Below are 56,266 nucleotides of genomic sequence, written 5' to 3' on the forward strand. Positions count from 1 at the left end.
CGAGGATCGCCGACGGCGGGCTGTCCACATCGCCCTCGACGACGGTGCACGCGCACGACCCGCACTCGCCCTCACGGCACGAGTACGGCACGTCCAGGCCCTTCGACAGCATGACGTCCACGAGGGTCGCGCTGCGGGGCCACACGAGGTCGTGCTCCTCGCCGTCGAGTTGCACTGTTGCAGAGGTCGCGTCGGCATCCGACTCGTCGATCTCGACGAGGGGGACGTCGGCGAACGGATCGCCGGACAGCGACGTGAAGACCTCGGCGTGGATCCGGTCCTTCGGCACGCCCGCCAGGAGCAGCCCTTCGCGGACGGTGTCCATGAACGGGCCGGGCCCGCACATGTATGCACGGTGATCGGCGAAGGGCGAGATCAGGGTCGCGAGTTGCTGCGGCGACGGCAGGCCCTGGACGCTCTCGAGCCAGTGCACGACGGTGAGAGCGCCGGCGTGACGAGCGGCGAGTTCGCGCAGCTTCTCGGCGAAGATGACGGACTTCTCGTCGCGGTTGCCGTAGATCAGCACCACATCGCGGTTTCCGCTGTGCAGTGCCGACTCGAGTATCGACATCACGGGGGTGATCCCGCTTCCGCCGGCGAACAACACGAGCTTCTCCGTCAGGTCGGCCGGGGTGAAGACTCCAGCGGGAGGCAACACCTCGATGCTCCGGCCCGCGACGATGTTGTCGCACAGCCAGTTCGAACCGTAGCCACCGGCGGTGCGCTTGACGGTGACCTTCGCCGGTTCACCCGTGAACGGGGAACTGGCGAGGGAGTAGCACCGGGCGACGGAACCGGTCCGGTCGCTCGGGATACGCAGGGTGAGGAACTGCCCGGGCCTGTAGGTGAAGTCCTCGCGGCGGTCGTCGGGTACGTCGAACACCAGCGACACGGCGTCGGCGGTCTCCTGGACGACTGCGCTCACCGTCAGCACGGTGGCGCGTGAAGTGACCGGTGCCTGGACGGCTGTCATCGGCGGATTCCCTTCGGTACACGAACGTCTCGATCGGAGAACGGTAGAACGTACCCGACGGGAAAGCGCGTCTCCTCCCGGTAATCGGGACACCGGGAGGAGACGCGCTGTTCTCGGATCGAGTGGTGCCGGCGGATCAGGCGGTACGCGTGCCGCGCGGGATCATCAGGGTGAGGGCGATCGTCACCACGGACAGGACGACGAGCATGGCGCCGACCGTGTTGATTCCGGCGAGAGGCGTCGCCGCGAAGGCGAGCAGCATGGTGGCGACGGACGTACCGACACCCTGGCCCGCGGTGCGGAGCACGGCGTTCGTTCCGGCCGCCTCACTGGTATTGCGCTCGGGCACGGCCTCGACGATCAGGTTCGGAATCGCGGTGTAGGCGAAGGCGGTTGCGACCGACACCACGACCACCATCGCGGTCATGGCCACCACGGAGTGGTGCGCGGTGAGCATGACGACGATGCCGGCGAGGAAGAGTCCGGTGCCGAGCAGCATCGACGCCCGCGAGCCGACCGCGGCGGAGATCCGGCCGCTGAGCGGGGTGCAGGCGAAACCGAACAGGGACCCGATGAACGACAGCCAGCCCGCGTGCGTTGCGCTCAGGCCCAGGCCGAAGTCGCCGGTGGACGGTGTCTGCATGATGATGGGGATGATCATGGTGACCACGCCCAGCGGGCCCGCCGCGATGGCGACGGTGGCCAGCATCGTGAGCGAGAACTTGCGGTCGGCGAACAGTCGCACGTTGATGATGGGGGAGGGGATACGCAGCTCCCACTTCACGAACAGGACCAGTGCGACGGCACCGCCGAGGACGAGTCCCAGCGTCCGTGCATCCGACCAGCCCCAGGCCTGGGACCTGCTGACTCCGAGGAGGATCGCGGCGACCGCAGCCGCGAAGGCGACCGCTCCGAGATAGTCGACCTTCTCGGAGGTACCGGTGGCCCGGCGCCAGGGCAGGACGAACCACACCAGCAGCAGGGCGAAGATCGCGTACGCGGCGGCGACGACGAAGATCATGTGCCAGCTGGCGTTGTCGATCAGCAGGCCTGCGACGAGCAACGACGCGGATCCCGCTGCCACGGCCGAACCCGAGATCAGCGCAACCGCAACCGGAACACGCGCTGCAGGAAGGTGTTCGCGTGCGAGGCCGATGCACAGCGGAAGGATCGCGCCGGCCACACCCTGGATCGCACGGCCGATGATGATGCTGGTGAGGCTGTCACCGACGGCGCTGACGATCGACCCCAGCGCTGCGACGGCGAGAAGGATCACGAGGATCCGTTCGCGGCCGTACATGTCGCCGAGACGGCCGCAGACGGCGGCAGAGGCGGCTGCGACGAGCAGGAAGGACGTCACCGCCCACCCGACCGTCGAAGCGTTGCTGTCGAATTCGGTGATGAGGGTCGGGATCGCGGCGAACATCATCGATGATTCGAACGCACTGATGATCTCGACCACGATCAGGACCGATACGATCACCCACACCGGTTTCTGCCGGTCGAACCGGCCCCGCTTCCTGGCGGTCGACGATTCCGAATGGGAGAGTTCGTTGGCATAGGATGTCACAGCACATTCCAGACTCTCGGCGACCCGATCACGGGCCGCGGTTCCTGATCCACGGATGGGAGTGGCTCGGATCACTTTGTAGATCAGGTGAGATACGTCTCGTTGTGCAATCCCGGTGAGCGAGATCGGGTTTCGGACCCTCAGATCAGGGCGGCCTCGTGCACCGCACGATCGAACTCCGGAAGGTCCGCGCCGGCACGCAGAGTGCTCGCGAGCGAGGGGTCGGCCAGGTGCAACCGGCCGATGGCGATGAGGTCGAACTCGTCGGCGCCCAGTCGTCGTTCGAGTTCGGGAACGTTGTTCCGCACGGGTGCGCTGCCCAGCAACCGGCTCTCCCGCAGCGTCGTTCCGATACCCACGCTGCCCACCGCCATCGACAGTGCGCCGGTGACCTTCTTCGCCCAGCCCGCGAGAGTGAGATCGCTGCCTTCGAATGCCGGCATGTCGAAGCGGCGGATGCTCGCGTCGAACACGTCGACACCCGCTTCCGCCAGCGGCGTGAGGACGGCCTTCAGTTCGTCCGGGGTGCGGGCGATCCGCGCATCGTAGTTCTGCTGCTTGTGCTGGGAGAACCGGTAGAAGATCGGCAGGTCGTCGCCGATGCGCGCGCGGATGGCCGCGACCACCGATGCGGGGAATCGGGTGCGACGCTCGAGGTCGCCGCCCCATTCGTCGTCGCGGAGATTCGTTCCCTCCCAGAGGAACGAGTCGAGCAGGTAGCCGTGCCCGCCGTGCAGTGCGATGCCGTCGAAACCGACCCGGGCCGCGGATGCGGCCGCATCGGCGTAGGCCGCGATCACCTGTTCGATGTCCTCGGTCGTCATCGCCCGGGTGGGCTCGGACGCCCGTGCGACGTACTCCTCGCCGTAGGACGTCACGCCGGGCTCGCCCCAGACACCCGAGGGACGCATGGGCGTGAGCGACGGGTCGACGTCGGCGGTCATCGCGCCCCAGAGCGGACCGACGTGCCACAGCTGAGGAACGATGCGTCCACCCTCGGCGTGGATCGCGTCGACGACGCGGCTCCACCCTTCGAGCGCCTCCTCGCCGTACATGTGGGGCACGCGCGGGTTGTCGACCGCCGTAGGGTGGTCGATGGCGACACCCTCGGTGACGATCAGACCCGTGCCCCCCGCGGCGCGGCGCCGGTAGTACTCCACGACGTCCGGGCCGGGCACGCCGCCCGGCGAGTGCGAGCGGGTCATCGGCGACATCACGATGCGGTTGCGGAGTTCGAGGGAACGGACCGTCAGGGGGCGGAAGAGGGGGGACTCGGTATCCGGCATCGTGGTCTCGACTCTTTCGGCTCGTTCGGGTGACGGGGGCGGGCGGATTCGATCCGCATCCGATGTTGTACCCACGGCCGGACGGAGGGACCGGGCGTCTCCTGCTGAGTGAGATCTTCCGGCCGACACGGGTCCACCCGGCGGGAATTGTGCAACAGGTCACTCTCCGAGTACTCTCGCCGGTACCCACAAGAATGAATTTCAGTTTTGCCGCGGTCGTGGGTGATCGGTAATCCGGAGAAAGGGTGACGATGTCCGAGTCGCATCATGAGCAGGCGCCCCGAGCGCCGAAGCGCGAACTGCCCGCGTCGATGGTCGAGCGGATGACCCTGATCCTCGACGCCTTCGACGACCTCTCCTCGCGACTCACCCTCGAGGAGGTCGCGTGCCGGACCCAGCTCCCGCGCTCGACCGTCCACCGCATCCTCGACCAGATGGTGCGACTCGACTGGATCGACCACGCGTCCTTCGGCTACTGCCTCGGACGTCGCGCGAAGGCCATGGGGGACGGCGACAACGGGCACATCCGCATCCGTGAGGCCGCGGCGCCGCACCTCCACGAACTGCACATGACCACCGGCATGGTCGCCCACCTGTCCGTCCTCGACGGAGGCGACTGCGTCTACCTCGACAAGATCGGCGGTCAGCTCGCCGCGGCGCTGCCGTCCCGGGTCGGCGGACGCTCACCCGCCTACGCCACCGCCGGCGGCAAGGCGCTGCTCGCCGGCCTCGAACCGGAGCAGGTCGACGTCCTCTACGGCGGACCGAACCTGCCGCCCCGCACCGAGCGGACCATCACCGACCTGTCGACCCTGCACCTCGAACTCAACCGCATCCGCCGTCGACACGGACTGGCCTTCGAAACCGGCGAGGCCACCGCCGGCATGTCGTGCGTCGGCGCCGCGATCCGCAGCCCTGCATCGCCGGTCGCCGCGATCTCCCTGTGCGGTCCCACCCGCCCCGGCCACCTCGAACGCATAGCACCGCTGGTCGCCGATGCGGTCCGCACGATCTCGCGCGCGCTCTATCCCGAACTCGACACCCCCCGACGCAATCGCGCCGCACGCACGTCCGCAGCGTCGTGGTCGCCGCAGGTCATGGAGCAGATGCTCGCCACACAGTCCCACGGCTGGATCTGACGGACGGATCCGCAGGCAGGTCCGACGGCACCACGTCCGGGCCGTCGGCGGAGGAAACTTCCCGGTGATCGGGAGTGTCCGGGTCGCGTGAGGTGAATCACTGGAAACCTCGACCTCATGACGACGGAATGGACTTTCGAGAACACGGCGAGAGAACTCGCGACCGACCGCGGCACCCTCCGCTACCACGAAGCCGGTGAGGGTGAACCCCTCCTGCTGCTCCACGGCTCCGGGCCGGGCGTCACCGGCTGGCGGAACTACCGCGGTGTGCTCGCCGATCTTGCCGAGCACTACCGGTGCCTCGTCCTGGAGTTCCCCGGCTTCGGTGTGAGCGACCCGTGCGAAGGGCACCCGATGGCGATGGCATCGGTCGCGGTGACCGACTTCCTCGACGGACTCGGCCTCGACCGCGTGTCGATCATCGGGAACTCGATGGGCGGCATCGTCGGGACGCAGTTCGCGATCGCACAGCCCGACCGGGTGAAGAAGCTCGTCACCATCGGAGGCGCCGGCCGGTCGGTCTTCGCGCCGTCGCCGGGCGAGGGCATCCGGCTGCTCATGGAGTTCACGGACGATCCCACGCGCGACAAGCTCGTCCGCTGGCTGCGGTCGATGGTCTACGACCCCGCGATCGTCACCGAGGAACTCATCGAGGAGCGGTGGGCGCTGGCCACCGAACCGAAGACCCTCGAGATCGCCAGACGCATGTACAGCACCGCCGCCTTCGCCGCGGGTGCGAAGGCCGCTGCCGCCTCCGACGCCACCCCGTACTGGGCGCAGCTCCACAAGATCACCGCGCCGGTGCTGCTGACCTGGGGTCGCGACGACCGCGTCAGCCCCGTCGACATGGGGATGCTTCCCATGCGCGAACTGCGCCACGGCGAACTCCACGTGTTCCCGAACTGCGGCCACTGGGCGATGATCGAAGCACGCGAGGCGTGGCTGTCGGCGGTGCTCGCGTTCCTTCGCCGCGACGACGCGTAGCCAACCGTCCGCGCGGACTCGTAATCTGCTCCCGCTCAGCCACACCGACCGCTCCCGCTCAGCCACACCGACCGCTCCCGCTCAGTGGAAAAACGACGATGCAAGTGCGGTTCACCTGAGACCGTAGGCGTCAACGGAACCGACGCTCACCACGTCGTATCGGGGCGTCACCCTCACAGAGCTGGAGAGATCATGGGACAGGTGCTCGACTCCGTTTCGGAGTTCGCAGACGAGATCCGCGCGGACGGTGCCGAAGGCGACACCCTGATGCGGCTGACCGACCGCAGCGCGAAGAGGCTCCGCGACGCCGGCGTCATCCGCCTCCTGCAACCGAAGGAATTCGGGGGCCTCGAGGCGCACCCGCGCGAGTTCGCGGAGACCGCCATGGCCATCGGCGCCATGGACGGTGCGACCGGCTGGGTCAGCGGCATCGTCGGTGTCCACCCGTGGGAGATGGCCTTCTTCGACCCGAAGGCCCAGGAGGAGGTGTGGGGCGAGAACCCCGACACCTGGATCGCATCCCCGTACGCACCGATGGGTGTCGCGACCCCCGTCGACGGCGGATACATCCTCAACGGCCGCTGGTCGTTCTCGTCGGGCACCGACCACTGCGACTGGGTGATGATCGGCGCGGCCGTGGGCGACAAGGACGGCAACCGCCTGAGCCCGCCGCAGAGCCTGCACGTGCTGCTGCCGCGATCGGACTACCGGATCGACCACGACAGCTGGAACGTCGTCGGCCTGCGCGGCACCGGTTCGAAGGATCTCGTCGTCGAGAACGCCTTCCTCCCCGAGTACCGGACGCTGCGCGCCGAGCGCGTCATGGGCGGGGTGGCGTGGCAGGACGCCGGACGCGACGAGACGCTCTACAAGTTCCCCTTCTCGTGCATCTTCCCGCTCGGCATCACCTCGTCGCTCATCGGCATCGCCGAGGGCGCACTGAACTGCTACATCGAGACCCAGCGCGAGCGGGTCACGGTGTCGGGCACCGCGATCAAGCAGGACCCGTACGTATTGTCGAACCTCGGTGACGCCGCGGCGGAGATCGCCGCCTCGCGTGCCGCCCTGCTCGAAACCGTCGACCGATTCTGGGATCTGACCGAGCGGGGCATCGAGGTCACCTTCGAGCAGCGCGCGATCGGACGCCGGACCCAGGTCGCCGCAGCATGGCGGGCCGTGCGCGCCGTCGACGAGATCTTCTCGCGGGCCGGCGGCGGCGCGTTGCAGCTGAGCAATCCGCTGCAGCGCTTCTGGCGCGACGCGCACGCCGGTCTGAGCCACGCCATCCACGTCCCCGGTTCGATCTTCCACGCCGCGACGCTCACCCAGCTCGGCGAAGAGCCGCAGGGCATGATGCGGTCGATGATCTGACTTCACATCCATTACGGCGAAGGAACATTCGGATATGACGGACATTCGGTTATGACGGACATTCGCGGACTGGGTTATCTCAGGATCCAGACCACAGACATCGCACGGTGGCGCGAACTCGTCGTCGACGGACTCGGCATGGCGATCGGTACCGGGCCGGAACCCGACGGCCTGTACCTGCGTGTCGACGAACGGCGGGCACGCCTGATCGTGTTGCCCGGTGAGGTCGACAATGCGCTCGCCGTGGGCTGGGAGGTGCGCGACGAGTTCGCGCTGCGTCGAGTGCGCGAAGCGGTCGAGAAGGCCGGCATCGCCGTCGAGGTCCTCTCCGAGGAGGAGTCGACCTATCGCGACGCCGAGCAGGTCATCGCATTCGACGATCCGGGCGGCACCCGCACCGAGGTCTTCTTCGGTCCGGTGCTCGACCACAGCCCGGTCGTGACGCCGTTCGCCGGTGTCTTCCACACCGGTGAGGAAGGGCTCGGCCACGTCGTCCTGCCCACCGCGGCGTTCGGGGAGTCGTACGAGTTCTACACCGAGGCACTCGGTTTCCTGCCGCGCGGAGCGACGCGGCTCGGTGGCCTGTCGGCACCGCCGCCCGTGCGGCGCGTGCGCTTCCTGGGCGTCAACCGCCGCCACCACAGCCTCGCGTTGTGCCCGGCGCCGCCCACCGCCGAACCGGGTCTCGTGCACCTGATGCTCGAAGTCGAGACGCTCGACGCGGTCGGTCAGGCCCTGGACCGGGTGAACAAGCTCGGCTTCTCGATCTCGTCGACCCTGGGCCGGCACACCAACGACAAGATGGTCTCCTTCTACGTCCGTGCTCCCGGCGGATGGGACATCGAGTTCGGTACCGAGGGCATGCTCGTCGACGAGACCTTCTACACCGCGGAGGAGATCACGGCCGACAGCTACTGGGGCCACGACTGGTCGGGTTCCGAGCCCCTCGCGGCGTTCTCGCCGCCGGCAGGCTGACCCCGTCCGTCCGATGACCGCCGACGACGTCCTGGATGCGGTCCGAGACCTGATCCCCGGAATCGCCGCTCGCGCAGCGGAGACCGACAGACTCGGCCGCGTCCCCGACGGGACGGTCCGTGAACTCGTCGCCGCCGGTGTGTTCCGCATGCTGCAGCCACGCCGGTACGGCGGGTTCGAGACCGAACCTGCACGCTTCTTCGAGGTCGTGCGGACGATCTCGGCGGCCTGCGGTTCGACGGGGTGGATCGCGTCCGTCGTCGGCGTCCACCCCTGGCACCTGGCCCTGTTCCACGATCGGGCGCAGCGCGAGGTCTGGGGTGAGGACGATTCGACGCTCGTCTCGTCGGCGTACGCCCCGGTGGGCCGTCTGATCCCCGTCGACGACGGATACCGGTTGTCGGGGACGTGGATGTTCTCGTCCGGTTGCCGGTTCGCGTCCTGGGCGTTGCTCGGCGCCGTGGTGGTCGGATCGGAGGGCAGGCCGGTCGATTTCGTCACGGTGCTCGTGCCCCGCAGCGACTACACGATCCGTGACGTCTGGAACGTCGTGGGGATGCGCGGGACGAGCAGCGACGAGATCGTCGTCGACGACGTCTTCGTGCCCGACCACCGGGTGAAGAGCAACTACGAGACGTCGCAACTACGCGGACCGGGCCGGAAGGTGAACACCGGTCCGCTCTACCGCCTTCCGTTCGCCGCGTTGTTCACCACGAGCGTCCCCGTCCCCGTCGTCGGAGTCGTCGCGGGCTGTTACGACGAGTATCTGTCCTCGATGCGCGAGCGGGTGCGGCTGAGCCTCGGTGGGGGACGGTTCGTCGACGATCCCTTCGCGCAGGTCGCCGTGGGGCGCGTCGCGTCGGACATCGACGCCGCGACACTGCAACTCGACCGCAACATCCGTGAACTGTGGGAGCTGGCGAAGGCGGGCAGGCAGATCCCGATGCAGCTGCGACTGCGCACCCGGCGGGATCAGGTGCGCGCCACCGAGCGTGCGGTCGAGGCGATCGACCTGCTGTTCAGGACCGCAGGCGGGACGTCGTTGTTCCTCGGTGGTGTCGTCGAACGGGCGTGGCGCGACGCGCATGCCGGCAGCGTCCACGTCGCGAACGAACCGGAACGGGCCTATGCGCTGTACGGGCGGGACGCGTTCGGTCTCCCGGTCGAGGACAATCTGATCTGACCCCGTACCGGACTCCGGCCGTCCTTCGCACGCGCGAACCGGTGTCGGCAGGGCATGTTCCGGTCATCGGGACGAATCGTATCGCCGTGCCGCGGTGGCGCATAGCGTCCGCGGGAACGCACCGTCACCGTTCCCGTTCGGAAGGAATGCCTCCATGAGCGCCTCACCGGTCCGCCCGATCTCCGTCCACGACATCGAGACGTGGGATCTCGAATCCGACGTCGTCATAGCAGGTTTCGGCATCGCCGGTGTCTCCGCCGCCATCGGTGCCGCCGAGAGCGGCGCGGACGTGCTGGTGCTCGAACGTACCGGGGGCGGTGGGGGAGCGGCGGCGTTGTCGGGCGGCATCGTCTACCTCGGCGGTGGCACGCGACTGCAGAAGGCCTGCGGATTCGACGACACCCCCGAGAACATGAAGACCTTCCTCGCCGCGGCTCTCGGTCCGGGCGTCGACGAGGCCAAGCTCGACGTCTACTGCGAGGGCAGCGTCGACCACTTCGATTGGCTCGAATCGTGCGGGGTGCCCTACAAGGAAGGGTTCTGGTCGCAGCCCGGCTGGGAGTGCCCGGAGGACGACTCGCTGATGTACAGCGGCGGCGAGAACGCTGCCCCCTTCTCCTCGCTCGTCGACCCCGCGCCGCGCGGTCACCTCGCCCGGGTGCCGATGCCGCGCACCGGCGATCAGGGCGCCGGCCACGTGCTCATGACCACCCTCATCGCCAAGGCCGCCCACCTCGGCGTGCGCGTCGAATCCGACGTCCGCGTCCAGCGTCTCGTCGTCGACGACACCGGAAGGGTCGTCGGGATCGTCGCCCAGCGTTTCGGCGACACCCTCGCGGTGAGGGCGCGTCGCGGCGTGGTCCTGGCCACCGGATCGTTCGCCTACAACGACGAGATGATGCAGGCCTACGCGCCTCGGCTGTACCAGCGTCCCGCCGCCACGGTCGAGGAGCACGACGGTCGCGGCATCCTCATGGCACAGGCGCTGGGTGCGCGTCTGGCACACATGGACGCGTGCGAGGTCGCCTTCTTCTGCGACCCCCAGCTGATCGCACGCGGCATCCTCGTCAACGGTCGCGGTCAGCGTTACGTCGCCGAGGACACCTATCCGGGCCGCGTCGGTCAGCTCACCATGTACCAGAACGACAACCAGGCGTTCCTCGTCCTCGACGAGCAGGCCTACGAGAAGGGGATGGCGGCGCCGAGTTCGAGTCCGCAGTTGCGTCACCGGCCCACCTGGGTGTGTGAGACGGTCGCCGAACTCGAATCCGAGATGGGACTGCCCGAGGGCGCCCTGACCGCGACGGTGGAGCTGTACAACAAACATGCCGAGCAGGGGACGGATCCGGTCCTCGGGAAGAAGCCCGAGTGGGTGCGGCCGATCGGGTCCCCGATCGCGGCGATCGACCTGCGGAGCATGACCGGCGGTTTCACCCTGGGCGGACTGCAGACCTCGATCGATTCGGAGGTCCTGCATGTCGACGGGGAGCCGATCCCCGGTCTGTACGCCGCGGGTCGCTGCACGTCGGGCCTGTCGGCGTGGGGGTATTGCAGCGGCATCTCCCTCGGTGACGGGAGCTTCTTCGGGCGGCGGGCCGGCATCCGCGCCGCTGCCTCGTAGACGACGGGGTGTGCGTGCGGTGCCCGTCCACCGCACACACACCTTCCCCGTCAGCGGCCGAGATCGAACCCGCCGCGGTAGAACACCATCGGACCGTCGTCGGCGAGGCACTCGAGTTCCGCGACCCGGCCGATGACGACATCGTGATCACCCGCGACGTGCACGTCCTCCACCGAGGCGTGCACCCGCAGCAGGACATCCGGCAGCGACGGAGTGCCCCAGCGGGACAGTTCCCAGTCGAGACCGTCGAACTTCGAACCGCGGCTCGATCCGAAACGCGCGCACAGATCGCTCTGGCCGGCACCGAGCACGTTGACGGTGAACCGGCCGGCGCGGCGGATCCGCGGCCACGCGCGACCGCGGTGATCCGCGCAGAACAACACGAGGGGCGGCTCGAGCGAGACCGACGCGAACGACTGGCACGCGAAGCCTGTGGGTCCGTCCTCGTCGAGACCGGTCACGACGGTGACGCCGCTCGCGAACCGTCCCATGGCGCGTCGCATCTCGTCGGCGCCGGGCAGCTCGATGTCGTAACCGATGTCGCGGGTCGGTATCCGGGTCTGCATGTGGCTCACTCCGATTCGATCGTGGAGGTCGAGTCCGACCGTCCTTCTCCGACTCCGACGTTATGACCGGCGAAGGTCGGGACGGGCCGGCTTCTCGCTCAGTGGACGCTCGGATCCGATGCCGTCCCCGCACGACGTCCGGTGCCCGTGCTCCCACCGTTCGGGACCGTGGGTGAGCTGCGATGCGACAATCTGCCGGGCGGTTCGGTGCAGAATCGACGGGTCGTCATCGCGGAAAGGGGAACCGGTGCCCAGAATCGGTAAGGCACGGGACGGAGCCGAGCCGACCTCGGTCGAACAACGGCGACGACACGTGCGGATCCTCGAGGCCGCAGCGCAGCTGGGGTCCGAGCACGAACTGGCCCGTGTGCAGATGACCGAGGTGGCGAAGAACGCCGGGGTCGCGATCGGCACCCTGTACCGATACTTTCCGTCGAAGACGCACCTGTTCGTGGCGTTGCTGCTCCACCGGCTCGAACTCGGCGCCGACCGGCTGCCCGAGAGGAAGCCGGGAACGAGCGCGCGCGAGGCGATCACCGAGACACTCGTCGAGATGACCCGCCGGTTCGTCGACCGTCCGCGCCTGGCCTCCGCGATGTTGCTGTCCAACAGCACCGCCCCGGCATCGGTGGTGCCGGACTCCGTCGAGGTGAGGCGGACGTTCCACCGGATCCTGTTCGAGAAGGCAGGCCTCGACGAGCCGACCGAGGAGGATCGCAACGCCGTGCGGCTGTTGTCGATGTTGTGGTCCGGACTGTTGGTGACCTATCTCAACGGCGGCGCGACCCTCGAAGAGACCGAGGCCGATGTGCGGAGCAGCTGCGACCTGCTGCTCGCGCACCTGTCCGAGTAGGGACCCGAAACGACGCGAGTCCCCCTGCGCGGTCTGCGGAGAAGGACTCACGTCGTCGGTGCGAGAAGGCTATCCGGCCGCACCGATCGGGGGTGCGGTGTCCAGGACGTCCCCGAGGGCGGCCGCCGTCGCGTCGGCGCCGCCGAAGGTGAACGCCAGCTGCCGTCCCCACAGGAAGTAGCGGTGGATGGGGTAGTCGATGTCGGCGCCGATACCGCCGTGCAGGTGCTGGCCGGTCAGACCGACCCGCACACTCCCGCGCGACGCCCACCACTTCGCGACCAGCGCGGCGGACTCGGCTTCGTCCTCGCGTCCGACGTCGAGCAGCCATGCGGCCCTGCGCATCGTGAGGCGGATCGCCTCGGTGTCGAGGTAGGCGTCGGCTGCGCGCAACGCGACCGCCTGGTTGGTCGACAGCGGCCGGCCGAACTGCACGCGCTCGGAGGTGTACTTCGCCGTCGCCCGCAGCGTCTCTTCGCACACGCCGAGCGCCACGGCGGCCAGGGCGACGCGGATACGACGCCGGGTCCAGGCCGCGATCTGCTCCCCGTCGCCGGGCAGGACGTCCTCGGCTCCGATGTGCGCGTCGGTGAACCGCACGGCCGCTTCGGCGCCGCGACCGGTCACCTCCACCGGGGTGGCCTCGACGCCGGTCGCATCCACGGGGGCGATGACGACGGCGACCGAGTCGTCGTCGCACCGGACGGGGACGACCACTCCCGCGATGGCGGGCGCCCACGGCACGGACGGAATCTCCCCGCTGATGACGAGGTCGTCGCCCTTGCGGATGGCGGTGACGGTGGGGCTCGCCCCGGGGGTGTCGTCGAACGCGCCGGTCAGGACGACGGAACCGTCGAGGAGCCCCGGCAGGAACCGGGCGGTCTGGGTGCTCGAACCGAAGTGGGCGAGCGGGAGAGCGGCGCCGGCGACGGCCGACCACACGGGGACGGGGGCGACGCGACGGCCTTGCTGCTGCAGGATCGTCGTCAGCCCCAGCATCCCCATGCCGGCGCCACCGGCGGATTCGGGCAGGGCGAGTCCGAGCAGCCCGGAGTCGGCGAGGGCCTTCCACAGGGTGGCGTCGAAACCGCCCTCGGTGCGCTCCACCTCCACGACCCGTTCGACTGCGGCGAGAGAGCCGAAGACCTGCGAGGCGAGGTCTTCGACCGCGATCAGATCGTCGTCGAGTTCGAATTCCATGTCAGCTCCTCGTCTCGGCGGGTGTCTTCGTTGCGGCAGCGTCGGGGCTCGTAGGGGCGTCTGCGACACCGGGGCGCCTACGGGCGCCGAGTGTCATCCCGAGGGTCCGGGCGGCGACGATCTCGCGCATCACCTCGTTGCTGCCACCGCCGAAGGTGTTGTTCTGGGCGCGCCGGGCGAGAGCCTCGACCCGGCCCTCGATCACCGCGCCGTGGCTGCCGGGACGCAGCAGGCCGCGAGCACCGAGCACCTCCTGCAACATGCCGTAGGCCGCGACCACGCCCTCGGTGCCGAAGACCTTCGCGGCGGCCGAATCGCCGCCGTCGAGCGTGTTCGCCGCAATGTCCGACACCAGGCGCAGGTTGACGAGGTCGGTCGCCGACAGCAGCGCGTAGACCTCGGCGAGCGTCGCGCGCACCCACGGGACGTCGAACAGCACACCGGGGCCGAAGGGCTCCTGCTTCGCCCAGGCGAGGACCTCGTCGTACATCTCGTTGGCGATGCCACCGCGGGCGGCCAGCGCGACACGCTCGTGGTTGAGCTGGCTCGTGATGAGGGTCCAGCCACCGTTGAGCTCGCCGACGACGTTGCTCAGCGGAACACGAATGTTCTCGTAGTACGTGACCGCCGTGCTGATTCCACCGACGGTCCGGATCTCGGTGGCGGAGAAGCCCGGCGACGAGGTCGGCACGAGCACGACCGAGATCCCCTTGTGGCGGGACGCGTCCGGATCGGTGCGCACGGCGAGCCAGATCCAGTCGGCGAAGATGGCCGAACTCGTGAACAGCTTGTTGCCGTCGATGACCAGTTCGTCGCCCTCGACACGCGCCCTGGTCTGAAGTGCGGCGAGGTCGGTGCCGGCGCCCGGCTCGGTGTATCCGATCGCGAACTTCAGTTCACCGGTGAGGATCTTGGGCAGGAAGAAGTCCTTCTGTTCCTGCGTGCCGTACTTCATCAGTGCCGGGGCGACGGTGTTGAGTGTGACCAGCGAGACCGGCGCGCCGGCGCGGATCGTCTCGTCGTAGAAGACGTAGAGCGCCTCGGGATCCTCCCCGCGTCCGCCGTACTCCTCGGGCCACCCCAGGCCGAGCCAGCCGTCGGCGCCCATCTGCCGGTAGATCTTGTCGAAGACCGGTCCACCCTCGGTCTGATCGACCAGGGCGCGTCGATCGTCGTCGTCGATGATGCGGGCGAAGTACTCCCGCAGTTCGGTGCGCAGCCGCCGTGACGTGTCGGACAGCTCGGGATGCATGTGGTCTCCTGAGAGGTGGTCGGGGCCCGGGTTGCGGGCCTAACGGTCGGCCGAGAGGACGATCGCGCTGTGCGGCACCGGCGATCCGCCCGTGACGAGCACGTTGTCGAGTGTCTTCGCCGGCTGGTTCACGGAGGTGCCGCGGATGAGCCGGACGCCTTCGGCGATGCCGTTGACGCCGTGGATGTAGCCTTCGCCGAGCTGACCGCCGTGGGTGTTGATCGGCAGTCGCCCGTCCACCTCGAGGTTGCCGTCGGCGATGAAGTCCTTCGCCTCACCGCGACCGCAGAAGCCGTACTCCTCGAGCTGGAGCAGGACCATGGGGGTGAACGCGTCGTACAGGATCGCGGCGTCGATGCCCTCGGGGCCGAAACCGGCCTGACCCCACATCTGCCGGGCGACCAGTTCAACCTCGGGCATCACGTCGATGTCGTCGCGGTAGTAGCTGCTCATCGAGATCTGCTGCGGTCCGACGCCCTGGGCGGCGGCGGTGATGACGGCCGGGGGATGCGGAAGGTCGCGTGCCCGTTCGGTACTCACGATGACCAGTGCCTGGCCGCCGTCGCTCTCCTGGCAGCAGTCGAGCAGGCGGAGGGGGTCGGCGAGCATCCGCGAGTTCTGGTGGTCGTCGAGGGTGATGGGCCGCTCGTAGAACCAGGCCTTGGGGTTGTTCGCTGCGTGCTTGCGCGAGAGCACCGAGATCTGCCCGAAGTCCGCGCTGGTCGCCCCGTACTTGTGCATGTAGGTGCGCGCCAGGAAGGCCTCCTGCTGAGCGGGAGTGAGCAGGCCGTACGGGTTGATCCAGTTCCGGTATTCCTGGTCGGTGTTCGAGTTGTACGCGAAGGGCGGCGGCCCGGCGCCGAAACGGTGGCCCGAGCGCTCGTTGAAGGCGCGGTAGACGACCACGACGTCGGCGACACCGCTCGAGACGGCCAGTGCGGCCTGCTGCACGGGTGCGCAGGCGCCGCCACCGCCGTGCGGGATCCGGCTGAAGAACTTCAGTTCCGGGATGCCGAGCGCGCGGGCGACGGCGATCTCGGGGTTGGTCTCCATGGTGAACAGCGCGAAGCCGTCGACCTCTTCGACGCCGATCTGCGCGTCATCGAGAGCGGCGAGGACCGACTCGCACGCGAGCTGCCATTCGCTGCGGCCGGAGTTCTTGGAGAACTCGGTGGCTCCGATACCGGCGATGGCGGCGGCTCCGGAGAAGCCCTTGACGGTCATCGGCTCTTCCTCTCGTACGGCTCCACCACGACCTCCGCGGTGACGTGGACGCCTCTGCTGTTGCGGCCCTGCACCTTCAAGGTGACGGTCGCGCCGTCGACGGCGGTCACCTCACCGTTCATGTGCATGGGGTCGCCGGGGAAGCAGGGCACGCCCAGGCGCAGCGACGCGCGGCGCACCCGCGCCGACGGTCCGGTCCAGTCGGTGACGTACCGGTCGACGAAACCGTTGGTGGCGTTGATGCTCATGAAGACGTCCGGTGTGCCGCGTCCGAGTGCGGCGTCCGGGTCGTGGTGCACGTCCTCGAAATCCTGCGACGCGATCGCGGTGGCCACGATGGTCGTGCGATCGATCGGCAGGACGAGTTCGGGAAGTTCCTGTCCGACAGTGCATTCGGCGAGGTTCATGCGTCTCCTCCGGGCTTGCGCAGCTGGGGCAGGATCTCACCGTGCGCGTGCTCGGAGAATCCCACCTCGAGTTCCATGCCGATCTCGAGGGTGTCGTGGTCGACACCCGCGATGTCGGCGACGATGCGGATTCCTTCGTCGAGGTCGATCAGCCCGACGGCGAGCGGGTACTCGAAGGCGGGATCCTGCGGGTGGTGGATGATCGTCCAGCTGTGAAGCGTTCCGCGCCGCGAGGATTCGACGGTCTTCCACTCGAACGAGCGGCACGCGGGGCAGGCCGGGCCGGGAGGATGGCGCAGAGTGCCGCAGTTGCTGCACTGTTGGATCTCGAGTCGGCCCTCACGGACGGCGTCGAACCAGAACTGGTTGTCCTGGGTGATGGTGAGCCGGGGGACGGCGGTCATCGCGTCTCCTTGTCGGTGTTCGGGTTGAACCGGAGCATCCGGAAGCGTTCCTCGGCGACGACTTCGCCGTTCTGGTCCTCGTAGCGCTTGTACAGCGTGAAGAATCGGCCGTCTCCGAGACCCGTTCGCTTGATCTGAGATACGGACTCGATCGTGTAGTGGGCAGTGATGTGATCGCCCGGGACGAGTTCGCGGTGGTAGTCCTGCTCGACGTTCGTCGCGACGACGGAGGTGAAACCCTCGCGATCGAGGTCGGCGAGCATCCGGGAGTACGCGAAGTCCTCCACGACGCCCTCGGTGCGCTTGCGCTGCACCTCACGCCAGCGGCGGTAGCCGGCCATGATCCAGGTGGAGATCATGGCGGGCGGGCAGACGACGGAGTCGCGCCCGGTCTCGCGGGCGGCCTCGACGTCGACGTAGATCGGATTGAAGTCGTCGTGGGCCTCGACCCAGTTGCGGATCATGGCGTCGTTGACGGCGTACCGGGCCACGCGGGGTGGTTCGGCCACCTGCCCGACGTATTTCTCGTAATCCTGCTCGACGGTCTGCATGGCCCAGTCACTCCTCTTCGACACGCGCGTTCGTCGTCACGCTAAGTGGGGCCGAGAAGCAAGTTCCCGTGATTCCCACTGAGCAGGAGCAGCGACGGAGGACGAGGGGGAGCAGTACCGAACCAAGCGATTGCTTGGTAAGTTGTCGGCGTGAGACCCGCGCATCCCGCGGGGTGAACGACGTGGAGGCAGCGAATGGATCTGGGACTCGACGGCGCGGTCGTGCTCGTCACCGGGGGGATACGAGGAGTCGGTGCGGGCATCACCAGGGTGTTCCTGCGCGCCGGAGCGACCGTCGTGACATGCGCACGCAACGAACCCGAACAGCCTGTCGAAGCGGACGGGCGGACCGCGGAGTTCCTGACGTGCGACGTTCGCGACGCCGATCAGGTCGGCACGTTGATCGAGACCATCGTGGAGCGTCACGGTCGGCTCGACGCCGTGGTGAACAACGCCGGCGGGTCGCCGTACGCACTGGCGGCCGATGCCAGCCCGAAGTTCCACGCCAAGATCGTGGAACTGAACCTGCTGTCCCCGCTGCTGGTCGCGCAGGCTGCCAACGCGGTGATGCAGAAGCAGGACACCGGCGGCTCGATCGTCAACATCTCGAGCGTGAGCGGATCGCGCCCCTCGCCGGGAACCGCGGCCTACGGTGCGGCCAAGGCGGGCGTCGACAGTCTCGCACAGTCGCTCGCCGTCGAGTGGGCACCGAAGGTGCGGGTGAACTCGGTGGTGGTCGGCCTGGTCGAAACCGAACAGTCGCACCTGTTCTACGGCGACAAGGCAGGCGTCGCCGCAGTCGGCGAGACCGTTCCGCTGGGGCGGCTGGCCCAGCCCGAAGATATCGGTCACTGCGCCGCATTCCTGGCCTCTCCGCTGTCGGCCTACGTCAGCGGATCGACATTGACCGTCCACGGCGGCGGTGAACGCCCTGCCTACATGGCAGCGGCCGAAACGAAGGAGACGAAGTGAGTGGACTGCTGGACGGGCGCGTCGTCATCGTGACCGGCGCCGGGCGAGGACTGGGTCGCGCCCATGCCCTCGCCTTCGCCGCGGAGGGTGCGAAGGTCGTCGTCAACGACATCGGTGTCGGCAGCGACGGTTCGGCCACGGGTGAGTCGCCCGGCGAGCTGGTCGTCGAGGAGATCCGCGCGGCCGGGGGAGAAGCCGTCGTCAACGGCGACGACGTCGCCGACTGGGCCGGCGCCGAGAATCTCGTCAAGACCGCCCTCGACAACTTCGGCCGCCTCGACGTGCTCGTCAACAACGCCGGCTTCCTGCGCGACCGCATGCTCGCCAACATGAGCGAGGAGGAGTGGGACGCTGTCATCCGCGTGCACCTCAAGGGGCACTTCGCGCCGATGCGTCACGCCATGACCTACTGGCGCGCCGAGTCCAAGGCCGGCAACCCCGTCGACGCCCGCATCATCAACACCAGCTCGGGCGCCGGACTGATGGGCAGCATCGGTCAGGGCAACTACGCCGCCGCCAAGGCCGGCATCGCGACGCTCACGATCCAGGCCGCAGCCGAATTCGGCCGCTACGGGGTGACCGTCAACGCGATCGCACCCTCGGCGCGCACCCGCATGACCGTCGGTGCCGGTGGCGCGATGGCCGAGATGATGGCCGCGCCCGAAGAGGGTTTCGACGCCATGGCGCCGGAGAACGTCTCGCCGCTGGTCGTATGGCTCGGCAGTGCCGAAGCGAAGGACGTGACCGGGCGTGTGTTCGAGGCCGAAGGTGGCAAGGTGTCGCTGGCCGACGGATGGCGCCACGGTGAGACGATCGACAAGGGCGACCGCTGGGATCCGAAGGAACTCGGTCCCGTCGTCGAGAAGCTGATCGCAGCGTCGCAGCCGCCGACGCCGGTCTACGGAGCGTGATGTCCTCGTGCGCGTTTCCGGTGGTCGCCACCGGAAACGCGCACGGGCAGCCGATCTAGGCGGGCGTGCGGATGATGAGGGTGGAGCCGGGGAAGTAGGCGGCGAGTTCGGAGCGCGCCTGCTTGAGCGTGGCGGTGCCGTAACCCTGCTTGCGGAACTCGGGATGCACCCAGATCCGCACGTCGACCTCGTTGCCGGTCAGCTCACCGAACGCGAAGCCGATTGCCTTCGGCTCGTCGCCCGAAAGATCCTCGGCCACAAGCCACATCCCGGACTCGTCGTCCATCAGCTCGGCGCCGCGCTGCCGCTCGGACTCGACCAGCTCGTCGCTGTCCGCGCCCAGCTGGTCGGCGCAGCGGACCTTGAACAGCGCCGTGTCGGCCGCACTGTGCGAGATGGGCCGCAACCGGAAATGCGCGCCGGTCGCGTACGGACGCGCTGCCGTCGTCCACTGCAGCACCGCATCGAGATCGTCGAGTTCTTCACGGATCTTCTTCCGCTCCGCCTGGGTCAGGCGGCGGAAGGGAAGGTTCAGCACGGCCTCCGCGCAGAACTCGTCGGTGTCGAGCAGAGAGGCGAGCTTCGCGACCGCGTCGCCCCGATCCCTGCTCTCGACGATCACGTCGAGCACCTCGTGGCGTTGTTCGAGCGCTCGGAGCAGCGCGGCCGCGATCTCCCGCCGGTCGAGTACCTTGTCGTGATTCGTGGTTGCCATCGTGCGACATCCCTTCGTCGAGAACCTGGACGTACGAGACTCAGTATTCCCGCACGGGACCGTCCCGGCGAGCCGTGCCGACCGGGATGCTCACTCGCACACGACGACGGGAATCACACGGTCGGTCCACGACTGGTAGTTGTCGAAGTCCGGGTACATCGCCGTCAGGCGCGGCCAGTAGGCCGCTCGTTCCTCGTCGCTCGCGACCCGCGCCCGCATGGTCCGGATGCGCGACTTGATCTGCACCGTGACCTCCGGGTTCGCCTGGATGTTGCGGAACCACAAGGGGTGCTTGGGCAGTCCGCCCTGGGAGGCGACCAGGACCACCTTGTCGCCGTCCTCGAGGAACAACAGCGGGGCCGTCCGCGGCTGCCCGGTCTTCCTCCCGATCGTGGTCACCAGGCACACCGGGATGCCCCAGGGGAAGGCGCTTCCCACACGCCACTTCCCGCCGATGCGACCGCCGGTCGCCCGGTACGCCGCGACGTTGAACCGCGACATCCACTTGATGATCGAGACCGTGGCCTTCGAATCGAGGCCCTTCGGTGCCGTTTCGGTGCCCATGTCAGATGCGCTCGATGATGGTGCCCGTCGCCAGCGCGCCGCCGGCGCACATCGAGATCAGAGCGGTCGACGCGTCGCGCCGCTCGAGTTCGTGCAGCGCGGTGGTGATCAGGCGCGAGCCCGTGGAACCGACGGGATGGCCGAGCGCGATGGCACCGCCGTTGACGTTGACCTTGTCCATGTCCGGTCCGTGCACCTGGGCCCAGGACAGCAGTACCGACGCAAAGGCCTCGTTGACCTCGAACAGGTCGAGATCGCCGATGCTCATGCCGGCCTTCTCGAGAACCTTCGCGGTGGCCTGGACGGGGCCGTCGAGGTGGAACTCGGGTTCGGCGCCGACGAGTGCCTGCGCGACGATCCGCGCCCGCGGCTTCAGTCCGAGTGCCTTCGCCCGGTCGGAGTCCATGAGCAGCACGGCGGCGGCTCCGTCGGAGATCTGCGACGAGGTGCCGGCGGTGTGGATGCCGCCCTCGAGCACGGGCTTCAGCTTCGCCAGCGACTCGGCCGACGTCTCGCGCAGACCCTGGTCGCGGGTGACGGTCGCCTTCTCGCCGGTGCGGTTGCCCTCCTTGTCGACGACGGGTGCGACGACCGGCAGCACCTCGCGGTCGAACCGGCCCTCGTCCCAGGCCTGCTTCGCGAGCTGCTGCGAGCGCACGCCGAGGGCGTCGACATCCTCGCGGGTGATGCCGCGGCGCCGCGCGATGCGTTCGGCGGCCTCGAACTGATTGGGCATGTCGATGTTCCAGGACTCCGGCCGGCGCGGGCCCGCCTGGTCGCCGACGTTGGCGCCGAGGGGCACCTGGGTCATCGCCTCGATACCGCACGCGATGCCCACGTCGATGGCGCCGGTGGCGATGAGGCCTGCGATGAGGTGGTTGGCCTGCTGCGCCGATCCGCACTGGGCGTCGATGGTGGTCGCGCCGACCTGCCAGGGCAGGCCCGCGTTGAGCCACGCGGTGCGGGTGATGTTGTTGGACTGGGCGCCCGCCTGGGTGACGCAGCCACCGATGACCTGTTCGACGAGCTCGGCGTCGATGCCGGCGCGTTCGACGAGTCCGGCCTGGACGGCGCCCAGGATCTCGGCAGCGTGCAGGCCCGCGAGCCATCCACCCCGCTTGCCGATCGGGGTCCGTGCGGCCTCGACGATGACTGGTGTGCCCACTTCGGGCTCCTTTCTCCTACGTTCTTCGCAAAATAGAACAGGTTTCTCCGAGAGGCAACAGAACTTGATTATCACACGGGACGTGCGGATCTCTTGGTCGCACGGCGCACCTGTGTTTGAATGGTTCTAGAACGTGTTACAAATCACGCGAGCGGTACTCGCCAGGGCAGGAGAGATATCAGTGGCGCAGCCGAACATCCCCGAAGACATCGACTTCACCGATCCCGATCTGTACGCAGACCGTATGCCGTTCGAAGAGTTCGCGGAACTGCGCAAGACGGCACCGGTGTGGTGGAACAAGAAGTCTCCCGACGTCGGTGGTTTCCACGACGAGGGTTTCTGGGTTGTCTCCCGGCACGAGGAGGTCCGTGAGGTCTCCCGCCGGAGCGACGTGTTCTCCAACTGGGAGAACACTGCGATTCCGCGGTTCAACGACGACATTCCGCGCGAGGCCATCGAACTGCAGCGCCACGTCCTGCTCAACAAGGACGCCCCCGAGCACACCAAGCTGCGCAAACTCGTCGCCCGAGGCTTCACGCCCCGTGCGATCAACGGCCTGCGCGACGAGCTCGACCGTCGCTCCAAGATGATCGTCCAGGAGGCCTGCCAGGCCGGTCGGGGTGACTTCGTCACGCAGATCGCCGCGGAACTGCCGCTGCAGGCGATCGCCGATCTCATCGGCGTCCCGCAGGAGGACCGCGCGAAGATCTTCGAGTGGTCCAACCAGATGACGGGCTACGACGACCCGGACAACACCGCCGATCCGGCGGCCGCCTCCATGGAGGTGCTGGGCTACGCCTACCAGATGGCCGCCGCCCGCAAGGAGAACCCGGCCGACGACATCGTCACCACCCTCATCGAGGCCGACATCGACGGCGACGAGCTGGCTCCCGAGGAGTTCGGCTTCTTCTTCATCGTCCTCGCGGTGGCTGGCAACGAGACCACCCGCAACGCCATCACCCACGGCATGGCGGCCTTCCTCGACAACCCCGAGCAGTGGGAGATCTTCAAGCGCGACCGGCCGAAGACCGCCGCCGACGAGATCATCCGCTGGGCCACCCCGGTCACCTCGTTCCAGCGCACGGCGCTCGAGGACACCGAGCTCGGCGGACAGACGATCCGCAAGGGCGAGCGCGTCGTCATGCTGTACGCCTCGGCCAACAACGACGAAGAGGTGTTCGAGAACCCCCGCGAGTTCGACATTCTCCGGGATCCCAACCCGCACCTCGCCTTCGGTGGCACCGGGGCGCACTACTGCCTCGGTGCGAACCTCGCCCGCATGGAGATCGACCTGATCTTCAACGCGATCGCCGACCACATTCCCGACATCACCAAGATCGGCGACCCGCACCGTCTGCGGTCGGGCTGGCTCAACGGCATCAAGGAATTCCAGGTCGACTACAAGACCTCGGGAGGATGCCCGGTCCAGCACTGAGCGACCACAGCGCAGATCCCCGGACGCCGTCAGGCGTCCGGGGATCTCGTTGTTTCTGTGCCGATCATTCCTCGGGTGAGGGGTCTCCCGGATCGCGGGCCGGCATGATGACGCGGCTGATCAGCCGCCGTCGCCTGCCGGGGCCCGGGCCGAGTTCGGCATAGCGCGCGAACAACTGTGCCATCTCACCCACGAGATCCAGGGCCTCCGCGTCGGTGAGCTCGAGCGCGACCTGCCGATAGCCCACGACGTCGTCGGCCATGCCTCGCCGGTTCGGGTCGTCGAGATACGCGTCGAAGTCGTCGAGCAACTGCGCGGCGAAGACGAGGAAGGCGCGCCGGTGGTCGTCGGCGCTCATCTCCTCGGCCTGGGCGCCGGTGACCTGGGCGCGTTCGGTGACGAGCCGGAACGTGCGCTCGACGGTGCCGCGCACGCGACGTTCGGAGACGACCTCGAGTACCCCGGCGTCGACGAGGGTCGAGATCTGGCGGTAGAGCGTCGCGGTGGAGACGTCGTCGAGCAGTGTGCGCAGCTGAGCGGTGGTCGCGGTGCGATCGCCGAGCAGTGCCTGGACGATGCGTAGCCGGACCGGATGCAGCAGCAGTTCTGCGGTGGTCATGCTCCCCCTTCCGTCCCAACCTTCTCACAGTTGACATTGATCTCAACAATGAGAATAATCGCTGTCATGACGACAATGCGTATCGACAACAGAACCCTGCGAGTGCGGCTCACCACCTTCGAGAAGATCGCGGGACTCCTCGGCAACGTCGACGTGCCCCTCGCGTCGATCCGGAAGGTGGAAGTGCATCAGGACGGACTCGCCGCGGTGCGGGGCATCCGTGCTCCGGGGCTCGGTCTGCCGGGCGTGCGCAGCATCGGCTCGTGGCGCGGGCCCGGCCGCAACGACCTCGTCTCGGTCCGGCGCGGGCAGCCGGCGCTGCGCATCGAACTGGAAGGGCACAAGCGCACCGCGCTCGTGTTGGGTGCCGACGACGCAGAGCAGTGGGCGCAGAAGCTGCGCACTGCGGCCCACTGCTGAGAGGTGGATCTACGCCAGGCGCCGGTACTCCTGGTGACGCCCCCGGTCGCGTACGACGACGCCGAGTTCCTGTAGTTGTTCGTGCAGTGCGGTGGCAAGATGTGTGTCCTTGCCGGACAACGCTTCCCGCCGCTCTCGCAGCAGGGCGTGGGTCTGCTCGTCCAGGCCGGGGTGTCCCTCGATCCACCGGGTGAACGATTCTTCGTGGGTGTTCTTCTCGCTCCACGGATAACCGTGCGCCGTGAATGCGTCGGCGACGGCACGGTCGTTCAGGTCGTCGGCCTTGCGCCGCGCGAGTTCTCGCTCCGCGGAGTCGAGCAGGACCAGATCGCGGCCTTCGCGGAACACCGACCCGATCTTCGCGCGCGGCACGTACAGATCGCGCTCGTCCTGGGTCAGCAGCACTCCTTCGGAATCCACGGTCAGTGCCAGGGACTCGTGGATCGCTGTCGAGGCGAGGAAGAGTCCTGCGCCGATGCCGACGACGGTGAGGAGCGGGATCGTCCACGCCGTGGTGAGTCCGGCCAGGAGTTCGAGCGGGCCGGGAACCGCCGGAAGGGTGTCGACCGCCCCACGTCGACACGGCCGGCGCGACGAAGCCGAGTCCGAGACCGGCGAGAGCGCACAGGATCCCCAGCGCCCCCGGAACGACGGGGGAGACGGTTACGCGAGTGGCATCGTCGTGCATCCTCATGATCGTGGTCCTTTCGTGTGTCCGGTGAGATAGCGCTGCACGATCGTCCGGATCGTCCCGACCGGATCGACGGCCGCGGGATTGTCCGCGTACAGGAACGCCGAATCCTTGATCGCGCTGATCCAGGTCGCGGCGGCGCCCGGATCGAGGGACGGGTCGATCCGGTCGCCCGCTCTGCGCAGGAGATGGGTGAGCCCCTCGATCACGATGCCGTCGTCCTCGTCGAGGATCTCGGCGAGGACGGGGTCGTGACCGACCTGGCGGATCACCTCGACCACGAGTCCTCCGGCTGCGGGATCGGTGGCCTGCCCGACGAGTTCGGCGACCATGTCGAGAAGGGCTTCCAGGGGGTCCTCGGCGTCGCGATGACGCTCCACGAGGGCCCGGGTCTCGGGTAGGCCCTGCTCGAAGATCGCGCGGAACACTCCGCGCTTGTCTCCGAAGTAGTGGAAGACCGTGCCGGAACTGACTCCTGCAGCCTTCGCGATCGCCGTCACCGGTGTGGCATCGAAGCCGTGCTCGGCGAAGAGGGCTGCAGCGGAGTCGATGATCGCGGTGCGGCGGCGGGCTCGGAGTTCGGGGTCGACGGTGCGTGCCATGGCCCCAGTGTATTAATTGATCGAGTAGTCAGTCAATTAATCCGGGAAGGTCGGGCGGGCTCGGTGTCGCGAGCCGGCCTCAGCGCAGGCGCCGCAGATCCTCGGGCGTATCCACGTCGCCGGCCTCGGCGAGATCGCTGCAGTCCACCCGGCGTACCCGATCGCGGTTGCGGGCGAGGAACGACCGCGCACCTTCGTCGCCGGTGGCCTCGTCGGCGGCCGTGAGAGCGTCGGCGAGGTCGAACACCACCGGGTGGCCGGGACGCTCCTCGAAGACGGGGAGCGTGACCGTGCCCGGTCGGTGCTCGTCCAGGACGTGGCGCACCAGATCGGCCGTGATGCCGGGAAAGTCGACGACGGTGAGTGCGACCCGGTCGTGGGTGCGCGCGGCGTCGACCCCGCGGCGCAGGGAGGTCGACATGCCGTCGGACCAGTCGGGGTTGTGCACCGCCGTGGCACCGGCCGGGCAAGCGGTGGCGACCTCGTCGCCGAACGCACCGACCACCACCACGACCTCGTCGCAGCCACCACCGAGCAACGCATCGACGACGGTATGCAGCAGGGGACGGCCACGGTGGGGGAGCAACGCCTTCGCGCGCCCACCCAACCGCGAGCCGTCCCCTGCTGCGAGAACGATTCCGGCGGTCGACATACCGCCGATGCTACGAGACGGGCCGTACGGTCTTCATCGCGCGATCCACTTCCCAGAACGCACGCAGCGACACGATCTTCCCGTCGTCGTCGACCCGGTAGACGAACACGCCCTCCGCGTCGATGAGATTGCCCGCCATCGTGGTGCGGATCGTGCCGATGTTGACGCACTCACTGCCGCACACCAGCACGTCGTCGACGAGGAACTCGAGCTTGTCGGTGTTCGCGATGGTCATGTCGTAGAACTTCGCGATCGCCTCGTGGCCGTGGTGTCCCTTGCCCTCGGGATCGAAACCGGACGGGCCGACGGGATCCTCGACGCACGCATCCTCGGCGAACAGTGCGAGCCACTCGTCCTTGCGCTTCCCGCTCGCCGCCGCCTGCGACGCACGGGCCGCCACGCGCGCCGGATGTTCCTCGCTCATGCCGCGTCCTTTCCGTGGATGTACTTGTCGGCGAACTTCCGCAGCGATTCCTGCTTCGCCTCGAGCGGCGAGTCGAATCCGTGCCCGTCGAAGATCCACGGCACCACGATGATGTCGGTGACCCCGGCGTCGGCGAGTTCGGCATAACCGGAGCTGCCGAACCGGTCGACGCACACGGCCTGGATCTCGAACGGCTCGTCGCCGCGGCCGTACTCGGCACGCAACTCGCGCAGGCGCGTGATGACCTCGACGAGATCGTCGAACCCGATCATCGCCGACGTCCACCCGTCTCCGATCCGGGCCGCGCGACGCAGTGCCACATCGGTGTGCCCACCGACGTAGAACGGCACCGGCTCGCTGGGTGCGGGGCTCATCTGGAGCCGGTCGAAATCGTAGAACTCGCCGTGATGCTCGACCATACCGCCGCCGAGGATCAGCTTGAGTACGTCGATCATCTCGTCCACGCGCTTGCCGCGCTTGGCGTAGGGAACACCGCACCACTCGAATTCTTCCGGCGCCCATCCGATCCCGACACCGAGGCCGAACCGGTTGCCGGTGAGATTGGCGACCGAACCGACCTGCCGTGCCAGCAGCACCGGATTGCGCGAACCGAGTTTGAGCACCTGCGTGTAGAACCGGATCGTCGATGTGGCGGCCGCCATGGACGCCGCGGCGATGAGCGGATCGACCCACGGGGTGTCGGGTGTCCACATCCGCGAACCGTCGGGAGTGTACGGATAGTCGACCGTCTGCTTCTCCATGTAGAACAGGGAGTCGGGCAGGGCGATCGAGGTGTATCCGCACTCCTCGGCGGTCTGCGCGATGCCGGTGAGCTGGTCGAGCGGGGTCATCGCGACCCCGACGGTGAACGAGACCATGCCCGCCTCCTAGTTCGTCGGCCGGTCGGAGCCCACGACCCACATGGAGAAGTACTGCGAGCCACCACCGTAGGCGTGTCCGAGCGCCTTGCGGGCACCGTCCACCTGATGGTCTCCCGCCTTGCCCATCACCTGGATCGCGGCCTCGGCGAAGCGGATCATGCCCGACGCGCCGATCGGGTTGGAGCACAGCACGCCACCGGACATGTTGATCGGCAGCTGGCCGCCGATGGCCGTCTCGCCGGCCTCGGTGAGCTTCCAGCCCGAACCCTCGGGGGTGAAGCCGAGATTCTCGAGCCACATCGGCTCGAACCACGAGAACGGCACGTAGATCTCGGCGCAGTCGATCTCGGTGAGCGGATCGGTGATACCGGCCTGCTTCCACAGCGCCGCGGCGGCGACCCGGCCGGCTTCCGGATTGACCTGGTCGCGACCGGCATAGGTGGTCGGTTCGGTGCGCATCGCGGTGGCATGGATCCAGGCCACCCGGCGGCCCGCCTGTTCGGCGGCCCTCGCGGTGTCCTCGTCGCCGAGCACGACCGCGCACGCACCGTCGGACGACGGGCACGTCTCGTCGTACCGGATGGGATCCCACAGCATCTGCGAGGCCTGCACCTTCTCGAGCGTGATGTCGGGCTGCTTCAGATGCGCGTAGGGATTCTTCGCGCCGTTGAGACGGTCCTTGACCGCGACCATCGCCCCGATGTGCTCGGGGGCGCCGGAGCGGCGGATGTACGAACGGACGTGCGGCGCGAAGTAACCGCCCGCGCCGGCGCCGACCGGCATCGTGAACGGGACCGGCGTGGACAGCGCCCACATCGCGTTCGACTCGGACTGCTTCTCCCAGGCCACGGCGAGCACCCGGCGGTGCACACCTGACTGGACGAGACTTGCCGCGACGTTCGCCGTCGAGCCCCCGACGGACCCGGCGGTGTGCACGCGCAGCATCGGCTTGCCCGTGGCGCCGATGGCGTCGACCATCGACAGTTCGGGCATCATGACGCCTTCGAACAGGTCGGGGGCCTTGCCGATCACGACGGCGTCGATGTCGTCCCAGCCCACCTGGGCGTCCGCCATGGCGCGGTCGATCGCCTCGCGGACGAGGCCGGACATCGACACGTCGTGCCGCTTGGCGACGTAATGGGTCTGCCCGGTTCCGAGGACAGCTGCGGGTTGCTTCGCCATCAGTTGCGTCCCTCCAGAACGGCTACCAGATTCTGTTGCAGCACAGCGCCGCTCGTCGCGTGCGCGAGTGCACGTCCGGCCGTGCCGTCCATGATCGCCTGCGCTGCGTAACCGATGCGCTCGAGACCGCCGGAGAACATCGGGTTGCCCGTCAGCGGTCCGCCGGACGGGTTGATCGTCGTCGAATCGTCCAGGCCGATCGCCTCGCGGAGGATGAGCTCCTGGTGCGTGAACGGCGCGTGCAGTTCGGCGACGTCGAAGGAGGTGTCGCCACCGGTGACCGCCTGCGCGGCGGCCCGTGCGGAGGCCGACACCGTGAGATCGAGCGAGCCGAAGTTCGGTGAGTCGGTGCGGTGTTCGATCCCGGTGATCCACGCGGGGTTCTCGCACAGCTCGCGGGCCCGGTCGCCGCTCGCGAGGACGATCGCAGCGGCACCGTCGGTGACCGGAGCGCAGTCGTGCTTGCGCAGCGGGTCGGCGATGTACGGCTGCGAGAGCAGGTCCTCGATGTCGAGATCGCCCGAGAGCTGGGCCTTCGGGTTGTTCTTCGCGGCCGCGCGACTGCGCACCGCGACCTCGGCCATCTCGCGGTCGGTCCACTTGCCGGAGTCGAGACCCATGCGGGCCTGCAGACCGGCGAGCGAGACGGAGTCGACGCCGAGCGGTGCCACGAGGTACGGATCGAGCTGCAGGGAGAGGGTGCGCCGCAGGGTGCCGGCCGAGGACTTGCCGAAGCCGTAGACGAGGGCGGTGTCGACCTCACCGGTGATGAGCTTGACCCACGCTTCGTAGAGCGCCCAGGCCGCGTCCATCTCGACGTGCGATTCGTTGATGGGCGGGACCGCGCCGATCGCGTCGATCGCCGAGATGAACGAGAACGCGCGTCCGGCAAGGTAATCGGAGGAACCCGAGCACCAGAATCCGATGTCGGACTTGGTGATGCCGAGCTTGTCGTACAGCTCCTGGAAGCACGGGACGAGCATCTCGACGCCGTTGGTGGTGCCGAACGTCTCGCGCACGTGCGGAGCATGCGCGAAGCCGACGACTGCGATGTCTGTCATGGTGTCCGCTGCTCCTAGAGGTGGTGTTTGAAGGTGTCGTAGTCGGCGTCGGGTTCACCGGTGGGCCGGAAGTACTCGATGTTGCGCAGCGTGTGGTCCCACTCCTCGCGCGGACGCCACTTGGCCTCGACCCGCATGCCCATGCGCACCTCGGAGGCGTCGCACTCGAGGATCAGGTGCAGGAACGGGATGTCGGCGCCGTCGAGCAGCACGTAGGCCGCGACGTAGGGCGGCTTGATCTGCTGGCCCATGAACGGGACGTTGACGATGCAGAAGGTGGTGACGATGCCCTTGTCGGGCACCTCCACCGGTTCCTTGGTGGGCACACCGTCGGTCGGGCTCGCGCCGCGCGGCGGCACGTAGACCTTCCCGCCGGGGCCGGTGCGACCACCGATGATCTTCCCCTCCTTGAGACCGCGCAGGTACCAGGACTCCTCGGGCGAGGCCGAGTGCCGGTAGTGCAGGTCGACGGGGGTGGTGATCATGGTGACCGGTTCGCCGTCGGCCGCTTGCACGGTGAGGGTCGCCTCGCCGGGTTCGAAGGCCTCGATGTCGTGGATCTTGCCGGTGCGCTCTGCGGCCCAGCGCACGCGCACACGCAGGCCTGTCCCGATCTCGTCCGGGGACGCGACGTCGACCGCGTGCAGCAGCGTCGTGTCGGCACCGTCGAGACGGATCAGCGCCCACGCGAACGGCCGGTCGAACGGCTGTCCGGGCAACGGCTCGGCGTTCCACGTCCAGCTCACCACGGTGCCGGTCTGCCCGACCTCGACGAAATCGGTGAGCGGTTCATGAGTGACCGCGTCGAATTCGGGGGGCGGGACGAGGACCCGTCCGTCGGATCCGCGCGCGCCGAGAATGCGGCCGTCGCGCAGTCCGGTGACGAAGGCTCCGACGGTCGGCCCGGTGGATCGTGTGTAGTCGAACTTCAGATTCAGCGGTGCGCTCAGCGGTGGCTCGGCAACCGCGCTCTTTCCCAGGCTCACAATTTCGAGTAGAACAGGTTCTAGTGTTGCTGGCAAGAGCGGCGCGCGAACTGCACCTCGCCGCGATTCGTCCGACAGGAAAGGCGTCCAATGAAACTGGGACTGCAACTCGGTTACTGGGGTGCCCAGCCGCCCCCGAACGCACCGGAACTCGTTGCTGCGGCCGAGGCCGAAGGATTCGACGCCGTCTTCGCCGCCGAATCGTGGGGGTCCGACGCGTTCACTCCGCTCGCGTGGTGGGGTTCGTCCACCGAACGGGTGCGGCTCGGCACGTCCGTCGTGCAGATCTCCGCGCGCACACCGACGAGTTGCGCGATGCACGCGCTCACGCTCGATCACCTCTCGGGTGGCCGGCACATTCTCGGCCTCGGCGTCTCGGGGCCGCAGGTGGTGGAGGGCTGGTACGGGCAACCGTTCGCGAAGCCCCTCGCGCGCACCCGCGAGTACGTCGACGTGATCCGCAAGGTGCTCGCGCGCGAAGAGCCGGTGACCAGCGACGGACCGCACTTCCCCCTGCCCTATGCGGGCGCCGGCTCCACCGGGCTCGGCAAACCGCTCAAGCCCATCACGCATCCGCTGCGGTCGGACATCCCGATCTGGATCGGTGCCGAGGGCCCGAAGAACGTCGCGCTCACCGCCGAGATCGCCGACGGCTGGCTCGCGATCTACTACACCCCGCGACTGGCGTCGATGTACGACGAGTGGCTCGACGAGGGGTTCGCCCGGTCGGGCGCGCGGCGTACCCGCGAGGACTTCGAGATCGCCGCGACCTGCCAGGTGGTCGTCACCGACGACCGCGCGGCGACCATCGCGGCGATGAAACCGGTGACGGCGCTGTACGTCGGGGGAATGGGCGCGCCGGAGTTGAACTTCCACGCGCAGGTCTACCGGCGGATGGGGTACGACGCCGTGGTCGAGGAGGTGACCGCGTTGTTCCGCGCCGGTCGCAAGGACGAGGCGGCCGCCGCCATCCCGGACGAGATGATCACCGAGACGATGATCGTCGGCAACGCCGACGAGGTACGCGAAGGCGTGAAGCGGTGGGAGGAGGCCGGCGTGACCATGCTGCTGGTCGGTTGCCGCGACGTCGACCAGGTCCGCACGATCGCCGACGTGGTGTTGCGCTAGACCGTGGCGCTGGGCTGAACGCCGCGGCGGGCGGAAACCGTTCCGTAAGGAAGGCTTCCGCCCGCCGCGTGTGGCGTCAGGAGGCGTAGGCGGCCTTCAGTTTGCCCTTCACCAGCTTGCCCGTGGGTGTGCGGGGCAGTTCGTCGACGAAGTCCACCGACCGCGGCACCTTGAAGTGGGCGACCCGCTCGCGGACGTACGCGATGAGGTCGTCGGCGAGATCGGGTGATGCGGTGGCACCGGACGACACCTGCACGACGGCCTTGACCTCCTCGCCCATCTCCGGATGGGGTACGCCGATGACGGCGACGTCCTCGACGGCCGGGTGCAGGGCGAGCACGTTCTCGATCTCCTGCGGATAGATGTTCACCCCGCCGGAGATGATCGTGAACGACTTGCGGTCGGTCAGATACAGATAACCGTCCTCGTCGAGATAACCGAGGTCGCCGACGGTGGTCCAGGTGGGATGCTCGGGATGCTGCGACGCTGCGGTCTTCTCGGGATCGTTGTGGTACGAGAACGGAACCTTCTCGTATTCGAGATAGATCGTCCCCACCTCGCCGGCCGGGAGTTCCCGCCCTTCCTCGTCGCAGATGTGCGCGGGCCCGAGCACGCTCTTGCCCACCGAGCCCGGATGTTCGAGCCATTCCTGGCTGTTGATGAACGTGATCCCGTTGGCCTCGGTGGAGCTGTAGTACTCGTAGATCACCGGTCCGAGCCAGTCGATCATCGCGCGCTTGACCTCCGGCGGGCACGGCGCGGCGGCGTGGACGAGCACGCGCAGACTCGACAGGTCGTGACGGGCACGGATCTCCTCGTCGAGTTTGAGCATGCGGACGAACATCGTCGGCACCATCTGCCCGGCGGTGATCTTGTGCTCCTCGATGTGCCGGAGCGCGGTCTCGGCGTCGAACTTCTCGGCGAGGACCACCGTGCCGCCGAGCGCATGGATCGCCCCACCCCAGCGCAGTGGCGCTGCGTGATAGATCGGGGCGGGGGAGTAGTAGACGTCGGAGTCGGTGAGGCCGAAGAGGAACTGCGCCACCGTCACCAGCGGCTCACCGGGTTCGTCGACGCGACGGTCCGGGAGATCCGGCTGGATGCCCTTGGGGAAGCCCGTGGTTCCGGACGAATACAGCATGATGGCGCCGCACGGTTCCTCCTCGAGTCGCGGGCCGGCTGCGGCGAGGGCATCCTCGTACGACTCGAAACCACGCACGGCGCCGCCGAACGCGAGTCGCGCGGAACCGATCGTGACCTTCTCGCCGACCTGTTCGGAGAGCTCACCCAGCGTCGCCGAGACGATCAATGCCTTCGCGCCGCTGTCCTCGACGATGTACGCCACCTCGCCGGCGGTGAGATGACTGTTGACCGCCGTGATGTACAACCCGGACCGCATTGCGGCCCAGAACACCTCGAAGGCCTCCGGCAGGTTCTCGGTGAGGAGGGCGACGACATCGCCGGAGCGGAGCCCGGCGTCGTGCAGCACTCGGGCGAGCGCTGCCGACCGGTCGTCGAGTTCGCGGTAGGTCAGGCTCCGGCCGCTGTCGGCCAGGACGACGGCGAGCTTGTCCGGGGCGGTGCGGGCGTGGACTCCTGGATACATGGGGCTCCTCATTACCTCGGCGAACGCTGTGACCCTGTGTTGTGGGTCACATCGGGCAATGTAGCAGAGCTAAGAACATGACTGTGACCGCGCTCTCACGGATGGGAGCGCGGTCCACAGCAGCGCAGGTCAGGAACCGGTGAACTTCGGGGCACGCTTCTCGGCGAACGCCCGCGGACCCTCCTTGGCATCTGCGCTCTTGAAGACGGCGGCACCGAGCTCGGCGTCGATCCGGAACGCCTCCTCCTCGTGCAGACCCTCCGAGTCGCGGATGGTCCGGAGGATGGCCTGCACCGCGACCGGACCGTTGTTCGCGATCGTCTCGGCGATCTCGAGGGCCTTGTCGAGTGCGGTGCCGTCGGGGACGACGTAACCGATGAGCCCGATCTCCTTGGCCTCGGCGGCCTTGATGTGGCGGCCGGTGAGCAGGATGTCGGCGGCGATCGTGTACGGGATCTGACGGACGAGGCGCACGGCGGATCCGCCGAGCGGGAACAGTCCCCACTTCGCCTCGGAGACGCCGAATTTCGCGCTCTCCCCGGCGACGCGGATGTCGGTGCCCTGCAGGATCTCGGTGCCGCCGGCGATCGCGGCGCCCTCGACGGCCGCGATCAGCGGCTTCGTCAGGCGGCGACCTTTGAGCAACGCCGGCAGGCGTGACAGGTCCCACCCACCGCCGTTGCCATTCCGGTCGCTCCGCTCGCCCTGCTCGAACTTGTCTCCGGGAGGCGCTGCATTCATGGCCTTGAGATCGGCACCCGCGCAGAACGCGCCACCGGCGCCGGTGAGGATCGCGACGCGGATCTCGGGATCGTTGTCGACGCGGTCCCACGCCTCGCTCATGATCGCCATCATCTCGCCGGACAGCGCATTTCGTGCTTCGGGGCGATTGAGCGTGACGATCAGGACGTGGCCGCGTTGCTCGACGAGGCAGTGCGGTTCGCGGGACGAGATGTCCGAATCGGCTGCGCCGGGGGCTTCGGTAGCGGACACTGGCAGGACTCCTCGCGGTGTTGTGAACTGGATCATATTCGGGTCTTGTCAGAAACGGTAACACGTTCTACTTTTGTCAGCGTGGCCCTAAACATCGCAGACCTCGTCGAACACGCAATCGACCTCGTTCCCGAGCGCGTCGCGCTGGCCTCGGACGGACGTGAGGTCACCTACGCACAGCTGGAGGAACGAGCCAACCGACTTGCTCATTACCTGCGCGAACAAGGAGTGGAGCCGGGCGACAAGGTCGGCATCTACTCCCGGAACACCATCGAGGCCGTAGAGGCGATGATCGCGGTCTTCAAGATCCGCGCCATCATGATCAACGTCAACTACCGCTATGTCGAGAACGAGTTGCAGTACATCTTCGATAACTCCGACATGGTGGCCCTCATCCACGAGCGCCGGTACTCCGACAAGGTGGCGAACGTCCTCCCGAGCACACCGCTGGTGAAGACCGTCGTGGTGGTCGAGGACGGCACCGACGTCGACTTCTCGGCCTACGGCGGCATCGAATACGAAGCGGCACTGGCGCAGAGCTCGCCCGAACGCGACTTCGAAGACCGCAGCGCCGACGACGTCTACATCCTCTACACCGGCGGCACCACCGGCCACCCCAAGGGCGTGATGTGGCGTCACGAGGACGTCTGGCGCGTCCTCGGCGGCGGCATCAACTTCATGACCGGCGAGTGGGTCAAGGACGAATGGCAGCTGGCGAAGGAGGGCGCCGAGAACCCCGGTCTCGTGCGCTATCCCATCCCGCCGATGATCCACGGTGGCGCCCAGTGGGCGCTGTTCCAGTCGCTGTTCAGCGGCGGCAAGGTCGTCATGCACCCCGAGTTCTCGGGCCACGAGGTGTGGCGCATCATCGACGACCACAAGGTCAACGTCATCTTCATCACCGGCGACGCGATGGCCCGCCCCATGCTCGACGCACTCGAGGAGGGCAACCCGAAGACCGGTAAGCCCTACGACCTCTCGACGCTGTTCGCCATGGCGTCGAGTGCCGCTCTGTTCTCCCCGTCCATCAAGGATCGCTTCCTCGACCTGCTGCCCGGCAAGATCATCACCGACTCCATCGGTTCGTCCGAGACCGGCTTCGGCGGCATCGGAATCGCCGAGAAGGGCAAGACCCTCGGCGGTGGCCCCACGGTGAAGATCGACGAGTCGACCACCGTCCTCGATGACGACGGCAACCCGATCGAGCCGGGCTCCGGCAAGGTCGGCATGGTCGCGCGCACCGGCAACATCCCGCTCGGCTACTACAAGGACGAGGCCAAGACCAAGGCGACCTTCCGCGAGTACAACGGGATCCGCTACTCGATCCCCGGCGACTACGCGCGCGTCGAGGCCGACGGCACCGTCACGATGCTCGGCCGCGGTTCGGTCTCGATCAACAGTGGTGGCGAGAAGGTCTACCCCGAAGAGGTCGAGGGTGCACTCAAGCAGCACCCGGCCGTCTTCGACGCCCTGGTGGTCGGTGTGCCGGACGAGCGCTTCGGTGAGCGGGTCTCCGCCGTCGTCGCGCTGCGTGAGGGCGAGCAGGCGACGCTCGAGGAACTCATGACGACGGCACGGTCGAAGATCGCGGGGTACAAGGTGCCGCGCGCGGTGTGGTTCGTCGACGAGATCAAGCGGTCGCCGGCGGGTAAGCCCGACTACCGGTGGGCCAAGGACCAGACCGGGCTGCGTCCGGCCGACGAGGTCTACAACAACGGCGACGGCAACGGCGCCGCGGCGACGGGATAGAAGGACACATGCAGACCGGCCTCAGCAAGAAGTTCGGTATCGAGTATCCGATCTTCGGATTCACGCCCTCCGAACACGTCGCGGCGGCGATCAGCCGCGCAGGCGGACTCGGCGTCCTCGGGTGCGTGCGGTTCAACGATCCGGAGGAACTCGACGCCGTCCTGACCTGGATGGACGAGAACACCGACGGTAAGCCGTACGGCGTCGACATCGTGATGCCCGCCAAGGTGCCCACGGAGGGCACCGCCGTGGACCTCGACAAACTGATCCCCGCCGAGCACCGCGCCTTCGTCAACCGCACGCTCGACGAACTCGGTGTGCCGCCGCTGTCCGACGACGTCGGTGAGGCGAGCGGTGTTCTGGGCTGGCTGCATTCGGTCGCACGCTCGCACGTCGACGTCGCCCTCGCGCACCGGCCCGCCCTGATCGCCAACGCATTGGGATCGCCGCCGAAGGACGTCATCGACCTCGCACACGAGAAGGGAGTGCCGGTTGCGGCACTCGCGGGTGCGGTCGAGCACGCGAAGCGGCACGTCGAGAACGGTGTCGACATCGTGATCGCGCAGGGTTACGAGGCCGGCGGACACACCGGTGAGATCGCATCGATGGTGCTGTGGCCCGAAATCGTCGATGCACTCGGCGATTCGGCGGCCGTGCTCGCCGCCGGCGGTGTGGGATCGGGACGGCAGGTCGCGGCGGCACTGGCCCTCGGTGCCTCCGGTGTGTGGATGGGTTCGTACTGGCTCACCACCTCGGAGTACAAGCTCGGGGCGGCCGCGCACGGCCCGTCGTCGATCCAGCGTGCGCTGCTCGGAGCGAGCTCGTCCGACACCGTGCGGTCGCGGATCTACTCGGGCAAGCCCGCGCGTCTGCTCAAGACCAAGTGGACCGAGGCGTGGTCGAAACCCGATGCGCCCGAACCGCTGCCGATGCCGCTGCAGAACATCCTCGTGAGCGAGGCGCACCAGCGCATGTCGGCGGCCGACGACCCCGAGGCCGTCGCGATGCCGGTCGGGCAGGTGGTGGGGCGGATGAACGAGATCCGTCCCGTCGCGGAGATCATGGCCGAACTCGTCCGGGGCTACGACGAGGCGGTCGAGCGGCTGAACGAGGCGCGCTAGACAGGACCACGGTGGTGGGGTGGCAGATGCCCGGGGCGGAGCGATCCGCCCCGGGCATCGTCCCGTTTCGGGATCGGCGCCGGACAGGGATCGGCGCCGGACAGGGATCAGCGGCGGACAGGGATCAGCGGCGGACCAGGATCTTCAACAGTTCCTGGATCTGTGTGGCCGTGGGGGAGGGCAGACTGTCGCGGCCGTACAGGAAGCCGATTCCCGCGTAGACGAGGGTGCCTGCACGCAGCTCCGCCTCTTCCTCGTCGAAACCCAGTTCGAGGAAACAGTTTCGGACGACGGCCAGGATGCGCTGGTCGAGTGCGCGGACCGACTCGGCGACCTGCGGGTCGCTGCGCGCCCATTCGCGCACCGCGACCTCGGCCTCCCAGGCGCGTTCGTCGACGAGCATCGCACCCATGTGGGCGAGCCGTTCGTCGACCGGCAGTTCCTCGAGGCTCGTCAGACCGCGGGCGGCGTCGTTGTCCTGCGAGGTGTAGCGGGTGGCGATGGCCTTCATCAGGTCGTCGATGTCGGAGAAGTGCCAGTAGAAGCTACCTTTGGTGACTCCGAGGTCGTCGCACAGGCGCGAGATCTTCACGGCGCTGCGTCCTTCGGAGACGAGCAGGCGCAGACCCGCCTCGGTCCAGTCGTCGAGGGACAACCGTGGTCGTCTGCCCGACCGGCGACCACTCCTCGCCGGTTGCTCTGCCACGGATGGTCACCTCGTCTCGATCGGATCCGAAATCGAGACTACATGCCCGAACCGGACAGTGCCGTGAGGACGGCGTCGCGTGCCGGGCCGTCGTGCGGAAGTGCCCAATGGTGAACGCATGGAGACGAATCCGTCCCGGGCAGCGTGACCACCGCCGAGGCGGATAGTGCCCCGATCCCAGGTGGGACGACGAGTCCGTCGCAGCGGGAGACGATGTCGGTGTAGTCGATCCCGGCCGTGGGCACGCCGCGCGCATGCAGGTCGCGGAGGAGATCCGATCCGGCGATGATCTCGCGGCATCCGGCGCACAGGGGGTCGACGAGCGGCTTCTCGAGGGCGAGGACCGCATTGTAGGTGCCGAGGTCGCGGCTGATCTGCTCGGCGGCGGCCAGTCCGGCGATCTCCGTGCCGTGCCACATCGGGCCGAGGGTGGTCAGCGACCGGACCCGGTCGTTGCCGTGATCCTGCAGGTAGCGCTGGGTGACGAGGGACCCCGCGCCGTGCGCCACGACGTCGACCGTGCACCGCGATCGCTGTTCGCACAGCCCGTCCAGAGCGTAGGCCAGGTCGCGTGCGCCCGCCTCGGCCCCGCGCAGGCCGGCGAGGGGGAGCGGGACGTCGGTGCCCGCCGGTTCGCCCCAGGTCACCGGGACGGTGCAGAAGCCTGCCGCGGTGAGGTCCGCGCGCAGATCGGACCACACGTCCGGCGTGCTCGCGAGGTCGTGGACGAGCACTACCGCAGCGTCTGCGCCCGAGCACGGCGCAGGGCTCGGATCGGCCGCTGCGGGCGCCGGAGCCACCGCGCCGAGGGTGAGAACAGCGACCGTCGAAACCATCGCCGACCAGGGGAATCGAGTCATCTGTACTCCTCCGTGCGCACTATTGACCAAACCATACCGTATGGTACTGTGGTGGCGGTCACGATGACTGTCCGCATCGACTCCCGATCCGGAACACAGAAAGCCGCGTCATGCAGAGACTCACCCGTAGAACCCTTCTCGCCGGGCTCGCCGCAGGAACCGGTGCGGTGCTTCTCGGCGGCCGAGCGTTCGCGGACGGGCCGGACATCTCCCGCCCCCTGTTGTTCCACTCCCCGCGACTCGACCCCTTCGTCGACGACCTTTCCCTCCTGCCGCGTCTGGACTCGTCGTCCTACCGGATCGACGCCGTCAGCACGATGCACAGCTTCCACCGCGACCTTCCGCCCGGTCCCGCCCTCGCCTACGGCGACAACACCTACGGCGGACCGACTCTCGTGGCGCACCGCGGGCAGGAGACGGCGATCGAGTACCGCAACCGCATCGACGCGCACCCTTTCGCCGTCGACTTCGACACCTCGCTGCACGGTCTGAGCGAACGCGACCGCACCGACGTCCCCACCTCGATGCACCTGCACGGTGGGGTCACGCCTCCGGAATTCGACGGCAACCCCGAGCAGATCTCCCGGCCCGGACAGGGATTCACGTACCGCTTCCCGAACCGCCAGGGCGCGACGACGCTGTGGTACCACGACCACGCCATGGCCGTCACCCGCCTGAACGCCTACGCGGGACTGGCCGGCATGTACCTGCTCCGCGACGACTACGACACCGGTCTGCCCGGCAACCCGCTGGGCCTGCCCGCCGGGGAGTTCGAACTCGATCTGGTGCTGCAGGAGAAGATCGTCAACGGTGACGGCTCGCAGAGCATCCGATCCACCCCGATCGTCCCGCAGGGGCGCTGGGAGGGCGGCGCGGTCGGCGATGTCGGCGTCGTGAACGGAAAGATCTGGCCCGAGGCGCGGGTCGCGCGGGGTCTCTACCGGCTCCGGCTGCTCAACGCGGCGTCGTTCAGCATCTGGGACCTGCACTTCTCCAACGGCATGCCGTTCTGGGTGATCGGCATGGAAGGCGGCCTGCTCGACGCCCCCGTCCCCACGACCCGCGTGCGACTGTCGCCCGGCGAACGCGTGGACCTGCTCGTCGACTTCGCGCAGCTCGATGCGGACGCCACCGTCGAACTACGCAACTCCGAACCCGCCGCGCCGCAGGCCGCGCAGATCGGTGCCGTGCTCATGCCGCTGTTCATGCGGTTCCGGGCAGATCGCTCGCGAGGCTTCACCGGACCGGTCCCGGACCGCCTGCGCGGTGGTCCCGGCCTTCCGCCCGCGGTCGGGCCGATCCCGGCGCCGCAGAACGTGCGGAACGTGTCGTTGAGCCAGCCCTCGGAGGTGCGGATCCCGCCGTCGATCATGTCGCTGAACAACCTGATGTACCACAGCACCGACATCGAGATGCCGCGTCAGGGCACCGTCGAGCAGTGGAACATCGTCAATGCGACGCCCGATCCGCACCCGATCCACCTGCACCTGGTGCACTTCCGCGTGCTGGGACGGCAGGCGATCAACACCCTCGCGATGTGTGCACGGCAGCCGCAGCCGCCCATCGGGCTCAAGTGGACGCCCGATCCCGACCCGTACGTCGTCGAACCGATGCGGGGACCGGAGCCGTGGGAGACCGGCTACAAGGACACGGTCATCTGCGACCCGAACTCGGTGACGCGCATCGTCGCGTACTTCCCGACGGCCGACGAACTCGGCTTCGACCCCGACGCGACGTTCTCGCGCGAGGTGCACACCTTCGATCCGCACCGCGCCGGGCACACCGGACACGGTGACCACGCCGGCCACGGCGACACTGCCGGCACCGCCGGCGGCGACCTGCAGGGATATGTGTGGCACTGCCACATCCTCGACCACGAAGACCACGACATGATGCTCAAATACCGGACGGTGACATGACTTCCACCAGTTCCACCACGACCCGAGACCACTTCCAGCGCATCCCGTACGAACCGGCGAACGACGGTCGCGTCGAGATGCACTCCGGGCTCAGCCGCCACTACCCGACGCTGCACGGCAACCTCGTCGCACAACCCGGGTACTCGAAGGACGTCGGTGTGGTCATGTGCCACCCGGCCTCGAACTTCCTGAGCCACTTCCTGCTTCGCGCCTTCGCCGAAGCCGGTATCCCCGCAATGGGACTCAACACCCGCTACTCGTCCAACGAACCGGCACTCATCATGGAGCGGGCCGCCTTCGACCTCGGTACCGGAGTGCGGTGGATGGCCGACGAACTCGGCTTCGAGAAGGTCGTGCTGCTCGGGTTCAGCGGTGGTGGATCGCTCGCGTCGTTCTACCAGTCGCAGGCACAGAACCCGACCGTGACGACCACACCCGCGGGCGACCCCGCACCGTTCGCCGAGGCGAACCTGCGACCGGCCGACGCCCTGATGCTCGTCGGCGCACACCCCGGCCGGGCACGCGTTCTCCGGCACTGGATCGACGGCGCGGTCACCGACGAATCCGATCCCTACGCCACCGATCCCGAACTCGACCTCTACGCCCCCGGGCGCACCGCACCCCTCGATCCCGAATGGGTGGAGCGCTACCGCGACGCGCAGCTCGCACGCATGCGCCGCATCGACGCGTGGGCGCTCGAACAGCTCGCCGACCTCGAACGCACCGGCGCCTCCGATCGTGGCTTCGTCGTGCACCGCACCGTCGCGGACCCGCGCTTCGTCGACCTGAACCTCGACCCGAGCGACCGCGAACTCGGCTCCATGTACGGAGATCCGGAGGCGGCCAACACCGCTGCCGGTGGCCTGGCCCGCTTCGTCACCGTGCGCAGCTGGCTCAGCACGTGGAGTGTCGACCACACCCACGCCGACGCCCTCACCGATCTCCGCAACGTCACCACCCCGACGATGGTGATGAGCCTGCTCGGCGACCAGGCGGCCTTCGCCGAGGACTCCCGGTCGATGTACGACGCGCTGGCGGGCAGCCACAACGAACTGATCGAGATGCGGAACCTCAACCACTATCTCGTGGATCAACCGGACGGTCTCTCCGACGTCGTCGGACGGCTCGTCGCGTGGATCCGCCGAACGGTACTCGAGGAGGTATCGGCATGACCCGAACTCTCGCAAGTCCCGGAACCACCGCACAGGACCGATGCCCGAGCGCCTTCCCCTACTGGCAGGCGCTGGAGAAGCCCGGTGTGAAGCGCACCCGCAACCTCGTCCGCCGGCTCACCGGATTCGACTTCCTGCCCACCGACGAGCAGGCCCGGGCCCTGTGCAACGACCTGTTCAGCGGCGACCCCACGGCCGAGCGCTTCGTCGACGAGGTCTACCACGGTGAACTCGGGCCGAAGAAGACCCGCGAGATGCTCGACAAGGCCCTCGTCGACGGCATCGACTCGCTCGACGACGTGCCCGACGCGATGAAGGCACTGTTCGAGGAATTCGAGACCGTGCCCGACTGGGTGCAGCCCGAACTCGTCGAACAGGGCGCCGCGATCTGGCGTCGCTGGGGCACGATGTTGTTCAGCTTCGCGGGCGCCGAGACCCTCGAGATCTACACCGAGGCGGCCGTCGCGACACCGCTGTCGCTCGCCGGAGGCTATGCCGGCGACAACGCCCTACGACGTTTCCTCGAGACCTGCCGGTTCTGGATCGACGTATCCGAACCCGGTGCCCTGCTCACCCCGGGTTCGAAGGGGCGGGCCACCGCGCTGAAGGTCCGCGTGATGCACGTGTCGGTGCGCTCCCGTGTCGCGAAGCACCCCGAATGGGACATCGCCAAGTGGGGACTGCCGATCAGCCAGACCTACATGCTGCTCACCCTCATCGCGGGCAGCCTCACCCCGGGCCTGGCCCTGTGGACCCTCGGCTACCACACCACCCCACGAGAGATCCGCGCGCTCATCCACTTCCAGAAGTACATGGGCTACCTGCTCGGGGTGCGCATGCAGTGGTACCCCGAGACCATCGCCGACAGCATCCGCGCGCTCATGACCACCGTGATCTCCCGTTCGTACGACTCGGGTGAGCACGGCAAGGAACTCATCGAGTCCTACCCGCAGGCGTTCGCGCCCCGCGACGGGCACCGCGGTCTGAAGAGACTGCGGGAGCACTACAACTTCCGCATCAACTCGGTGTACTCGGCGATGTTCATGGGACCGGGCACGCGACGCAAGTACTCGATGCCGAAAGTGCTTCCGTGGATGATCATCCCGATCGTCCGCTTCCCGCTCATCACCGCGATGGAACTGGCCCGGCGGTTCGTCCCCGGCGCGGCCGGCGTGCACGAGAAGATCATGTGCGCCCACCGCGAGAACTGGTACCGCGCCCAGATGGAAGGCCGCGAAGCGCAATTCGACGCCAGCGGAGCGCTCCGGAGATAACCGGCCCGCCCCACTTCACCCTCGTACGGAGAGAACCCAATGACCCTGCAGATCATCGAAGCCTGGAACGGCCCCGGACGACGCGACGGCGAGATCACCGCCGTGGAGGCCGCCGACAACGGCGCCCACCCGTCCACCGACAAGCACGCCTTCGAACACTGGTACTTCGACGCCCATCTCGACGACGGACGGATCGTCGTGGCGATGATCCAGACCCGGGAGCTGGTGCACCGCAAGCCCGGTGTGGAGATCCACGTCTACAGCGCGGACGGCAAGCGACGCGAGGCGAGCCGGTCGTACACCGACGCCGACCTCTCGGTGTCCACCGAACGGTGTGACGTGCGTGTCGGTCAGAGCTTCGCGAAGCTCGTCGGCGAGGAGGACGGGCTGCCCGTCTACCATGTGTCGGTGTCCGAAGGAGATCTCGCCTTCGACCTGACCTTCACCGCCGAGGTCCCGCCGTGGATGCCCGGTCGTGGCCAGACCAGTTACAACGAACGCGAATTCTTCGCGTGGGTCGTCGGCGCACCCCGAGCGCGGGTCGCAGGGACGGTGACGGTGGACGGGAAGACCACCGAGGTCACCGGTCGTGGCTACCACGACCACAACTGGGGCGTCGGCGACATGAAGCGCCTCATCGACAAGTGGTACTGGGGCCGGCTGTACACCGAGGACTTCACCCTCGTCTACGCCATGGTGCACACCCAGAAGAAGTACGGCTCGCACTGGTCGCAGCCGGTGATGGTCGCGCAGGGACGCGACGTGATCCTCAGTAACGGCGAGGTGGAACTGACGGAAGGACCGATCGTGCACAATGCGGTCGCCGACCGCACCTACCCGGCGTGGATCCGTCTCCGCATCCCGGGTTCGCTGGACGTCAAGCTCACCGTCCGCGAGATCGTGCACGCCCACAACCTGCTCGAGGACGTTCCGCTCGCGTCGAGCAGGCTGCTCAAGCCGCTCGTCAACCGGCTCGTCGGTCATCCCGGCTACTTCCGATTCCGGTCGGACTTCACGATGACGGTGACCGTCGACGGAACCGATTACGAGCGTTCGGGTTCGACGCTGCACGAGATGGTCGCGTTGACATGAGCGAGCGCGCGGACGTCGGTGCGGAGCCCGGCTGCGCGGGCATCGAGTATCTGCACGGCTTCGGCAACGAGCACCACAGCGAGGCCGTCCCGGGTGTGCTTCCGTGGGGACAGAATTCGCCCCAGCGGGTCGCGTACGGGCTCTACGCCGAGCAGCACTCGGCCACGGCGTTCACCGAGCCCCGCGAGATCAACCGCCGCACATGGACGTACCGGATCATGCCGTCCGCCGCGCACGGCCCCTTCGAGCGCATCGACGACGCCGGCTGGGTGTCGGCACCCGACTCCGGGGGAGTGCTCACCCCGAACCGGTTGCGATGGGATCCGCAGCCGGAACCGGCGCCGGGCACGGACTTCCTCGACGGCGTGACGACCTACGCCGTCAACGGGGACGTGCGGTCCCGCACCGGCATCGCCATCCACCTGTACGCGGCGTCGCAGTCGATGACCGACCGTTACTTCGTCGACTCCGACGGAGAACTGCTGTTCGTGCCCCAGGACGGCGCGCTGCTGCTGTGCACCGAACTCGGACGTCTGCTCGTCGAACCCGGTGAGATCGCCGTGATCGGGAGGGGCCTGCGGTTCCGCGTGGACCTGGTGGGGGAGAAGGCGACCGGCTACCTGCTCGAGAACTACGGTGCCGCCCTGACCCTGCCGGAACTCGGCCCCATCGGCGCGAACGGTCTCGCCCACGCCCGCGACTTCCTGTACCCGACGGCCTGGTACGAGGACCGTTCGGGCACGGTGCAACTCGTGCAGAAGTTCGGTGGGCACCTGTGGGCCACCGAACTCGACCACTCGCCCCTCGACGTCGTCGCCTGGCACGGCACGCACGGTGCCTACAAATACGATCTCGGTCGCTTCAACGCGATGACCACGGCCGGCTGGGACCATCCCGATCCGTCGATCTTCACCGTGCTCACCTCGCCCACCCCGATTCCGGGGCAGGCCAACGTCGACTTCTGTGTCTTCCCCGACCGCTGGGTGGTCGGAGAGCACACCTTCCGGCCGCCACACTTCCATCGCAACGTCATGACCGAGTTCATGGGACTCGTTCGTGGACAGCATGACTCGAAGGCGGAAGGATTCGTTCCCGGTGGCGCCTCGCTCCACAACCAATGGGGCGCCCACGGACCCGACGTCGAGACCTTCGACCTCGCGACCTCGGCCGAACTGAAGCCGGTCAAGCTCGTGAACACCCTGTCGTTCATGTTCGAGACGAGACTGGCCCTCTCCGTCACCGACGCGGCCCACCGCGCAGCGCATCGTCAGCCGAACTACGACTCCTCGTGGTCCGGCCTCACCCGACGCTTCACCCCACCTTCTCCCCAGGAGTTGTGATGACCGAACTGTCCACCCCCGCACCCGTCGTCGTACCCGACCCGCAGCTGCGGATCGGCGGCCGGGCCGTGCCCGCCCGTTCGGGTGCCCACTTCTCGTCGATCAACCCGGCGACGGAAGAGGTCGTCGCCGAGGTCGCGGCCGGTGGCGCCGCCGACGTCGACGCGGCCGTCCTCGCCGCGCGCGACACCTTCGACTCCGGTGCCTGGTCGCGGATGGCCGGTGCCGAACGCGGCCGGATCCTCTCCCGCGCCGCCGACCTCATCGAGCAGCACGCCCCCGAACTGTCGGCGCTCGAGACCGCGGAGATGGGCAAGCTCTACGCCGACACCGTCGCGGGGGACATCCCCGCCGCTGCGGCGTCGTTCCGGCACTACGCCGGCTGGGCCGACAAGATCGCCGGTGAGGCGATGATCCTGCCCGACGTGGGTCCGCAGCACCGCTTCGGATTCACCCTGCGCCAGCCGCTCGGCGTGGTCGGTGCGATCACCCCGTGGAACAACCCGACGGTCGTCGCGGCCTGGAAGATCGCCCCGGCCCTGGCCGCCGGATGCTCGGTGGTCGTCAAGCCCGCCGAGGACGCCTCGCTGTCGACCCTGAAGCTCGCCGACCTGCTCGCCGAGGCGGGGGTGCCGGACGGCGCGTTCAACGTCGTGCCCGGTCTCGGCCCTGAAGCCGGTGCGGCGCTGGCCGCCCACGAGGGCATCGACAAGATCACCTTCACCGGCAGCCCGGCCGTCGGCAAGACCATCACCTCGCTCGCCGGCGAGAAGTTCCGCAAGGTGACCCTCGAACTCGGCGGCAAGGCCCCGCAGTTGATCTTCCCCGATGCCGACCTCGAGGCGTCGCTGCCGTGGATCGCGATGGGCAACTTCTACCACCAGGGTCAGGTGTGCGCGGCGGGCACGCGCGTGATCGTGCACGAGTCGATCGCCGATCAGGTCGTCGAGGGACTCGTCGAGTTCGCGCGCGGCGCGGTGATCGGTGATCCCTTCGACGCATCGACGACGCAGGGCACCATCGTCAACCGCAAGCAGCTCGACCGCATCCTCGGCTACATCGAGAAGGGCCGCAGCGAAGGTGCTCAGCTGCTGACCGGCGGGTCGCGGGTGGGGGAGCGCGGTTTCTTCGTCGAGCCGACCGTCTTCCGCGGCACCAACGACCTCACCATCGCGCGCGAGGAGATCTTCGGCCCCGTCGCCACGGTCATCACCTTCAGGACCACCGAGGAGGCCGTGCAGCTGGCGAACGCCACGAAGTACGGTCTCAACGCGTTCATCTTCAGCCAGAACCTGTCGACCGTGCACAGCGTGATCCCGCAGTTGCGCGTGGGCACGGTGTGGGTCAACGGCTGGGGTGTGCCCGATCCGGCACTACCCTGGGGTGGACGTGACGCGAGCGGCATCGGGCGTGAACTGGGCCGCAGCGGGCTCGAAGCGTTCACCGAGGAGAAGACGGTTCACCTCGGTTACTGACCAGAGGATGGAAGAGGCAGTGACACAAGCCGAGTCGACACAAGACGGGTCGCAGGCAGCCGCGTCGCAGGCAGCGGGAGCGCTGGCGGACATCAGGGTGCTCGAATTGGGAACCCTGATCGCGGGTCCGTATGCAGGACGTCTGCTCGGCGACATGGGTGCCGACGTCATCAAGATCGAGGATCCGAAGCGTCCCGACCCGCTCCGCACCTGGGGACAGGGCGAGCGGGACGGGCACCGCTACTTCTGGACGGTGCACGCGCGCAACAAGCGTTGCGTCACCCTCGATCTGCGGGCACCCGACGGACAGGAGTTGTTCCGGCGTCTCGTCGCCGAGTCCGACGTGGTGGTCGAGAACTTCCGTCCCGGCACGCTCGAGAAGTGGGGACTCGGTTACGACGTGCTCTCCGAGATCAATCCGGGCATCGTGCTGGCCCGCGTCTCCGGATACGGGCAGACCGGTCCCAAAGCCGGGCAGGCCGGCTACGCGTCCGTGGCCGAGGCGGAGAGCGGACTGCGGCACCTGAACGGATATCCCGGCCAGGCACCCCCGCGACTCGCGCTCTCCCTCGGCGACTCCCTCGCCGGGATGTTCGCCGTGCAGGGCATCCTCGCCGCGCTTCTCGGCCGTGAACGGACCGGACGCGGGCAGATCGTCGACGTGGCGCTCACCGAGGCGTGCCTGGCCATCCAGGAATCGGTGATCCCCGACTACGACGTCGCGGGCGTCGTCCGCGGCCCGTCCGGCACCCGCCTCGAGGGCATCGCCCCGTCGAACCTGTACCGGACGTCCGACGACATGTGGATCGTCATCGCCGCCAACCAGGACACGGTCTTCCGTCGCCTGTGCGCGGCGATGGAACGCCCCGAGCTCGCCGACGACCCGCGCTTCGCCGATCACCTCGCGCGCGGCGTGAACCAGGACGAGCTCGACGCCCTCATCGGTGAGTGGGCGGCGACGTGGACGCTCGACGACCTGCTGGCGCACCTGTCGTCGTCGGGTGTGGTGTCCGGTCCGGTGAACACGGTCGCGGAGGTCGTTGCCGATCCGCAGTTCCAGGCGCGCGACATGATCGTCCCGCATCACGACGAGCGCACCGGCGCAGACGTGCTCGGCCCCGGTGTGGTGCCGACGCTCACCGGGACGCCGGGTTCGGTGCGTCGCGCCGGCCCGCCCGTCGCGGGATACGACAATGCGGCGGTCTACGGCGAGATCCTCGGACTGAGCGACATCGAGCAGAAGGAACTCCGCGAGCGGGGAGTTGTCTGAGGTACGCAACGCGAGGTGAAGGCTCGCAACGTCGGCAGTCACTGCCGATGTTGCGAGCCTTCGTCCGTTGTTGCGTGCCTTCCGCACAGACCCATCTGGCACTAAGGTAGAACGTGTTCCAGTCTTGCGCCTTTCTATCGAGGAGTGCCGAATGCACACGCCCATCTGCGACGAACTCGGCATCGAGTTCCCGATCTTCGCGTTCACCCACTGCCGCGACGTCGTCGTCGCCGTCGCCAAGGCCGGCGGCTTCGGTGTCCTCGGCGCCGTCGGGTTCACGCCGGAAGAGCTCGAAATCGAGCTGAACTGGATCGACGAGCATATCGGCGACCGCCCGTACGGCGTCGACATCGTCATCCCCAACAAGTACGAAGGCATGGACGCGAACCTCTCCGCCGAGGAACTCACGAAGATGCTGCAGTCGATGGTGCCGCAGGAGACCCTCGAATTCGGCCGCAAGATCCTCACCGACCACGGCGTCCCGCTGCCCGAAGGCGACGATAACGCGTTGCAGCTTCTCGGCTGGACCGAGGCCACCGCGACCCCGCAGGTGGAGGTGGCGCTGCAGCATCCGAAGGTCACGCTCATCGCCAACGCACTCGGCACCCCACCGGCCGACATGATCGAGCACATCCACAAGGCCGGGCGCAAGGTCGCGGCGCTGTGCGGTTCGCCGAAGCAGGCCCGCAAGCACGCCGACGCCGGTGTCGACATCATCATCGCCCAGGGTGGCGAAGGCGGTGGGCACTGCGGTGAGGTCGGCTCGATCGTGCTGTGGCCGCAGGTCGTCAAGGAGGTCGCACCGGTGCCGGTGCTGGCCGCCGGCGGTATCGGCAGCGGCCAGCAGATCGCCGCGGCGCTCGCGCTCGGCGCCCAGGGTGCGTGGACCGGTTCGCAGTGGCTCATGGTCGAGGAGGCCGAGAACACCCCGGTGCAGCAGGAGGCCTACATCAAGGCGAGCAGCCGCGACACCGTCCGCAGCCGCTCGTTCACCGGCAAGCCCTGCCGCATGCTCCGCAACGACTGGACCGAGGCGTGGGAGCAGGAGGGCAACCCGAAGCCCCTCGGAATGCCGTTGCAGTACATGGTGTCCGGCATGGCCGTCGCCGCCACCCACAAGTACCCCGACGAGTCCGTCGACGTCGCGTTCAACCCGGTCGGTCAGGTCGTCGGGCAGTTCACGAAGGTCGACAAGACCTCCACCGTCATCGAACGCTGGGTGCAGGAGTACCTCGAGGCGACCGGAACGCTGGAGAAGCTGAACGAGGCCGCGAGCGTCTGATCCGCTCGGATTCGTCTCACGGCGAGGGACGAGGATGCTCGAGGTTCGGTCCGGGTGCGATCCGGATCGGACCTCGAGCCGTCTCCACGTCCACCGGTTCACCCTTCTGCGTGATCACCACGTGTTCACTGCGTTCGAGTTCGGCGGCCACCGAGCGGGCGGTGTCCATCAGGTCGCGCCACGACTGTCCGCCCGCGACCCGCGCGGCGTCGCTCGGGCAGATGGTCGACGGATTCCGTTCCCGGAGCAGTACGCAGATCGTGGCCGCGAGCCGTTCGCGGGCCGCGTCGTCGTCGAGCGGTTCCCACCACGGATGCCCGCGCTCACCGAGCGCGACCTTGGCGTCCTGGACACGATGTCGCGCGGCGTCCCCGTCGCTCTTCACGAGACGGCGGGCCCGCATCAGCTCCGCCACCAGCTGCTTCCGCAGAGGTTCGGGAATCGCGGGATCGGTGGCACGCCAACGTCGCCCCTTCACCACCACGTATCTGCCGTCGGGCGTGCGTTCCGCCTCGCCGGATGACCCGTCGGTGTCCATCGGCCCCGCCCGTCGCTCAGTTCGGCGGTGACAGAAGCCCTTCCAGGCTCGTCGCCGAATAACCACCGTCGCGGCACAACTGTACCGTGGGGGCGCGGCGCCCCGGGTACTCGATGCACGGCATGTTCCGTGCCCCGCGCACCGCGATGGGGGAGTCCGCCGGCAGCTTGCAGTACAGATCGGGCGGGGTGTCGGGCACGTCGAACTCGGTGGGTGAGCGCCGCTGTTCCGGCGGCAGGAAGCCGGTGATGCACGGTGGCGGGTCGTTGAAGGTCGCGGTGAAGTAGGTGTTCTGCGACGGGTTGTCGACATTGGGCAGACCCGCCGACTGGGTCGACGCCATGATCGACGGGAGCAGCACCAGCATCTGTTCGAGCGACGGCCGGTACACCGCGGCGACCTGCTCGACGGTGACGAGATTGGCGAGCAGCAGGGGGAGGGTCGGTTCGGCCTCCTCGAACAGTGCCTGCACCTGTGCGGCGGCGGGGGCCGTCACGCCGAGGAGTGTGCGCACGTCGCTGTCGGAGTCGCGCAGCTGCGCGGTGGTGCCCGCCAGGGAGGACGCCCAGCGGGCGATCGCATCCGACGACGCGACCTGCGTGTCGAGCAACGGGCCGACCTGATCGATCAGCGCCGCGGTGATGTCCGCGTTCGCAGCGGCCTCGGCGCTCACCGCCGCACCGGCCTCGACGAGGATCCGCAGGGCGTCGCCGGAATCGGCCACCGCTGTGTGGGTCTCGTCGAGCAGCAGGGCGAGGCGGTCGGGACCCACGGACTGCAGCGTGGCGTCGAGCTGGTCGAGTGCACCGCCGATCGGTTCTGGCACGGAGATGCGATCGCGGGGAACGATCGAGCCCGCGGTCAGATACGGGCCGTCCTCGCCGTCGGGCAGGAACTCGACGTACTGCTCGCCGATTGCCGACATGCTGCGGATCTGCGCCGCCGCATCGGCCGGCACCGGAACATCCGAGTCGAGTGACAGGACCGCCTCGGCGCCGCTCGTGGTCATGGTCAGCGACGTCACCCGGCCGATCTCGATGCCGCGGTAGGTGACGTTCGCCGAGGGATACAGGCCACCGGCGTCGGTGAGGTCGAGACGCACCTCGTAGCGCCCCACCCCGAGCAGGGCGGGCACATCGACGATGAACAGCGCGACGATCAGCACCGCCGCGATCCCGACCGAGAAGAACACCGCCAGTTTGCGGCGCAGCACCGCGGCCGGGCTCATCGGGTCGGCTCCGACACGGGCGGGACGAGCAGTGACACCAGATCCGGTACGGGTCGCCCGCCACCGGTGAGTGCGTTCTCGAAGGGCGTGCCGAGCAGCAGTGCGTTCTCGAGGGTCGGCAGGGTGAGGTCGAGGATGACCGTGCCGTTCGCGTAGTCGCCGCGCACCGCGTTGCGGTAGGTGTCGATGGGGAACGGGAAGGTCAGCAGGTAGCGCAACGACTCGGTGAGCGAGTCGCCCGCCGACGCGAGCGAGGCCAGCACCGGTTCGAGATCACGCAGATTCGCGACGACGTCGTCGCCGCTCGCCTCGACGACCTCGTTCGCGACGCGCCCGAACTGCCCGAGGGCGTCGGCGGCGCGGGTCAGGTCGTCGCGCTGGGTGGACAGCACCTCCATGGCGGGCGCGAGATCGTCCGTCGCCGCGGCGATCTCGGTGTTGTGCTCGGCGACCTCGACGGCGAGTGCGTCGAGCGATTCCATCGCGCTCACGATCTGCTCCTTCTGACCGTCCAGCCCGGCGAGCACCGCGTCGAGACGGGTGAGCAGGGCCCGCACCGACTCCTGCCGCCCGTCCATCGCCCGGTTGAGTTCGCGGGTGATCTCCTGGGCCTGGGCGAGACCACCGCCGCTGAGCACCAGCGACAGCGACGACAGGGTCTGCTCGGTGGTGGGGAACGCACCCGCCCGTTCGAGGGGGATGACGTCGCCGTCCCCGAGCCGGCCGCGGGCGGGTTCGGCGAGCGGGGGAGAGAGTTCGACGTGGGCGGACCCGAGCAGGCTCGTCTGCCCGATCTTCGCGACCGTGTTCTCCGGGAGCACCGTGCTGCCGTCGACCATCACCGTCACGAGCGCATGTCCGTCGCCGAGCCGCAGGTCGGCGACCCGCCCGACGGTGACGTCGCCGACGCGGACCCGCGAATTGCGTTCGAGGGTCGTGACGTCGGGCATCTCGATGGTCACGGCGAAGGCGTCGTCGCCGCGACCGTGTGTGCCGGGAAGCGGCAGGCTGTTCAGGCCGCGCCACTCGCACCCGGTGGTCAGTGCCAGGCACGCGAGGACACCGATCGTGCGCAGGACTCGTGTTCTCACGGCGCCCCCGGGGAGAGCAGGTCGGCCAGCGAGGTCGGCGAGTGCGCACCGGGCGCCGGCATCAACTCGGGCTCGGTGTAGACGAGCTGGTCGGGCAGCGCGCCCACGCCGCGCGTCGGATTGATGCGCACGGGCGGGTAGTCCATCGCGAGCAGCGGCAGGATCGGGCCGAGATACTGCACACACAGCTCGGACGCGGTGTGTGCGTCGACCTGCTCGGCCGCGGCGAGCGCGGAGCACACGAACTGGGCGGGATTGGCGAAGTTGGTCAGCGACAACGCCGAGACCACCGTGTTGTGCGCGGGCTGGTAGATGCCTTGCAGGTTCGACAACGCCGTCGGTGCGACGTGCAGTACCTGCGCGAGCCCGTCACGCTGCGCCGCCAGGGTCTCGGTCAGTGCGGCCGTGCGATCGACGGTCGTGTCGACGCGCTCGCGGTTGTCGCGGACGAACCGCTCGACGTCGACGAGGACGGCGTCGAGTCCCGCCAGGGCGGCGCCCATGTCGTCGCGGTTGGCGTCGAGGATCTCGGTGACGGACGCGAGCCGGTCGTGGAACGAGACGATCTGATCGCCACTCATCGACAGCGCCTCGACGAACACCTGCAGGTTGCCGAGGGTGCCGAACAGGTCGTGCCGGCCATCGGAGATCGTGCGCATCGCCGTCGCGAGTTGCTGCAGGCTGTCGCGCAGGGCGGGACCGTGTCCCTCGGCGTTGGCGGCCGCGACGTCGAGGACCTCACCGAGCGCGCCCTGCGGGTCGGTGTCGTCGGGCCCGAGTTCGGTCGTGAGCCGCGCCAGTTGTTCGGTGATCTCGTCCCATTCGACCGGGACCGCAGTGCGTTCGACGGGAATCGTTGCTCCCACCGGGAGTTCGGGTCCTCCCGTGTGCGGTGGGGTGAGCTGGACGAAGCGTGCCGAGACCAGGGTGGGGGCGACGATCGCGGCCTGCGCGTCGGCGGGGATGCGGCGGTCGGAGTCGACGTCGAAGCGCACGAGCACGCGATCGCCGCGCGGCTCGATCTTCGTCACGCGTCCCACCTCGACACCCATGACGCGCACGTCGTCGCCGACGTACAGGCCACGGCTCGAGGTGAATTCGGCCGCGTATTCGTCGGCCGACCGCCACGGCGCGACGGTGAACGACACCACCGCGACGACGGCGAGAAGCAGGATCGGGACACCCCACGAGATCAGGGGACGCAGTCGCGTCACGGTGTACCTCCCGGCGGCGTGATGCCCGCGTTCACGAGTGCGGCGGTCAGGGCCGGCTCGATGATCTGCATGGGCAACAGGTTCTGGATGTACGAGTTGAAGAACGGGCCGGACGCGACGGCCTCGCCGAGTTCGGTCGCGTACGGGCCCAGCCGCTCGATGGCCAGGGCGATGTTGTCGCGGTTGCGTTCGAGGATCCCGAGGACGGCGTTCAGCTTGCCGAGGGTGGGTTCGAGTTGTGCCTCGTTGTCGGCGACGAGATTCGAGATCTGGACCGACAGCGCATCGACGTTCGCGAACAGGGTGTCGAGAGCGGCTCGGCGGCGGTGCAGTTCGCCGAGGATGCGGTCGGCATCGACGATCAGTGCATCGATCGCGTCGCTGCGCTCGGCGAGGACCTCGGTGACCTGTTCGGCGTGCGCGAGCAGCGCCCGCAGGGATTCGTCCCGCGACGCGACGGTCTCGGACAGTCGCCGCACACCGTCGAGCGCCGCACCGACGTCGTCGGGCGTCTCGCGCAGGGTGTCGGACAGCACTTCCATCGACTCGCGCAGTTGCTCGGTGTCGATCGCCGCGGCGGTGTCGGTGAGATCGCCGAGGGCGTCGGTCAGTTGGTAGGGCGCGACGGTGCGGTCGAGGTCGATGGTGGCGCCGTCCTCGAGTCGTCCCGGACCGGCGGGGCGCACGCGCAGGTTGCGTGCCCCGAGTGCGGTGGCGGTGGCGATCTCGACGGTGGTGTCGGTGCCCAGGACCACCGCCCGGTCGACCGTGAACGTGACGGCCACGGCGTCGTGGTCGATGTCGATGTCGGTCACCCGCCCGGCATCCTTGCCCGCGACCTGCACGGTGTCGCCGGTGTTCAGACCGCCGGCGTCGACGAATCTCGCCCGGTAGGTCGTGCCACCGTCGAGGAACGGCAGGGAGCGGATGTTCAGGGCGCCGAGCACGAGCACGACGAGCACGATCGTGCCGACGACGCCGACACGCACGGGGTTCATCTCGCGGAACTGGGTCATGCCGGAGCGCACCTGCCCGTCGTCTGCCCGAACAGCGGTGAGGTGACCTTGTTCCCGGACAGGTCGTTGATCTCGATGAGCATGCCGCACAGGTAGTAGTTGAAGAATCCGCCGTAGGCGCCGAGTCGCGTGAGGGCCTTGTAAGCGTCGGGGAGTTCGGTCGTCAGTTGCTCGACGGTGTCGCTGCGCGAGTCGACCTGCGCGGCGACGTTGCCTGTTTCGCGGATCGTGCCGGCGAGTGAGGTGCGGGACTGCGCGAGCAGATCGGTGAGCGACCCGCTGATCGCATCGATGTGGGTGACGGCGTCGCCGACGAGCGTGGCGTCCTGCGCGAGTCGCGCGGCCACCTCGTGGGCGCGCACCAGTGCGGTGTCGAAGGTGTCGCGGTGGGCGGCGAGGTTCGCGAGCACCGAGTCGAGGTTCGTGATCACCTGCCAGACGAGGACGTCGCGATCGGCGATGTGCGAGGTGAGCGAAGCCGCCTGGGCGAGGACGGATTCGACGGTGCCGCCCTGACCCTGCAGCACGGTGATGAGATCGGCCGACAACCGGTTGACCTGTTCGGGTTCGAGCGCGCGGAACAGCGGTGTGAAGCTGCCGATGAGCACGTCGAGATCGAGTGCCGGCCGGGTCCGGTCGGTGCCGATCGTCTCGCCGGCAGCCATGGGTGTGGGATCGCCGGCGCCGTCGGACAATTCGAGATATCGGTCGCCGACGAGGTTGAGATAGCGCACGGTGGCGATGCTCGCGCGGGTCGGGGTGTACGACGAGTCGACCTCGAAGGTCACGTCGATGCGGTTGTTCTCGGCGAACTCCACGGCGGTGACCCTGCCGACCTCGACTCCGGAGAGGCGGACGAACTGGCCCTCCTCGAGACCGGAGACGTCGTCGAAGACCGCGTGGTAGCGCGTGTGTTCACCGAACCGGACCTGGCCGAAGACGACGAACAGTCCGGCGAGGATCAGAATCATGACGAGGGCGTAGATGCCCGCGGCGATCGCGGTGCGTGTCATCCGGCGCCTCCGGTGAGCAGTTCGAACAGCGAGTCGGGGACGAAGACCGGCGAGGTGTTGCCGGCCTCGAACGGGTTGGCGCCGGTGTTCGCCACGACGTACGGGGCGGGGGTCTCGTCGGCCGTCACGATCGGCAGGGGACCGCAGCGTGGCCCGCCCGTGGCCTCGACCACCGGAAGATTGCGCGGATATTCGTACGGGTCGGTGCCGAGCAGGAAGGTCGACTTCAGCATCATCGACGAGCCGTTGCCGCCCGACGCCGGTTCGGCGAGCTGCCGGGCACGGTCGGCGCCCTGCAGGAAACAGGGGAGCACCGGTGAGTACTCCTCGAGGAGAGAGG

Annotated in this window: 55 protein-coding genes and 1 pseudogene (2 of these 56 only partly in view); 22 read left to right on the plus strand and 34 right to left on the minus strand. The window is 68.2% G+C overall.

Annotated features, from left to right (window positions below):
• From U9J23_RS02925 to U9J23_RS02935, 3 genes are all read right to left on the minus strand, one after another.
• Nucleotides 1-973: the 5' portion of a ferredoxin--NADP reductase gene (locus tag U9J23_RS02925; protein WP_326601291.1), read on the minus strand. The gene continues 80 nt to the left of window position 1, outside the view; the window shows 973 of its 1,053 coding nt (coding positions 1-973); its start codon is at nt 971-973; its stop codon lies off the left edge, out of view.
• A 136-nt stretch (nt 974-1,109) separates the two neighbouring features.
• The gene (locus tag U9J23_RS02930; protein WP_059382627.1) at nt 1,110-2,456 is read right to left on the minus strand and encodes an MFS transporter; all 1,347 of its coding nucleotides are present in this window, start codon (nt 2,454-2,456) and stop codon (nt 1,110-1,112) included.
• 227 nt (nt 2,457-2,683) lie between these two features.
• Nucleotides 2,684-3,829 (minus strand): oxidoreductase, encoded by a 1,146-nt coding sequence (locus U9J23_RS02935; protein ID WP_326601293.1) that lies wholly within the window; start codon nt 3,827-3,829, stop codon nt 2,684-2,686.
• Between the two features lie 245 nt (nt 3,830-4,074).
• Here U9J23_RS02935 and U9J23_RS02940 point away from each other — a divergent pair, with 245 nt between their 5' ends.
• The 6 genes from U9J23_RS02940 (at nt 4,075) to U9J23_RS02965 (ending at nt 11,102) form a co-directional block, all read left to right on the plus strand.
• Entirely contained in the window at nt 4,075-4,968 is an 894-nt protein-coding gene (locus U9J23_RS02940) for an IclR family transcriptional regulator (protein WP_059382520.1), read from the plus strand.
• 117 nt (nt 4,969-5,085) lie between these two features.
• A complete protein-coding gene (locus U9J23_RS02945; RefSeq protein WP_059382519.1) occupies nt 5,086-5,952 on the plus strand; it encodes an alpha/beta fold hydrolase in 867 nt (288 codons plus the stop codon).
• A 192-nt stretch (nt 5,953-6,144) separates the two neighbouring features.
• Nucleotides 6,145-7,323, plus strand: coding sequence for an acyl-CoA dehydrogenase family protein (locus U9J23_RS02950; protein ID WP_272267024.1), 1,179 nt, complete (start codon nt 6,145-6,147; stop codon nt 7,321-7,323).
• A 51-nt stretch (nt 7,324-7,374) separates the two neighbouring features.
• The gene (locus U9J23_RS02955) at nt 7,375-8,298 is read left to right on the plus strand and encodes a VOC family protein (protein ID WP_059382517.1); all 924 of its coding nucleotides are present in this window, start codon (nt 7,375-7,377) and stop codon (nt 8,296-8,298) included.
• A gap of 13 nt (nt 8,299-8,311) precedes the next feature.
• Complete coding sequence (gene hsaA, locus U9J23_RS02960; protein ID WP_326601297.1) at nt 8,312-9,481, plus strand: 3-hydroxy-9,10-secoandrosta-1,3,5(10)-triene-9,17-dione monooxygenase oxygenase subunit; 1,170 nt, start codon at nt 8,312-8,314, stop codon at nt 9,479-9,481.
• Between the two features lie 154 nt (nt 9,482-9,635).
• Entirely contained in the window at nt 9,636-11,102 is a 1,467-nt protein-coding gene (locus U9J23_RS02965; protein WP_326601299.1) for an FAD-dependent oxidoreductase, read from the plus strand.
• Nucleotides 11,103-11,152: 50 nt separating this feature from the next.
• Here the strand turns inward: U9J23_RS02965 and U9J23_RS02970 are convergent, their stop codons facing one another.
• Nucleotides 11,153-11,668, minus strand: a complete 516-nt coding sequence (locus U9J23_RS02970) for a flavin reductase family protein (RefSeq protein ID WP_272267021.1) — start codon at nt 11,666-11,668, stop codon at nt 11,153-11,155.
• Between the two features lie 247 nt (nt 11,669-11,915).
• Between U9J23_RS02970 and U9J23_RS02975 the strand changes: the two genes are divergently transcribed.
• The gene (locus tag U9J23_RS02975; protein ID WP_059382513.1) at nt 11,916-12,521 is read left to right on the plus strand and encodes a TetR family transcriptional regulator; all 606 of its coding nucleotides are present in this window, start codon (nt 11,916-11,918) and stop codon (nt 12,519-12,521) included.
• Nucleotides 12,522-12,590: 69 nt separating this feature from the next.
• On the opposite strand, the gene U9J23_RS02980 is transcribed toward U9J23_RS02975, so the two are convergent.
• The 6 genes from U9J23_RS02980 to U9J23_RS03005 are packed head-to-tail and all read right to left on the minus strand — an operon-like array spanning nt 12,591 to nt 17,559.
• Nucleotides 12,591-13,721 (minus strand): acyl-CoA dehydrogenase family protein, encoded by a 1,131-nt coding sequence (locus tag U9J23_RS02980; protein ID WP_272267019.1) that lies wholly within the window; start codon nt 13,719-13,721, stop codon nt 12,591-12,593.
• Nucleotide 13,722: 1 nt separating this feature from the next.
• A complete protein-coding gene (locus tag U9J23_RS02985; protein WP_272267018.1) occupies nt 13,723-14,973 on the minus strand; it encodes an acyl-CoA dehydrogenase family protein in 1,251 nt (416 codons plus the stop codon).
• A 39-nt stretch (nt 14,974-15,012) separates the two neighbouring features.
• On the minus strand, nt 15,013-16,197 hold the full coding sequence (locus U9J23_RS02990; protein WP_326601303.1) for a lipid-transfer protein: 1,185 nt from the start codon (nt 16,195-16,197) through the stop codon (nt 15,013-15,015).
• Nucleotides 16,194-16,604 carry a MaoC/PaaZ C-terminal domain-containing protein gene (locus U9J23_RS02995; protein WP_060653717.1) on the minus strand — a complete coding sequence of 137 codons (411 nt, stop codon included), beginning with the start codon at nt 16,602-16,604 and terminating at the stop codon, nt 16,194-16,196. The genes U9J23_RS02990 and U9J23_RS02995 overlap by 4 nt, the downstream gene beginning before the upstream one ends.
• Entirely contained in the window at nt 16,601-17,008 is a 408-nt protein-coding gene (locus U9J23_RS03000) for a Zn-ribbon domain-containing OB-fold protein (protein WP_085469416.1), read from the minus strand. The genes U9J23_RS02995 and U9J23_RS03000 overlap by 4 nt, the downstream gene beginning before the upstream one ends.
• A complete protein-coding gene (locus tag U9J23_RS03005) occupies nt 17,005-17,559 on the minus strand; it encodes an FAS1-like dehydratase domain-containing protein (protein WP_085469415.1) in 555 nt (184 codons plus the stop codon). The genes U9J23_RS03000 and U9J23_RS03005 overlap by 4 nt, the downstream gene beginning before the upstream one ends.
• 195 nt (nt 17,560-17,754) lie before the next feature.
• On the opposite strand from U9J23_RS03005, the gene U9J23_RS03010 reads away from it, so the two are divergent.
• Nucleotides 17,755-18,531 carry an SDR family oxidoreductase gene (locus U9J23_RS03010; RefSeq protein ID WP_085469414.1) on the plus strand — a complete coding sequence of 259 codons (777 nt, stop codon included), beginning with the start codon at nt 17,755-17,757 and terminating at the stop codon, nt 18,529-18,531.
• The gene (locus U9J23_RS03015; protein ID WP_145709477.1) at nt 18,528-19,442 is read left to right on the plus strand and encodes an SDR family oxidoreductase; all 915 of its coding nucleotides are present in this window, start codon (nt 18,528-18,530) and stop codon (nt 19,440-19,442) included. The genes U9J23_RS03010 and U9J23_RS03015 overlap by 4 nt, the downstream gene beginning before the upstream one ends.
• A 55-nt stretch (nt 19,443-19,497) precedes the next feature.
• Here the strand turns inward: U9J23_RS03015 and U9J23_RS03020 are convergent, their stop codons facing one another.
• The 3 genes from U9J23_RS03020 to U9J23_RS03030 form a co-directional block, all read right to left on the minus strand.
• Nucleotides 19,498-20,157 carry a GNAT family N-acetyltransferase gene (locus U9J23_RS03020; RefSeq protein ID WP_326601308.1) on the minus strand — a complete coding sequence of 220 codons (660 nt, stop codon included), beginning with the start codon at nt 20,155-20,157 and terminating at the stop codon, nt 19,498-19,500.
• A gap of 90 nt (nt 20,158-20,247) precedes the next feature.
• The gene (locus U9J23_RS03025; RefSeq protein ID WP_059382503.1) at nt 20,248-20,721 is read right to left on the minus strand and encodes a nitroreductase family deazaflavin-dependent oxidoreductase; all 474 of its coding nucleotides are present in this window, start codon (nt 20,719-20,721) and stop codon (nt 20,248-20,250) included.
• 1 nt (nt 20,722) lies between these two features.
• Nucleotides 20,723-21,886 carry a steroid 3-ketoacyl-CoA thiolase gene (locus tag U9J23_RS03030; protein WP_006551920.1) on the minus strand — a complete coding sequence of 388 codons (1,164 nt, stop codon included), beginning with the start codon at nt 21,884-21,886 and terminating at the stop codon, nt 20,723-20,725.
• 181 nt (nt 21,887-22,067) lie between these two features.
• Here U9J23_RS03030 and U9J23_RS03035 point away from each other — a divergent pair, with 181 nt between their 5' ends.
• Nucleotides 22,068-23,321 carry a cytochrome P450 gene (locus U9J23_RS03035; protein WP_059382501.1) on the plus strand — a complete coding sequence of 418 codons (1,254 nt, stop codon included), beginning with the start codon at nt 22,068-22,070 and terminating at the stop codon, nt 23,319-23,321.
• Nucleotides 23,322-23,385: 64 nt separating this feature from the next.
• Here the strand turns inward: U9J23_RS03035 and U9J23_RS03040 are convergent, their stop codons facing one another.
• Nucleotides 23,386-23,940, minus strand: coding sequence for a helix-turn-helix domain-containing protein (locus U9J23_RS03040; protein ID WP_059382500.1), 555 nt, complete (start codon nt 23,938-23,940; stop codon nt 23,386-23,388).
• Nucleotides 23,941-24,006: 66 nt separating this feature from the next.
• Here U9J23_RS03040 and U9J23_RS03045 point away from each other — a divergent pair, with 66 nt between their 5' ends.
• A complete protein-coding gene (locus tag U9J23_RS03045) occupies nt 24,007-24,360 on the plus strand; it encodes a hypothetical protein (RefSeq protein WP_059382499.1) in 354 nt (117 codons plus the stop codon).
• 9 nt (nt 24,361-24,369) lie between these two features.
• Here the strand turns inward: U9J23_RS03045 and U9J23_RS27725 are convergent, their stop codons facing one another.
• The 9 genes and pseudogenes from U9J23_RS27725 to U9J23_RS03085 all read right to left on the minus strand — a co-directional run bounded on the left by U9J23_RS27725 (nt 24,370) and on the right by U9J23_RS03085 (nt 30,839).
• The gene (locus U9J23_RS27725; RefSeq protein ID WP_442802286.1) at nt 24,370-24,543 is read right to left on the minus strand and encodes a CysS/YqeB C-terminal domain-containing protein; all 174 of its coding nucleotides are present in this window, start codon (nt 24,541-24,543) and stop codon (nt 24,370-24,372) included.
• Between the two features lie 48 nt (nt 24,544-24,591).
• Nucleotides 24,592-24,915, minus strand: a pseudogene (locus U9J23_RS27730) (YqeB family protein); the annotation flags it as partial.
• Between the two features lie 135 nt (nt 24,916-25,050).
• Nucleotides 25,051-25,653 (minus strand): TetR/AcrR family transcriptional regulator, encoded by a 603-nt coding sequence (locus tag U9J23_RS03055; protein WP_326601317.1) that lies wholly within the window; start codon nt 25,651-25,653, stop codon nt 25,051-25,053.
• A gap of 79 nt (nt 25,654-25,732) precedes the next feature.
• Nucleotides 25,733-26,305, minus strand: a complete 573-nt coding sequence (locus U9J23_RS03060; protein WP_059382496.1) for a nucleotidyltransferase family protein — start codon at nt 26,303-26,305, stop codon at nt 25,733-25,735.
• Nucleotides 26,306-26,315: 10 nt separating this feature from the next.
• Entirely contained in the window at nt 26,316-26,729 is a 414-nt protein-coding gene (locus U9J23_RS03065; RefSeq protein WP_085469408.1) for a nuclear transport factor 2 family protein, read from the minus strand.
• Complete coding sequence (locus U9J23_RS03070; protein ID WP_033096877.1) at nt 26,726-27,607, minus strand: TIGR03619 family F420-dependent LLM class oxidoreductase; 882 nt, start codon at nt 27,605-27,607, stop codon at nt 26,726-26,728. Before U9J23_RS03070 ends, U9J23_RS03065 begins: the two co-directional genes overlap by 4 nt.
• A 9-nt stretch (nt 27,608-27,616) precedes the next feature.
• Nucleotides 27,617-28,792 (minus strand): thiolase domain-containing protein, encoded by a 1,176-nt coding sequence (locus U9J23_RS03075; RefSeq protein ID WP_059382494.1) that lies wholly within the window; start codon nt 28,790-28,792, stop codon nt 27,617-27,619.
• On the minus strand, nt 28,792-29,853 hold the full coding sequence (locus tag U9J23_RS03080; protein ID WP_016694661.1) for a thiolase domain-containing protein: 1,062 nt from the start codon (nt 29,851-29,853) through the stop codon (nt 28,792-28,794). Before U9J23_RS03080 ends, U9J23_RS03075 begins: the two co-directional genes overlap by 1 nt.
• A gap of 14 nt (nt 29,854-29,867) precedes the next feature.
• Nucleotides 29,868-30,839: a Zn-ribbon domain-containing OB-fold protein gene (locus U9J23_RS03085; protein WP_059382492.1), complete on the minus strand. Its 972-nt coding sequence runs from the start codon at nt 30,837-30,839 to the stop codon at nt 29,868-29,870.
• Between the two features lie 90 nt (nt 30,840-30,929).
• Between U9J23_RS03085 and U9J23_RS03090 the strand changes: the two genes are divergently transcribed.
• A complete protein-coding gene (locus U9J23_RS03090) occupies nt 30,930-31,967 on the plus strand; it encodes an LLM class F420-dependent oxidoreductase (protein ID WP_059382491.1) in 1,038 nt (345 codons plus the stop codon).
• Nucleotides 31,968-32,043: 76 nt separating this feature from the next.
• On the opposite strand, the gene U9J23_RS03095 is transcribed toward U9J23_RS03090, so the two are convergent.
• Together U9J23_RS03095 and U9J23_RS03100 are read right to left on the minus strand one after the other, a co-directional pair.
• Nucleotides 32,044-33,573, minus strand: a complete 1,530-nt coding sequence (locus U9J23_RS03095; protein WP_059382490.1) for an AMP-binding protein — start codon at nt 33,571-33,573, stop codon at nt 32,044-32,046.
• A gap of 129 nt (nt 33,574-33,702) precedes the next feature.
• On the minus strand, nt 33,703-34,602 hold the full coding sequence (locus tag U9J23_RS03100) for a crotonase/enoyl-CoA hydratase family protein (protein WP_272267008.1): 900 nt from the start codon (nt 34,600-34,602) through the stop codon (nt 33,703-33,705).
• Between the two features lie 45 nt (nt 34,603-34,647).
• Between U9J23_RS03100 and U9J23_RS03105 the strand changes: the two genes are divergently transcribed.
• Both U9J23_RS03105 and U9J23_RS03110 read left to right on the plus strand, forming a co-directional pair.
• The gene (locus tag U9J23_RS03105; protein WP_326601329.1) at nt 34,648-36,315 is read left to right on the plus strand and encodes an acyl-CoA synthetase; all 1,668 of its coding nucleotides are present in this window, start codon (nt 34,648-34,650) and stop codon (nt 36,313-36,315) included.
• 8 nt (nt 36,316-36,323) lie between these two features.
• Nucleotides 36,324-37,436 carry an NAD(P)H-dependent flavin oxidoreductase gene (locus U9J23_RS03110; RefSeq protein ID WP_016692382.1) on the plus strand — a complete coding sequence of 371 codons (1,113 nt, stop codon included), beginning with the start codon at nt 36,324-36,326 and terminating at the stop codon, nt 37,434-37,436.
• A 124-nt stretch (nt 37,437-37,560) separates the two neighbouring features.
• Here the strand turns inward: U9J23_RS03110 and U9J23_RS03115 are convergent, their stop codons facing one another.
• Entirely contained in the window at nt 37,561-38,142 is a 582-nt protein-coding gene (locus tag U9J23_RS03115; RefSeq protein WP_037190326.1) for a TetR/AcrR family transcriptional regulator, read from the minus strand.
• A gap of 38 nt (nt 38,143-38,180) precedes the next feature.
• The gene (locus U9J23_RS03120) at nt 38,181-39,002 is read right to left on the minus strand and encodes an esterase/lipase family protein (protein ID WP_231921788.1); all 822 of its coding nucleotides are present in this window, start codon (nt 39,000-39,002) and stop codon (nt 38,181-38,183) included.
• A gap of 110 nt (nt 39,003-39,112) precedes the next feature.
• Here U9J23_RS03120 and U9J23_RS03125 point away from each other — a divergent pair, with 110 nt between their 5' ends.
• From U9J23_RS03125 to U9J23_RS03160, 8 genes are all read left to right on the plus strand, one after another.
• On the plus strand, nt 39,113-40,921 hold the full coding sequence (locus tag U9J23_RS03125) for a multicopper oxidase family protein (protein ID WP_059382485.1): 1,809 nt from the start codon (nt 39,113-39,115) through the stop codon (nt 40,919-40,921).
• Nucleotides 40,918-42,093, plus strand: a complete 1,176-nt coding sequence (locus tag U9J23_RS03130) for an alpha/beta hydrolase (protein WP_326601337.1) — start codon at nt 40,918-40,920, stop codon at nt 42,091-42,093. Before U9J23_RS03125 ends, U9J23_RS03130 begins: the two co-directional genes overlap by 4 nt.
• On the plus strand, nt 42,090-43,367 hold the full coding sequence (locus U9J23_RS03135; protein WP_059382483.1) for an oxygenase MpaB family protein: 1,278 nt from the start codon (nt 42,090-42,092) through the stop codon (nt 43,365-43,367). Before U9J23_RS03130 ends, U9J23_RS03135 begins: the two co-directional genes overlap by 4 nt.
• A gap of 39 nt (nt 43,368-43,406) precedes the next feature.
• Nucleotides 43,407-44,459, plus strand: coding sequence for a lipocalin-like domain-containing protein (locus U9J23_RS03140; RefSeq protein WP_016692388.1), 1,053 nt, complete (start codon nt 43,407-43,409; stop codon nt 44,457-44,459).
• A complete protein-coding gene (hmgA, locus tag U9J23_RS03145; protein WP_272267001.1) occupies nt 44,456-45,799 on the plus strand; it encodes a homogentisate 1,2-dioxygenase in 1,344 nt (447 codons plus the stop codon). Before U9J23_RS03140 ends, hmgA begins: the two co-directional genes overlap by 4 nt.
• Entirely contained in the window at nt 45,799-47,274 is a 1,476-nt protein-coding gene (locus U9J23_RS03150; RefSeq protein ID WP_059382481.1) for an aldehyde dehydrogenase family protein, read from the plus strand. Before hmgA ends, U9J23_RS03150 begins: the two co-directional genes overlap by 1 nt.
• 7 nt (nt 47,275-47,281) lie before the next feature.
• The gene (locus U9J23_RS03155; RefSeq protein ID WP_059382480.1) at nt 47,282-48,544 is read left to right on the plus strand and encodes a CaiB/BaiF CoA transferase family protein; all 1,263 of its coding nucleotides are present in this window, start codon (nt 47,282-47,284) and stop codon (nt 48,542-48,544) included.
• Between the two features lie 151 nt (nt 48,545-48,695).
• Nucleotides 48,696-49,826: a nitronate monooxygenase gene (locus tag U9J23_RS03160; RefSeq protein WP_059382479.1), complete on the plus strand. Its 1,131-nt coding sequence runs from the start codon at nt 48,696-48,698 to the stop codon at nt 49,824-49,826.
• 16 nt (nt 49,827-49,842) lie between these two features.
• Here the strand turns inward: U9J23_RS03160 and U9J23_RS03165 are convergent, their stop codons facing one another.
• The 7 genes in view from U9J23_RS03165 to U9J23_RS03195 are tightly spaced (at most 16 nt apart) and all read right to left on the minus strand, a layout consistent with a single transcriptional unit that may run on beyond the window.
• On the minus strand, nt 49,843-50,364 hold the full coding sequence (locus U9J23_RS03165) for a DUF3253 domain-containing protein (RefSeq protein WP_059382478.1): 522 nt from the start codon (nt 50,362-50,364) through the stop codon (nt 49,843-49,845).
• Nucleotides 50,365-50,380: 16 nt separating this feature from the next.
• Nucleotides 50,381-51,592 (minus strand): MCE family protein, encoded by a 1,212-nt coding sequence (locus U9J23_RS03170; RefSeq protein WP_059382477.1) that lies wholly within the window; start codon nt 51,590-51,592, stop codon nt 50,381-50,383.
• On the minus strand, nt 51,589-52,683 hold the full coding sequence (locus U9J23_RS03175; protein WP_080968258.1) for an MCE family protein: 1,095 nt from the start codon (nt 52,681-52,683) through the stop codon (nt 51,589-51,591). The genes U9J23_RS03170 and U9J23_RS03175 overlap by 4 nt, the downstream gene beginning before the upstream one ends.
• Complete coding sequence (locus U9J23_RS03180; RefSeq protein WP_326601345.1) at nt 52,680-53,897, minus strand: MCE family protein; 1,218 nt, start codon at nt 53,895-53,897, stop codon at nt 52,680-52,682. The genes U9J23_RS03175 and U9J23_RS03180 overlap by 4 nt, the downstream gene beginning before the upstream one ends.
• Complete coding sequence (locus U9J23_RS03185) at nt 53,894-54,913, minus strand: MCE family protein (RefSeq protein WP_326601347.1); 1,020 nt, start codon at nt 54,911-54,913, stop codon at nt 53,894-53,896. The genes U9J23_RS03180 and U9J23_RS03185 overlap by 4 nt, the downstream gene beginning before the upstream one ends.
• A complete protein-coding gene (locus U9J23_RS03190; protein ID WP_326601349.1) occupies nt 54,910-55,926 on the minus strand; it encodes an MCE family protein in 1,017 nt (338 codons plus the stop codon). Before U9J23_RS03190 ends, U9J23_RS03185 begins: the two co-directional genes overlap by 4 nt.
• On the minus strand, nt 55,923-56,266 hold the final stretch of the coding sequence (locus tag U9J23_RS03195) for an MCE family protein (protein ID WP_326601351.1). It continues 814 nt past the right edge of the window; 344 of the gene's 1,158 nt are visible here — the last part of the coding sequence; its start codon lies off the right edge, out of view — the gene reads right to left on this strand; it ends in the stop codon at nt 55,923-55,925. Before U9J23_RS03195 ends, U9J23_RS03190 begins: the two co-directional genes overlap by 4 nt.

The organism is Rhodococcus sp. PD04, assembly GCF_035918275.1.
Lineage (GTDB): Bacteria > Actinomycetota > Actinomycetes > Mycobacteriales > Mycobacteriaceae > Rhodococcus > Rhodococcus rhodochrous.

Excerpts from the sequence above, each read along its gene's own strand:
- U9J23_RS02935 (WP_326601293.1), bottom strand. The coding sequence starts at position 3,829 with ATGCCGGATACCGAGTCCCCCCTCTTCCGCCCCCTGACGGTCCGTTCC.
- U9J23_RS02945 (WP_059382519.1), top strand. The coding sequence starts at position 5,086 with ATGACGACGGAATGGACTTTCGAGAACACGGCGAGAGAACTCGCGACC.
- U9J23_RS02950 (WP_272267024.1), top strand. The coding sequence starts at position 6,145 with ATGGGACAGGTGCTCGACTCCGTTTCGGAGTTCGCAGACGAGATCCGC.
- U9J23_RS02955 (WP_059382517.1), top strand. The coding sequence starts at position 7,375 with ATGACGGACATTCGCGGACTGGGTTATCTCAGGATCCAGACCACAGAC.
- hsaA (WP_326601297.1), top strand. The coding sequence starts at position 8,312 with ATGACCGCCGACGACGTCCTGGATGCGGTCCGAGACCTGATCCCCGGA.
- U9J23_RS02965 (WP_326601299.1), top strand. The coding sequence starts at position 9,636 with ATGAGCGCCTCACCGGTCCGCCCGATCTCCGTCCACGACATCGAGACG.
- U9J23_RS02970 (WP_272267021.1), bottom strand. The coding sequence starts at position 11,668 with ATGCAGACCCGGATACCGACCCGCGACATCGGTTACGACATCGAGCTG.
- U9J23_RS02980 (WP_272267019.1), bottom strand. The coding sequence starts at position 13,721 with ATGGAATTCGAACTCGACGACGATCTGATCGCGGTCGAAGACCTCGCC.
- U9J23_RS02985 (WP_272267018.1), bottom strand. The coding sequence starts at position 14,973 with ATGCATCCCGAGCTGTCCGACACGTCACGGCGGCTGCGCACCGAACTG.
- U9J23_RS02990 (WP_326601303.1), bottom strand. The coding sequence starts at position 16,197 with ATGACCGTCAAGGGCTTCTCCGGAGCCGCCGCCATCGCCGGTATCGGA.
- U9J23_RS02995 (WP_060653717.1), bottom strand. The coding sequence starts at position 16,604 with ATGAACCTCGCCGAATGCACTGTCGGACAGGAACTTCCCGAACTCGTC.
- U9J23_RS03000 (WP_085469416.1), bottom strand. The coding sequence starts at position 17,008 with ATGACCGCCGTCCCCCGGCTCACCATCACCCAGGACAACCAGTTCTGG.
- U9J23_RS03005 (WP_085469415.1), bottom strand. The coding sequence starts at position 17,559 with ATGCAGACCGTCGAGCAGGATTACGAGAAATACGTCGGGCAGGTGGCC.
- U9J23_RS03010 (WP_085469414.1), top strand. The coding sequence starts at position 17,755 with ATGGATCTGGGACTCGACGGCGCGGTCGTGCTCGTCACCGGGGGGATA.
- U9J23_RS03020 (WP_326601308.1), bottom strand. The coding sequence starts at position 20,157 with ATGGCAACCACGAATCACGACAAGGTACTCGACCGGCGGGAGATCGCG.
- U9J23_RS03025 (WP_059382503.1), bottom strand. The coding sequence starts at position 20,721 with ATGGGCACCGAAACGGCACCGAAGGGCCTCGATTCGAAGGCCACGGTC.
- U9J23_RS03040 (WP_059382500.1), bottom strand. The coding sequence starts at position 23,940 with ATGACCACCGCAGAACTGCTGCTGCATCCGGTCCGGCTACGCATCGTC.
- U9J23_RS03045 (WP_059382499.1), top strand. The coding sequence starts at position 24,007 with ATGACGACAATGCGTATCGACAACAGAACCCTGCGAGTGCGGCTCACC.
- U9J23_RS03055 (WP_326601317.1), bottom strand. The coding sequence starts at position 25,653 with ATGGCACGCACCGTCGACCCCGAACTCCGAGCCCGCCGCCGCACCGCG.
- U9J23_RS03060 (WP_059382496.1), bottom strand. The coding sequence starts at position 26,305 with ATGTCGACCGCCGGAATCGTTCTCGCAGCAGGGGACGGCTCGCGGTTG.
- U9J23_RS03065 (WP_085469408.1), bottom strand. The coding sequence starts at position 26,729 with ATGAGCGAGGAACATCCGGCGCGCGTGGCGGCCCGTGCGTCGCAGGCG.
- U9J23_RS03070 (WP_033096877.1), bottom strand. The coding sequence starts at position 27,607 with ATGGTCTCGTTCACCGTCGGGGTCGCGATGACCCCGCTCGACCAGCTC.
- U9J23_RS03075 (WP_059382494.1), bottom strand. The coding sequence starts at position 28,792 with ATGGCGAAGCAACCCGCAGCTGTCCTCGGAACCGGGCAGACCCATTAC.
- U9J23_RS03080 (WP_016694661.1), bottom strand. The coding sequence starts at position 29,853 with ATGACAGACATCGCAGTCGTCGGCTTCGCGCATGCTCCGCACGTGCGC.
- U9J23_RS03090 (WP_059382491.1), top strand. The coding sequence starts at position 30,930 with ATGAAACTGGGACTGCAACTCGGTTACTGGGGTGCCCAGCCGCCCCCG.
- U9J23_RS03095 (WP_059382490.1), bottom strand. The coding sequence starts at position 33,573 with ATGTATCCAGGAGTCCACGCCCGCACCGCCCCGGACAAGCTCGCCGTC.
- U9J23_RS03100 (WP_272267008.1), bottom strand. The coding sequence starts at position 34,602 with ATGATCCAGTTCACAACACCGCGAGGAGTCCTGCCAGTGTCCGCTACC.
- U9J23_RS03110 (WP_016692382.1), top strand. The coding sequence starts at position 36,324 with ATGCAGACCGGCCTCAGCAAGAAGTTCGGTATCGAGTATCCGATCTTC.
- U9J23_RS03120 (WP_231921788.1), bottom strand. The coding sequence starts at position 39,002 with ATGACTCGATTCCCCTGGTCGGCGATGGTTTCGACGGTCGCTGTTCTC.
- U9J23_RS03125 (WP_059382485.1), top strand. The coding sequence starts at position 39,113 with ATGCAGAGACTCACCCGTAGAACCCTTCTCGCCGGGCTCGCCGCAGGA.
- U9J23_RS03130 (WP_326601337.1), top strand. The coding sequence starts at position 40,918 with ATGACTTCCACCAGTTCCACCACGACCCGAGACCACTTCCAGCGCATC.
- U9J23_RS03135 (WP_059382483.1), top strand. The coding sequence starts at position 42,090 with ATGACCCGAACTCTCGCAAGTCCCGGAACCACCGCACAGGACCGATGC.
- U9J23_RS03140 (WP_016692388.1), top strand. The coding sequence starts at position 43,407 with ATGACCCTGCAGATCATCGAAGCCTGGAACGGCCCCGGACGACGCGAC.
- hmgA (WP_272267001.1), top strand. The coding sequence starts at position 44,456 with ATGAGCGAGCGCGCGGACGTCGGTGCGGAGCCCGGCTGCGCGGGCATC.
- U9J23_RS03150 (WP_059382481.1), top strand. The coding sequence starts at position 45,799 with ATGACCGAACTGTCCACCCCCGCACCCGTCGTCGTACCCGACCCGCAG.
- U9J23_RS03155 (WP_059382480.1), top strand. The coding sequence starts at position 47,282 with ATGGAAGAGGCAGTGACACAAGCCGAGTCGACACAAGACGGGTCGCAG.
- U9J23_RS03160 (WP_059382479.1), top strand. The coding sequence starts at position 48,696 with ATGCACACGCCCATCTGCGACGAACTCGGCATCGAGTTCCCGATCTTC.
- U9J23_RS03165 (WP_059382478.1), bottom strand. The coding sequence starts at position 50,364 with ATGGACACCGACGGGTCATCCGGCGAGGCGGAACGCACGCCCGACGGC.
- U9J23_RS03170 (WP_059382477.1), bottom strand. The coding sequence starts at position 51,592 with ATGAGCCCGGCCGCGGTGCTGCGCCGCAAACTGGCGGTGTTCTTCTCG.
- U9J23_RS03185 (WP_326601347.1), bottom strand. The coding sequence starts at position 54,913 with ATGACCCAGTTCCGCGAGATGAACCCCGTGCGTGTCGGCGTCGTCGGC.
- U9J23_RS03190 (WP_326601349.1), bottom strand. The coding sequence starts at position 55,926 with ATGACACGCACCGCGATCGCCGCGGGCATCTACGCCCTCGTCATGATT.